This is a genomic window from Maribacter sedimenticola, from assembly GCF_900188415.1.
Taxonomy (GTDB): Bacteria; Bacteroidota; Bacteroidia; order Flavobacteriales; family Flavobacteriaceae; genus Maribacter; species Maribacter sedimenticola.
On record NZ_FZNV01000003.1, the window covers coordinates 57,672 to 115,342 of the forward strand.

A 57,671-nucleotide genomic window follows, 5' to 3' on the forward strand; every position below is an offset into this window, starting at 1 on the left:
CGGAAGATTTACAGTCCCCACCAGATGAGAAATCGGTGCAAGGGCGCGATCTGTTGACCGGTAAACCAAAACAAGTTCAGATTTCCTATAGGGAAATTGCAAAGGCCTTGGATAAATCCATCCTACGTGTAGAGGATGCCGTTATGGAAACTTTATCCCAAACTCCGCCAGAATTGGCTGCGGATATCTATAATACTGGTATATATCTTGCCGGTGGTGGTTCCATGCTAAGAGGACTTGATAGGAGGTTATCCCAAAAAACAGATTTACCCGTATATATTGCAGAAGACCCGTTACGTGCCGTTGTACGTGGAACCGGTATTGCATTAAAAAATCTAGAACGTTATAAAAGTATTCTAATCAAGTAATATTTGGTTATTTTTAAAGGGGCAATTGGTATTTAGGCCAGCAAAGCTTTTTAAATTGCCCAAGACCATATCACAATGATTAACGAACGATTTCTAAAATTTCCCTGAAAGGAAATTCTATAATCGATTAAAAATATAGGGGTGAATGCAGCAGATCATAAATTTTATAATTAGGTATAAAACCTTTTTGCTATACTTTTTCCTGTTAGTGATATCCTTGATCTTTACGTTCCAATCCCATTCATACCATCAATCCAAATTTTTAAATTCATCCAATTACCTTACCGGCAGTATCTATTCCTTCTCGGATAATATCAGCTCCTATTTTGGACTAAGGGAGGAAAATAATCGGTTGGTAGAGGAAAACAGAAGGCTTCGTAACAAACTGTTCAACTCAACACTTTTGACCACTACTTCCTTGGATTCAACGTCCAATGACTATGAAGTAATCAAAGGTAGGGTCATCAATAACAGTTATGCCGATCAGCGCAACTATATCACTATAGACAAAGGCCTTAACGATAGCGTTGCACAGGATATGGGCGTCATAACGGATAAAGGTATCTTGGGAATAGTAGAGAACACATCTAATAATTTTGCCACGGTACAGAGTATATTGAGCGAACGATCTACCATCAATGCAAAAATTAAAAACTCCAATCATTTTGGTTCTTTGGTGTGGGAAAACACACAAGATTACAATGTTGTACAGTTAATAGATATTCCTAGACTTGTTCCCCTTACCATTGGTGATACTATAGTTACAGGGGCTATGAGCAGTATCTTTCCCGAGAACATACCTATTGGAACCATAAAGAATTTTGACCTTGATAATTCTAAAAGTTTTTATTTTATTGATGTGGAACTTTTTAATGATATGACCAATATTGGCAATATTTATATCATCAAAAATCTAAACCGCAAAGAAGTATTGGAATTAGAAGCAGAAACACAGAACAATGATCAATAGCGGCTTCTTCCTTAACGTAACTAGATTTGTTTTACTGATACTGGTACAGGTATTGGTATTTAACAACCTCAACTTTTTTGGCTACATTAATCCGCTGATCTATATCCTTTTTCTTTACTGGTACCCTATAAAACAGAACAGGACCACCTTTATTGTCACCTGCTTTATTTTAGGATTGTTGGTAGATATTTTTTCTGACACATTGGCTATAAATGCAGCTGCAACGGTTACCATTGCTTATTTACGCCCTACTATTATGAGATTTGTTTTTGGGGTCAATTATGAATTCCAAAGTTTTAAGTTAAACAACAGTACCAAGGCACAACAATTTACGTTTTTAGCGTTATTAACTATAATACATCACTTGGTATACTTCACCTTGGAAATTTTTAGCTTTTCAAATAGCTTATTAATTTTGCAGAAAACCGTTACGGTGGGTATTGCCACATTGATTTTAAGTATTTTGTTCAGCACACTATTTAGCAGTAAAAAAGAATGAGAAAAATTCTTTTATCCTCTTTGATCATCCTTATAGCCATTGCGTTCCTGGGCAGGCTCTCCTATTTGCAAATATTCAGCTTTTCTACCGATCATATGTTGGACGATCCGGCAATCAAGGCCATTTATGATTATCCTGAAAGGGGTTATATCTATGATAGAAACGGAAAACTATTGGTGGGTAATGATCCAGCCTATGATGTAATGGTCATACCAAGGGAGGTAAAACCACTAGACACTTTGGAATTTTGTGGTCTTTTAGGAATTGATAAGGAGAAATTTATTGAAAAATTAAGAAAGGCCAGGGTATACTCGCCAAGGCTGCCTTCTGTTTTGGTACCACAGCTGTCCAAACAGGATTATGCCAAACTTCAAGAGAAAATGCGTAAATACACCGGATTTTATATCCAAAAGAGGTCTTTGCGTTATTATGATACCCCTAGTGCAGCCAATGTATTGGGATATATCAGTGAAGTAAATGAAGGAGATTTGGCCGTTAACAAATATTATGTTCAAGGTGAACTCAAAGGTCGTACCGGGGTAGAACGTTATTATGAAGATTTATTACGTGGAAGAAAAGGCGTACAATACATTCAAAAAGACCGATTTAATAGGGATATTGGTCCATATAAAAATGGTGCCTTGGACACCCTTCCGGAACAAGGAAAACAAATAAGCATAACCATAGATAAGACCTTACAGGAATATGGTGAAACACTTATGAACGGTAAAAGGGGCGGTATTGTAGCCATTGAACCTGCAACAGGGGAAATCCTTTCCATGATTTCCGGTCCTACATATGACCCTGCTTTATTGGTGGGTAGGGAACGGTCAAAAAATTATACAAAATTATATAATGACACCATTGCGAACCCAACATGGGATCGGTCTATTCATGCACAACAACCCCCGGGATCACCGTTTAAAACCTTAAATGCATTGATTGCCTTACAGGAAGGAGTTATTGATGAAAATACCAAGATCCAATGTTATAACGGTTTTTATGTTGGCCGAAAAAAGAAAGGGTGTCATTGTGGTGGAGGTCTACGTGATATACATAGTGGTATTTATGTGTCCTGTAATGCTTATTTTGCGGGCGCATTTAAAAAAATATATGAAAAATTTGATACCACGGACGAAGGTATGGATGTCTGGGAAAAGCACATGCGTAGCTTTGGTTTAGGAGATTATCTTGGGTATGACTTGCCATTTGGACAGAAAGGTAGAATACCGAGCAAGGAATATTACGATAAATGGTATGGAGACAACAGGTGGAGCGCGTCCTATATCATTTCTAACTCTATTGGTCAAGGGGAAATATTGGCAACTCCTGTTCAATTAGCGAATATGACCGCGGCCATAGCAAATAGGGGATATTATTTTACCCCCCATATCTTAAAAAAGATTGAAGGCAAGGAAATTACAGAACCACGGTTTACTGAAGCAAAGCATACCACTATTGACCCTAAATATTTTGAACCGGTCATTGAAGGCATGGCAGATGTGTATAAAAAAGGAACCGCAAGATGGCTTCAAATTCCGGACATAGAAATCGCGGGCAAAACAGGTACGGCAGAAAACTTTACAAAAATTAACGGTGTTCGCACACAGTTAACGGATCATTCCGTATTTGTTGCTTTTGCTCCTGTGGACGATCCTAAAATTGCCATTGCCGTATATATTGAAAATGGGTATTTTGGCTCCAGGTATGCCGGACACATTGCTTCCCTAATGATCGAAAAATATCTTAAGGGAGAAATTACCAGAACCGATTTGGAAAAACGAATGCTGGAAAAAACGTTGGAAGCAGAATATGCGAAACCCTACAGCGGGGAGGAGTTTAAAATTAACGAACGTGTCTGGTAGAAGTATCCTAAAACGTATAGACTGGTTAAGCGTATTCATTTATTTAGCGCTCGTTCTCATAGGATGGGTCAACATCTACTCCAGTACTTTTTCCGAAGAGCACGCCTCTATATTTGACTTTGGTACACTCTACGGCAAGCAACTTTTTTTTATAGGCGTTAGTTTAATAACCATTGTAATCATCTTGGCACTAGAGGTCAACTTCTATGAAAGGTTCTCAAGTGTATTGTACCTAATCTCAATGATATCGCTCCTTGGGTTGTTCGTGTTCGGTAAAACCATAGCCGGAGCAACATCATGGTATGACCTTGGCTTCTTTAACCTACAACCTTCAGAACTGGCAAAGGTGGCAACTGCTCTGGCTCTTGCCAAATACTTAAGCGATATACAGACCGATATAAAAAGACGCAAGGACCAACTCTATGCGCTGTTGATCATCTTAATACCGGCATTACTCATTATACCCCAGCCAGACCCCGGTAGTGCCCTGGTATTTTTCGCCCTTATCTTCGTCATTTTTAGGGAAGGACTACCGTTGTTCTATTTGGCCATTATCGTTAGTCTAATCCTAATTTTTGTAGTTACACTAAAATTTGGGACCGTATGGTTGATTATTGGACTTGCCCTTTTGATTATCCTGCTATTTGGGTTTAAAAGAAAAAGTTTTAAAATACCTGTAATACCTTTATCATTGGTGAGTATTGCGATAATCGTTTTTTCCTTATCTGTAAATTTTGTGTTCAATAATGTATTTGAACAGCGACATAGAGATCGTTTTAGCTTATGGCTTCGCCTAGAAAAAGATCCGGAAAAACTGGACCAAATACGAAAAACCATAGGGTATAACACGCATCAATCTGAAAAAGCAATAGAGTCTGGCGGTTTTTTTGGTAAAGGGTTTTTAGAAGGCACCAGGACAAAAGGAGATTTTGTACCGGAACAACATACCGATTATATTTTCAGTACAGTTGGCGAGGAATGGGGCTTTGTAGGAACCGCTACCGTTATTTTGCTGTTCACAACGCTCTTCCTTAGATTGATTTCCTTGGCGGAAAGGCAAAAAAATGCTTTTGCCAGAATGTATGGCTATGGCGTTATCTCCATATTGTTGATTCATTACTTCATTAATATAGGCATGGTTATTGGCGTATTGCCCACCATAGGCATTCCCTTGCCCTTTTTCAGTTATGGAGGCTCCGGATTACTGTTCTTTACAGTACTATTGTTCATTTTTTTACGATTGGACACCAATAGACTCAAGGAAAGTTTTTAAAACTTCCACCCCACTGTATTTGTAGTTGCCTCAAAGGCCTTTTGTTCATCAGGGGGCAATTCGGCAAAGAAATCTATTCCAGTTTCTTCTTCAATATCATCTATAGCCACCACAAAATTTCTTAATGGTAAAAATTGCGGTTTGTTGGGTATTAAAAATGAAATGGTATGTAACTTGTTATTTTTCTTACGGGCCACAATTTTATAAAAAGCGTTTGGTACATCTACGTCCTCTTCCCCTATTTCCTCCAATCCATTCTCCAAAACTCCTCCGGTAAAGATATATAATGAGCCATATTGTTTTGCCCAACGTCTTATCTGCTGTTCCAAATCGTTCCAAATACCGGCATTGAACTCCCTATCTTGCGGACTTACATTACTGGTATAGAACGTTTCGTCATACGCTTGTTTGGAAAATCTACGATCTCCTGCCGGAACTAAATGTCCACGGTCATAACCAGAACCCTTATAATTACGCCAATCGGCAGATTTTGAGGGAACAAATGGATCTTCCAAAAAATAAGGTCGCTTTCTATCGTCATAGGTTAAATGCCCTTTCTCCAATACGTAGGCCACCCATTCAGCTTGCTCAAAAGGTTCGTTATAAGATAAAGTAAAATAGGAATGGTGTACTATATCCCCAGTTGTAGAACTAGGGAGAAACGCTTTTGGAAAATTATTTTCCAAACCGGAAGTCTCTTTATTGGAATATGGCGCAGGCGTATAGAAATTTTCGAAAAGCCAAAATCCTACTATACAAATTAGTATAAGTACACTATAAATAGTTCTGTTTCCTTTATAATATGCCATGGGCCAAAATTACCGTAATTTTGTAAGAATAGCAGTAAATCATCGACCAATTAAACTAGCTATAAAGACTATCAAGAAAAAGAAAATTATGATGTTAACCTGGAAAGATATTATCCATTTTACCGTAAAAGGTAATCCTGAACCCGACCAAAGGGTAGAAAAATCAGCATCTGAATGGAAAGAACTATTGACCCCCGAACAGTTTAGGATTACAAGAAACAAAGGCACCGAAGCTCCACATTCCGGCGCATTATGTAGCGCTCATGAGGCGGGGAAATATGAATGTGTTTGCTGTGGTACACCATTGTTCGATTCCACTATAAAGTTTGAATCAGGAACAGGATGGCCAAGTTTTACGCAACCCATTAAGAAAAATGCCATTAAATACCATAAGGACAGTTCATTTGGTATGGTACGCGTAGAAGTATTGTGCAATACTTGCGATGCCCATTTAGGCCATGTATTTCCTGACGGTCCTGAGCCTAGCGGTTTACGCTATTGTATAAATTCCGAGTCTATGCAGTTACAAAAAGAAGAAGTTAATGAATAACAAATCTATGGAAACCGCAACGGTTGGTGGTGGATGCTTTTGGTGCACAGAAGCCGTTTTTCAAGAAGTAAAAGGAATAAAGGAGGTCATATCAGGATATACGGGAGGTACAGCCCCGGGCAAACCTACCTATAGGGAAATTTGTTCCGGACTTACCGGCCATGCAGAAGTGGTACAGGTAATTTTTGACCCTAGCGTAATTTCATATGATGATATCCTTCTTATTTTTATGACTACGCACGACCCTACAACATTGAACAGGCAAGGTGCCGATGCAGGAACACAATACCGTTCCGTTATCTATTACCATAATGAGGTACAAGAAAAAAAAGCACGTGCAATCATAAACGAACTACAAAATGTCTATGACAAACCTATTGTAACGGAAATTAGCCCATTGGGCACTTTTTACGAAGCCGAGGAGTATCACCAAGATTATTACAAGAACAATTCCGAGCAAGGTTATTGTCAAGTTGTAATCAACCCTAAATTGGCCAAATTACGTAAGCTTCACGCCGATAAACTTTTATAATAATATAGCACAGCGTTCATCTTTTAATAATTTCAACTGGTCTACAGCATTTTTTGATTCGCCTATAAAATCCTCAAAATTTTAAAGGCGAATTATATTTTGGGTGCTATTAACATATAAACCTACTTATTATGAAGACCCAAAAAACCGTTTACCTTGTTGCTTTAAGTCTTTTTTCGATTGCAATTATAGGCGCTATAATCAATTCTATTATCAATTATGAAGAGGTAGCCCATATCTTTATAAAACTTGGTTATCCAATTTACCTTATACATCTTTTAGGGGTATTTCAGACCATAGGACTGCTAATGATCATATTCAATAAAACACATTGGATATTGGAATGGGTCTATGCCGGTTTTTTCATGAACTTGATTCTTGGTGCGGTAGCACATTTGGCCATTAAGGACGGTAATGGGGCATCTGCAGTCATTTGTACCGTTCTACTTTTTATCACCTATATCTTAGGAAAAAGGGTACGTAATGAAGAAAATGAAATGGCTGTTCACAAATCATTTTATACACCCTATTAAAATAGTCCATAAAAAAAAGCCGCTGTATTTGGTACAGCGGCTTCTTTTTTATGATTTATTCTTAATTCTTTACACTGGCAAGTTTACCGTTCTTAATGTTGTTGATTTTTAAATCCTCCAATACATTTACGGCCTCTTCTACATAGACATCCTTGGCCAGGTTTTTATGCCATCTATCTCTCTTTTCACGTAAAACGGAGTCTTTTGTAAACAACTGCTCTTCATAACCCAAAGATTTAAAAGTAAGCTTGGAGTCATAGTCGGTCAATTTCTTGAAATAATCTGACTGCTCCTTATCCTTGATCTTTTCTTCTTTGTACGTATCGTAATTCAAGGAAATTTCGGTTTCATCCTGCTCTGCCTTAAGCCATTTTGCATTTTCCTCTATGAGTCTAATTTGCTCACTGGCCTCCATACGTTTTTTACTTTCGGCAATGGCCTTATCATAATCAATATAACCATCCCAAACTTTATAATCCGCTGCGGTAATCTTATCCCACCCTAACGGGTTGGACTGATCTCTTTCCCCTAGGTCAATATAGCTATACCTGTCCGGCACAACAATATCACTCTTAACACCTTCCAATTGGGTAGAACCACCGTTTATTCTATAAAACTTCTGGGTCGTAATTTTAATTGCTCCCAAATCGCCATGTTCGTTACTACGCAACATGTTATTTAGAGGAATAACATTCTGTACGGTACCCTTACCGAACGTTTGTTTGCTTCCAATTACTATGGCACGCTTATAATCCTGCATAGCGGCCGCCAATATTTCCGAAGCGGAAGCGGATAGCTCATTGACCAATATTACCAAAGGACCGTCCCATTGTATTCTTTCATCCTTATCATCATAGACATCTTTGCCCTTATCCTTAGAACGTACTTGAACAATTGGTCCGTCCTTAATGAAAAGACCGGCCATTTCAACTACGGTCTTCAAAGAACCGCCACCATTGTCACGCAAGTCTAGAATTAGACCTTCCATGCCTTCTTCCTTTAACCGTTCCACTTCCTTTGCTACATCAGTTGCAGCATTTCTTTCACTATAATCATTAAAATCCACATAAAATTTAGGAAGATTAATGATTCCAAATTTTTCATCACCCTTAATAATATTAGCAGATTTGGCATAGGATTCTTCCAGCTCTACTACATCCCTTGTTAAGGAAACCACTTCCAAGGAACCGTCTACTTTTCTAACGGTCAAATCAACGACCGTACCTTGGGCACCTTTGATCAATTTAATGGCATCGTCCAATCTCATACCAACAATATCAATAGGTTCTTCTCCATTTTGTCCAACCTTAATGATTTCATCACCCACCTCTAAACGTTGGTCTCGCCATACCGGTCCACCAGAGATAATTTCAACAATTTTAGCGCCTTCAGATTTTTTCTGAAGCCTTGCCCCAATTCCTTCAAACTTACCGGACATACTGGTATCAAATTTTTCCTTTTCCTCTGGAGCAAAATAAAAAGTATGGGGATCAAACTCATCTACAATGGTATTGATATATTGAACAAACCAATCCTTACGTTCCAGGTCGTCAACAAAATCAAAAAATTCGTCTAATGTAGTCTCGGTAGATTTTCTTGCTTCACGTTCCGCTTCCTCTGGAGTATGGGCGCTATGATCGTGATCATCATCCAATTTAACATTACTCAATTCCGTAACCGTTTGGCCATTTTCATGTGTTTTGTTTACGACCACTTCTTTTTCCATATGCGTGATTTTGGAATCATAGGTACCCAAAGTGGCATATTTCAACTGTTTTCTCCAACGTTCCTTTAATTCTTGACGATTTGCAGCAAAAGGCTCGTCCTCATATTTAATACTGATGCTTTCATTTACATCATAATCAAAAGGTTGTTGAAGGACTTCTTTATATATTTCCTTGGCATCGCCCATACGCTCCATCAATCTTTCATAAACAAGATTAAAAAATGTGATGTCCGTATTTTTTATTTCATCATCTATTTGATATTTATACTTTTCAAACTCCTTAATATCAGAAGCAATGAAGTACCGTTTTGTTGGATCGATCACATCAATGAAGTCCTCAAAAACGTTGACCGAAAAATCATCGTTTAAATCTTTTGGCTCATAATGTCCTTTTTCCAGTACATAGGATATCAGATCTAATAATAATTTATCCTTATCATCGTTTTCAAATGTTTTATTCGTAAAACTACATGAGGCTACCGCCACGAGCATCAATAACAGTACGTAAGCTAAATTTCTTTTCATAAAATTATCTTTTACCTTCCTTTTCAATATCTCTTTTTTTAGGTTACTTATGGCACTAATAGCCACTTAAGTCCCTAAGGTAAAGAAAAAACCATGCCAATTAATGTACAAGGAATTAATTTTTTGTTAAACGCCACAAGAGGCTTATCCTATAGAAAAACGTATTTTTACTTTAGAAAGTATATACAATGGCAAAACCCTTAATATTAGTTACCAATGATGACGGAATAACAGCGCCTGGTGTTAGAACGTTAATACATATTATGAAGAAAATTGGTGATGTAATCGTGGTGGCACCAGATAGTCCCCAATCTGGAATGGGCCACGCCATTACATTGGACAGTACGCTTTATGCGGAAAAACTAACGATTGATGAAGAAAGTGAAGGAATTCTAGAATATAGTTGCAGCGGTACACCTGCAGATTGTGTAAAATTGGCCCTGCAAGAACTTATGAAACGTAAACCCGATATTTGTGTGAGCGGCATTAACCATGGCTCTAACTCCTCTATTAACGTAATATATTCCGGTACTATGAGTGCCGCTATCGAAGCCGGTATAGAAGGTATCCCTGCCATTGGTTTTTCCTTGTGCGATTATAAATGGGAGGCAGATTTTTCCCAAGCCAAACAATTTGTGCAAACCATAGTGGAACAAGCCTTGCAGCACGGTATACCCAAAGGAACCGTTTTAAACGTCAATATTCCCAAATTAACAAAAGATGAGTTAAAGGGGGTTAAAGTATGCCGACAGGCAAGGGCCAATTGGAAAGAAAAATTCGATAAGAGAAAAAATCCTATGGGAAAAGACTATTACTGGCTAACCGGTGAATTTGAGTTATTGGACCAAGGTGAAGATACCGATGAGTGGGCACTGGCCAACGGTTATATCTCTGTTGTACCTACACAATTTGACCTTACCGCACATCATGCGGTACAAGAATTAAATTCCTGGAACTTTTAACCCGAACATCCATATTCAAAAGTTGAATATTTTTTTGTTTTATACATTATCATGAACACTAAAAAAGAAATTCTTATTGGCCTTGTTGTAGGTTTAATTGCCAATACGATCGGCACATTATTGTATATCCTATTATTTTCCAAATTAAGTATTGCGGAAACCTACGCCGCCGCAGTAGCACAGGATCATGTAGGTAGCCTATTGGCATTAGGTGCTATTTTAAACCTGATCGCTTTTTTTGGATTTTTAAGAATAAAAAGAGATAATAGGGCAAAAGGTGTATTAATGGCCACCCTGTTTACCGCTATTCTTATCCTGTATTACAAAGTCTTTTAAAATGAAGTATTATATCATTGCAGGGGAAGCGTCTGGCGATCTTCATGGGTCTAATCTCATTAAGGCCTTAATAGACCAAGATGAAAACGCCCAAATAAGATGTTGGGGAGGTGATTTAATGCAACAGGCTGGCGGCACCCTGGTAAAACATTACAAAGAACTTGCCTTTATGGGTTTTTTGGAGGTGATATTAAACCTTAATGCCATTTTTAAAAATATAAAATTCTGTAAACAGGATATTGCCGATTATCAACCTGACGCACTTATTTTCATTGACTATTCCGGCTTTAACCTTCGTATTGCCAAATGGGCAAAAGCACATGGTTTTTTAACGAATTATTACATTTCACCACAAATATGGGCGTCTAGGGAAGGTAGAATAGCCAAAATAAAGGCGACTGTGGACCACATGTACGTAATTTTACCTTTTGAAAAAGCTTTTTATGAAGGAAAACATCAATACCCGGTTCATTTTGTAGGCCACCCTCTTCTGGATGCTATTGCTAACAGACCAGAAGTTGACCCACGCAGCTTTAGAAACACTTACGGCCTGGACCCCGCCAAACCTATAATTGCCCTTTTACCGGGAAGCCGTAAGCAAGAAGTGCAAAAAATGCTGGCACTGATGCTTTCCTTAACAGAAGATTTTCTGGACCATGAATTTGTCATTGCAGGTGCGCCAAGTTTAGATGAGGACTTTTATGCTCCATTCCTAAACAATGTCAATGTAAAATTTGTACGAAACAAAACCTACGATCTTTTATCCATTTCAACCGCTGCTTTGGTAACAAGTGGCACGGCAACCTTGGAAACCGCACTATTTAAAGTACCACAAGTGGTTTGTTATAAAGCAAATTGGATTTCATATCAAATTGCAAAACGTATCATAACATTGGACTATATTTCCTTGGTGAATTTAATAATGCAAAAGGAAGTGGTTACCGAATTAATTCAGGATGACTTTACCAAACAGCGATTAAAAAAAGAACTTGCAGCCATTTTAAAAGGGAGCACAAGAACCAAACAATTGCAGGATTATGATGAGCTGATTTTAAAATTAGGAGGTGCCGGGGCAAGCGCTAAAGCTGCTACATTGATTATAGAACATGCCAAAAATAATTAGAAGCCCCACCATTTAATAATAATTCTATAATTTTGAAGTTACATCTATTAAAGGGAACTTCTTGTTTGTATGCGTAAATTAACGTGTTTTCTAATTATTTGCCTTGCCGTCAGTTGTGGGGTAAAAAAATCCAGTAGTTCTGACAAAGAGCGCAAAATTTCCGTAGCTGCCGCCCATAATGAAAGAACCGGCAATACTTCAGAAGTTGCAGAAACGAAAGTACATAACGACAGACCATCTACGTCCCATTCCAAGGCGGACAAAATAATCAATACGGCGCTTTCATTTTCCGGGGTACGTTATAAATTTGGCGGTACCACCAAAAAAGGAATGGATTGTTCCGGTCTTTTATATGTTTCCTTTGGGGAACATGATGTCCAATTACCCAGGACTTCCTATCATATGGCGGAAGAGGGCCATAGAGTGCCCGTGAAAAATATAGAAAAAGGTGATCTATTGTTTTTTAAGACTACCCGCGGATCTAAACGGATCAACCACGTAGGCATGGTTGTTGGTACCGATAATGATGAAATTACATTTATACACGCCTCTACCTCTAGAGGGGTTACCGTATCATCTCTACGTGACGGTTTTTGGAACCAAGCCTTTGTAAAAGCCACTAGAATCTTATAGGATGAAACTTTTAGCGTTTATTCCCATAAGATTAACGCTACTGCTGATTATTGGAATTTTAATTGGCTCTGTTCTCCCAGTGGATACATGGTATCTTTTACTATCCACCCTATTATTTTTTCTTTTCCTTACGCTCATCTTTGTTTTTCAAAAACGAAGCCATTCGGTTCTTTTTGGTGTCATTGCTTGCGTAACTGTAATTAACTTGGGAATGTTCTGTTTTTCGGCAGCACAACCAATAAACCATCAAGATCATTATAGCAATATTATAAATGAGGAAAGGGCAATTTGGACCTTAAAGATCAAGGAATCCCTAAAACCCAACCTGTATTCTACACGCTATTTTGCCCTGGTAACAAAGATTGACCAACAACCGGCCAGTGGTACCATTTTATTAACCTTACCACAAGATTCCTCAATCCTGAATGTAGACGACGAAATCCAAGTGTTTTCAAAACCATACCCAATCTCCCCGTCCTTGAACCCACATCAATTTGACTATAAGAACTATTTAAAAACTCTGGGCGTATATGATCAATTGGGTATTAAGGATAATCAATTTATACGTATAACGAATCCTAAAAAAACCTTAACCGGTATTGCCTCAAGAATACGAAGCCATATAATTTCGCAACTACAGAAAGAACATTTTGGCACGGATGAACTTGGGGTAATTCAAGCCTTACTCCTAGGACAGCGTGATAATATATCCGAAGAAACATACAGCAATTACCAAAAAGCAGGTGCGGTTCATATTTTAGCGGTATCTGGCCTGCATATTGGCATTTTATTGCTCCTGATACAATTTATATTACGGCCGTTGCGCAATTTACCACACGGCAGAACCGTAATTTTAATATTATCGGTTGTTTTGCTTTGGATATTTGCCTTCATAGCGGGTTTATCAGCCAGTATTGTCCGCGCCACAACAATGTTCAGCTTTGTCGCCTATGCCCTTTACCTAAATAGGCCTAGTAATACCTTTAATATTCTTGCACTTTCCATATTGTTCATTCTACTGTTCATTGACCCTAACCTTATATTTCAAGTAGGTTTTCAAATGAGCTATGCCGCCGTATTTTCAATTTTGTGGATTTTTCCAATGCTAAGGGACGTATGGTTTCCAAAGAACAGGGCAATAAGGTATTTTTGGCAATTGCTATGCGTAAGTATTGCCGCCCAATTGGGCGTACTTCCCATAAGTTTATTTTACTTCCATCAATTTCCCGGACTATTTTTTATATCAAATTTAATAATTGTCCCTGCTTTGGGCCTTATATTGGGAACTGGAATAATTGTAATTCTCCTATCCCTTTTGAACGTATTACCCTTACAACTTGCATGGTTTTATAACACGGTAATTGCGCAAATGAATGGTTTAATTGGCTGGATCGCCCAACAAGAACAATTTATTTTTAGCGCTATTCCTTTTGACAGTATACAGCTTATCCTATCCTTTTTAATTTTGATTTTAGGGATTGAACTTTATCAAAGTACCAACTTTAAACGAACGGTATTCTTTCTGATCAGTATCATCAGTTTTCAAGGGTACACCTTATATGAAACCAATCTTGCCCACAATAAAAATGAGGTATTGGTATTGCACCAAACTAAGAATAGTATTATCCTTAATAGAAACGGCCAACGATTATCCGTTCTCAGCAACCAAAAGAACAACCTAAATTATCTTCTATCCAACTATACTATTGCAGAACGTATTAAAACAATCAATGAAGATTCGCTAAAAAATAGTTACTCCATAAATGACACAGCAGTAGTGGTCATTGACAGCTCAGGCGTTTACCAAAAGACCCCATCACCCATAATTTTATTGACCAATTCCCCAAAAATAAATATAGAGCGATTGGCGCTTACCCTACAACCGATAGAAATAATTGCGGATGGCAGCAATTACAAGAGTTATGTTGACCGCTGGAAAACGACCTGCATACAATATAAAATCCCTTTTCACTATACTGGTGAAAAGGGAGCTTATTATTTAAAGTAAGTATCTACTAGTGTACCTTACCCATTAATCGTTTAATTATAGGCGATGCCAATAGTACCAATATACCGGCACCCAACGCATATTTGGCAATCAACATGAAGCCATCCGTATAGACCGATAACGTTTCAAAACCGCCCACATTTTTATCGGTACTTTCTATTGCCAATTGCTTACCGATAAAGCCTACTATCTGAAATGCAAACGCAGACGACAGGAACCACACCCCCATAATAAAAGCAATAAGCCGCAATGGTGCCAAATCTGTCATTTTAGACAGTCCAACAGGTGACATGAACAACTCCCCTACGGACAACAAAAAATACATTAACAGTAAATAGGCAAATGGTACCAAACCGTTTTCATTTGCACTACCCCCACTAATGGCCAGCACGTAAAAACTTATACCTGCAAATAGTAGACCCAATCCAAATTTATACGGAGTTCTGGGATTCCAGTTCTTCTTGCTTAGCCAAGTCCACATCAACGAAATGGGAATGGCCATAATAATAATGAACATTGAATTCAAGGAATTGGTCTGTGCAGCGGACATAATACCTTCCAAATCTATGTTTCTTGCCGCGAAAAGTGTAATTACACTACCTGAGAGTTCGTGAAAACCCCAAAATATAGTCATAAAGAATGTTAGCAATACTGCAACGAACAGTTCCTTTCTTTCCTTTACATTTGCCTTGAACATTTCATAAGCCAAATAAGCCAATACGGCAATACCTATTCCTGTAAAAATAACGTTCACAATATTCTGATCGGCAAACATACCTTCCGTTGCAATGGCTTGATATGATGAAAGCAACAACGCAATTAAAGGTGCTGCAAGTACAGCAAGTATGGGCACCAATACCCCTTGTTTAATTCCTAGTACCTTTTTATCCAACACTTCTTCCGTTGGGGGCAGACCCCTATCGCCAAACACATTTTTCCTGATACCGCTCCAAAAAACAATCAATCCTGTAAGCATACCTATCCCTGCCAGACCAAAACCGTAATGCCATCCATAGGTTGCAGCCAGCCAGCCACATAGTAAGGGAGCTACCCACCCACCAATATTTATACCCATGTAAAAAATGGTGAATCCGGAATCTTTTTTAGGGTCTCCTTTTTCATATAAGGTACCTACGAAGGTGGAAATATTAGGTTTAAAAAAACCGTTACCCACTATAATGAGGGAAAGGGCCAGAAAAAAGGCCATATTATCTTCTATTGCCAAAACAAAATGACCTATGGACATAAGTATACCCCCTAGAAAAATTGAGTTTCGCATTCCCAATATCTTATCGGAAACCTTGCCTCCGATTACCGTTGAAGCATATACCAAAGATCCGTATGATGAGTAAACCGCTGCAGTTGCATAATCTCTTTCTGCTAAAGCTTGAAAAATTACATCGATCATGTAAAGCGTGAGCAGGGCACGCATACCATAGAAGCTAAATCGCTCCCATAATTCCGCAAAAAATAGATAAAACAACCCCTGAGGGTGTCCAAAAATCTGCTTTTGCTCTGAAATTTCAGTACTTTCAGTCATAGTTCAATTGGTTTGATTATAAGTTTTCCTTTAAAAAATTAGTCATTTTATTAAACAAATGAATTCTTGTATTACCTCCATATATTCCATGGTTCTTATCCGGATAGATACCCCAATCAAATTGCTTGTTCGCTTGAATCAGTGCCTCTATCATACGCATGGAATTTTGCACATGGACGTTATCATCTCCTGATCCGTGAATCAGCAAATAATTCCCTTTCAATAATTCCGGATAATTAAACGGCGAGTTATCATCATAACCACTAGGATTCTCTGCAGGCGTACGCATAAAACGTTCCGTATAAATTGTATCGTAAAAACGCCATGAAGTTACCGGTGCCACCGCTATTGCGGTTTCGAAAACATCATTACCACGTAACAGACAATTGGTAGACATATGACCTCCAAAACTCCATCCCCAAATACCTGTCCTCTCTTCATCAATATAGGTCAGCTCACTTAATTTCCTTGCCGCCGCAATCTGATCTTCAGTTTCATATTTAACCAAATTCATATAAGTGACCTTTTTAAAGTCCCGTCCCTTAAAACCAGTACCACGACCATCTACGCAAGCCACAATATACCCTTCTGATACGAGCATTTGGTGCCAATAATCATTTGCCCCCATCCAGCTATTGGAAACATTCTGAGATCCGGGACCACTATACTGGTACATTAACAACGGATACTTCTTTGTAGCATCAAAATCCTTTGGTTTTATCATGTACATATTAAGTTCATTACCATTAATTGAAATCGTGGAAAATTCCTTTGGACTTACTGCATAGGCCTCCAATTTTTGTAACAACTTATCATTATCCTTGATATCCTTTATCTTCTTACCGTTTATGGCCTTATGCAAGGTATAAACCGGTGGAGTTTGCGCACTGGAGAACGTATTGATAAAATAGGTGAAATCTGCACTGAAGGAAGCCTTATTGGTCCCAGGGGTCACCGCTAGTTCTGTCTTATCGTCCCCACCACTACCTATATTGTACACTCCCCTATTTATGGAACCGTTTTCAGTAGATTGATAATAAATTTTATCCTCGTTCTGGTCATACCCATAATAATTGGTTACCTCCCATTGGCCTTTGGTAATTTGGTTCATCAACGAGCCGTCTTCCCCATAGAGGTAAATATGGTTCCATCCATCCTTTTCACTAGACCAAATAAAACTATCGTCCTCCAAAAATGTTAGATTATCCGTAATATCAACATAGGCATCATCCTTTTCCTCCAACAATACGGAAACTTCTCCACTTTTGGCATCAACAGTATACATTGTCAAATGATTCTGATGCCTATTCAAAGTTTGTACACTCAACATATCTTTATGGTTTTTCCATTTGATCCGCGGAATATAATAGGCATTATCTAGATTGATCTGGGAAGATTTACCACTGGCCACATCCAAAATATGTAATGTTACCACAGAATTGTTCTCTCCAGCCTTAGGATATTTAAATACGTAAGGTTGTTGGTATAGACCGGTACCATAAACATCCATTGAAAATTCCGGAACATTCGTTTCATCAAAACGAAGGAAGGCTATCTTACTTCCATCGGCGTTCTATTCAAATGCACGGACAAAGGCAAATTCCTCTTCATACACCCAATCCGTTACCCCATTAATAATTTTATTTTTTACACCGTCAGCGGTTACTTGGGTGGTTTTACCACTGGCAAGGTTAAAAATATACAGGTTATTGTCCTTTACATACGCTACCTGATCACCTTTTGGGGACAATAAAGGTTCTTGAATCTTATCTTCACTTACCTGAACCAAATTCTTGGACTTAATATCATACACATAATAAATGCCTAACGTAGACCGTCTAAAAATGGCTTCTACCTGAGTGGAAAGCAATATTCTATTTTCATCATCACTGAAAGCATAGGAAGAAAATGAGGAAACACCGGGCAATTCTGCCGATGAGACCAAAGTGGCCACCTTTTGCAATGTTTTATAATCATATTTATCTACCGTTACCGTCTGGTTTGACCGATCCACATTCAGCACCGTATATTGTGTACCATTTTTCATTGATCTTAAGGCATCCAAACCTTCTGTCCTAAAGGCACCTTGATAAATTTCGGAAACTTGTATTTGCCTTTCTTGAGCCCCCAAAATGACACAGAAAGCCATTAAAATCAATGTTAGTAAGTGTGTTTTTCGCATAAATTTTTAAATTTTGTTAAATCTCTCAAGTTTACCACTATTTCCTCAAAAAAACACGCTTTAGCCTGAAAAAGACATTGGTTTTAACGCTTTGTTCACCTAAATGAGATTCTTTACAATATCCTTATCTTTACTGTTGTAATTTTGTGTTCAATTTAGCTTAATACGCACCATTACCTAACATCTATATACAGAAGAAAGTTATACCTAAATGACCAAGCCAATAAGTGGTTTTTCCAAGCTTACAAAAGAAGAAAAGATAGATTGGATCACTACCAACTACACCCATAATAAAGAGCAATCCAAGAAAATTTTACAAACGTATTGGAACCAAAACGGCCGTATACAGCAGTTGCATGACGAGTTTATAGAGAATACCATAACCAACTTGTATGTTCCCCAAGGTATTGCCCCTAATTTTTTGATCAACGATAGGTTATATGCCATACCTATGGCCATTGAAGAAAGTTCCGTAATAGCCGCAGCGAGCAAAGCGGCTAAATTTTGGTTAAAAAGGGGCGGATTCAAAACAGAGATTTTGGGCACGGAAAAAGTGGGGCAGGTACATTTTTTATTTAAGGGCGATCCCGCAAAACTCAACTCCTTCTTTACCTATCTTAAACCCATTTTACTTGCGGAAAGCGCTTCATTGACCACCAGTATGCAAAAAAGGGGCGGTGGTATTACCGATATTGCCTTAAGGGACAAAACCCATGATATTGCACATTACTATCAACTACATGCCACCTTCCAAACCAAGGATGCCATGGGTGCCAATTTCATTAATAGCTGTCTTGAGCAGTTTGCGGCCACACTGAAAAAAGAAGCAGCCAATTATACGGCCTTTTCCGCACAAGGGAAAAATGTGGAAATAGTGATGAGCATCTTATCCAATTATGTGCCAAATTGTACGGTACGTGCCATGGTAAGCTGCCCTGTGGAACAGATACAACTTACCGATCAATTAACACCACAGCAAACGGCAGAAAAAATTATTCAGGCCATAGAAATTGCAAAAGTGGAACCCTACCGTGCCGTAACGCACAACAAGGGCATCATGAACGGTATTGATGCCGTGGTATTGGCCACAGGAAATGACTTTAGGGCCGTTGAAGCGGGCGTACATGCGTATGCATGTAAAGATGGGCAATACCGCAGCCTAACTCACGCGACTATTGATGATGGTATTTTTAAATTCTGGATAGAAGTGCCTTTGGCACTAGGTACCGTAGGCGGACTAACCAACTTACACCCGCTCGTAAAATTGAACCTTGAAATACTTCAACACCCATCTTCAGAGGAATTAATGCAGATAATTGCGGTTGCCGGCCTTGCTCAAAATTTTGCGGCCGTTAGTTCCTTGGTTACTACAGGAATTCAAAAAGGACATATGAAAATGCACCTTTTGAACATTCTGAACCAATTAGGGGCGGACGAAAACGAAAAAACTATTTTGGTCCAGTATTTTAAAACCAACCCGGTTACGCACCATGGTGTTGAGCTTCAATTAAAGGAGATCAGAAAATAAACGACCCTATGTCCAAAGAATTTTACGGTAACGGCAAACTACTGCTAACGGGAGAATACGCAATTCTTGACGGAGCAAAAGGACTGGCATTACCAACCGCATTTGGGCAATATTTGAAAGTGCGGCAGGGAACCCAAAACCATATGTGTTGGAAAAGTATAGATGAACATGGAAAGGTTTGGTTTGATGCTGAAATTAACAGTACAAACCTTCAATTGATCAGTACCTCTGACAATGAAATAGCGGAACCATTGTTGAACATCCTGAAAGAGGCTCAAAAATTGAATTCTGATTTTCTCGCCCAAAATGAACGAAATCTTAATATAGAAGCGAGAATAACATTCCCAAGAAATTGGGGATTGGGCACCTCCTCTACCTTAATCGCAAATATTGCGGCTTGGGCCAATATTAACCCCTACAAATTACTTGAAGCTAGTTTTGGAGGCAGTGGCTACGATATTGCCTGTGCCACACATAATACGGCCATCACCTATATTAGAAATGGGCATAAGCCCCATGTACAGGAAGTAGATTTTAATCCTGATTTTGCCGACCAACTTTTTTTTGTGTATTTGAACCAAAAGCAAAATAGTAGAGATGCCATTAAGCGATACCGAACGCTAACTATACACAAAGAACAATTAATTACTAAAATCAATGCTCTTACGGATGCAATTTTAAATTGTGAAAATTTAGGAGAGTTTGAAATGCTCTTAAATAAACACGAAGCCTTATTGGCAGATACTTTGGGCCTGCCAACCATTAAAAATTCACTATTTCCCGATTATACAAATACAATTAAAAGCCTTGGGGCTTGGGGCGGGGATTTTATTCTAGCAACAGGCAAAAAGACAGCTATGGACTACTTTAGGAACAAAGGCTACTACACCATTCTACCCTACACCAAAATGATTTTATAAAAAAAGGGCATCCTATTGTAATAGGACACCCTTATAAATTCTATAACAATTGACGATTAGTAGAACGTTGCTCTCTTATCCTCAACATTGGCCGCTTCTCTCAAAGCATTATATACCGCAGTATTCACACGACCCGTAGCACCAGTTTTTAAGGAATTGGCATAAACACTGTAATTATCCAATTTTGGAGCGTCGGTTTTCTTTACAATTTCAATTTTAAAGACACCTGTATTACCTTGTATCAAACCAGAAACAGCACCTTCTTCCATACCATATGCCGTACCTACAACTACAGGCTCACTACCGGCACCCGGAATTGTTGGGGATTTAACGGTCAAAGCAGAAGCATTGGAAATAGCAGTACCGTTATCCGAAGCTATGGTAGCCATATCCTTGCCCTTATTGGCAGCAATGATTTGGGCCGCCTTACGTTCTTTTCTAATTATTGGTAAAACAAGGACAGATGCATCTTCCGTACTCATAACCCCTTCTTCATACTTACCTGTCAATTGAACCACTGCATAACCATTATTGATACTGAACCTCTTGACATCACCTACTTTGGTGTCATCGCTAAAAGCCCATTGAACAATATTTCTTTGATTTGACAAGCCCGGTAAATTTTCATCCAAAGCCTTGATCTTGTTTACAGGACGTACAACATATTCATTTTTCTTGGCAACCTCAGAAAAGGCACTTTCATCTTCCACTGTTTCCATTTCAAAAGTCGTAGCGTTAGTAAACAATGTGTTGATCGTTTCCTCAGAAGCTTCAATTTCCCTAGATGCCGTAGCTATCTGTACAATATCTTGCTTATCGTCTATTTTGATAACGTGAAACCCAAAGTCCGTTTCTACCAAACCAATAGCTCCAACTTTATTGCTAAAGGCAAAATCATTGAACTTTGGTACCATAACGCCTTCTTGGAAATAACCCAAATCTCCACCATTTGGTGCAGAAGGTCCATCAGAATTATCTCTTGCCAGTTCAGAAAAAACAACTCCAGATTTTTTAGCCTCACGCAATAATTCCTTTGCCTTTTCCTCTGCCTCTTCTTTTGTTCTGGTTACATCCGGATTTGCTCTTGTAGCCCCGGTATAAGCCAATAAGATATGGCTTGCCTTTACGGAACCATTTGGCTTTCTGGCCATCATCTTGGAAATCTTGTAAGAACCCCCATCTTTATATGGACCATAAATTTCCCCTACGCCAAGACTGAACAACGTATCTGCTACCGTAGAAGGTAAATCTTTCTTAGCCTTAAAAATCGTATCGAATTTAGTGTCTGAATTCCTATCCAGGAACCCAACCATATCCTTAGTATTTCTAAAGCCCAATATGGTGTCATTACGATCGGTCTGTGAATTATATTCAACGGTATCATCTAGAAGTTTGGTTATGGCCTCCTTTATGGCAAGATCATCTGCCTCAGAAGGTTTTTCACTAAAAAATACATATTGAAGATCTCTTGCAGGCTCTTGCTTGTATTCTTCTTTATGATCGTTTACATAATCCGCTATTTCACTTTTGGTTACCGTAATAGTGCTATCTGGAATTGAAGAATAAGGAACCCTTACATACTTAATGTCCATTTTATCATTGGCCAGCCTATAATCCAGCTCACCTTCCTTTAATGTTGCACCAACACCTGCTTTTACCAAATTAAAATAGGTCTGTTCCTTGGCCAGTTGCACAATTTCATTTTCGGTTTGCAACCAGGCATCATATTGTGCCGGACTATTAACTTTCCAATCCGCTACAGTCTGCCTAAAAATATTGGGATCAAACTGACCGTTCTCATTTTGGAACTCCGGATTTTGGGCATACCCAGTAGTACGAAGGAAATCAACAATTTGATCTTGCTCAATACCTATTCCCAAATCCTCGAACTGCTCACCTAAAATGGCCTTTCTTATCTTGCTTTCCCAAACTTGGTTTACTACCTGCATTGAAGATGCATTAGGACCTACTCTTCTTGCTGCGGTTTCGACCTCTTGTCTAAACTCATCTATTGAAATTTCCTCCCCATTAATCTCGGCCACTGACGAACCTACTTTTTCACCTCCAAAATTGCTACTGGTAAACACACCAGAAATCACAAATGCAAACAATGCCAAACCTATGATCAAGATCAACACCGTGGTCCGTTTTCTAATATTCTCTAATACTGCCATTCTAATTAATGTTTAAAATAATCCTTTGTGGTTATCGGGAGGCAAAACTACCATTTTTAATTGAAATAATAAAAACTAAAAAGCCACCTAATTTATTGATAGATGCACTGTTATTCTTCTTCTAGAAGTTCTATGGAAACCAAATCTATTTTTGTATTGGAGACCTCTAACACCGTAAACATATAGGGTGCAATTTTAAGTTCTACCTCCTTATCCGGTATTTCTCCCAAAGTATGGACCAAAAGTCCGCCCAATGTCTCATATTCATCCGATACGGGAAGCTCCAACTTATAATTCTCATTGATATAATCCACCTCTAAACGTGCTGAGAACAGAAAGTGACGCTCGTCTACCCTTTCTTCCCTTAAGTCCGTAGTATCATGCTCGTCCTCAATTTCCCCAAATAGTTCTTCTACGATATCCTCTACGGTTACCAGACCAGAAGTACCCCCATATTCATCCAGTACCACGGCAATACTCTTTCGTTTCTTGATCAAAACATTTAAAATATCCTGTATCAACATAGTTTCCGGAACAAACTCCACCGGTAACAATATACTTTTAATGGTCTTGGGCTTTTTGAACAGTTCATAAGAATGTACGTAGCCAATAACATTATCTACCGTATCATTGAACACTAATATTTTGGAATAGCCTGTTTCCGTAAATAATTTTGCAAGGTTTTTGGGCGTTTCGTGCATTTCTACCGCTACGATCTCTGTTCTTGGAACCATGACCTCCCTAGCCTTTACCGCTGCAAATTCCAAGGCGTTCTGAAAAATCTGTATTTCCGTATCCACTTCGTCCTCTTCCTCAACGGTTTCCATTTGTTCGGTTATATAATCACCCAGTTCCAATTTACTAAAGGCCAATTGTACCTCATCTCCAGAAGTACGGAAAATATATTTTAATATGAGGTCAGAAATCCAAATGATAAAATCTGAAATAAACGAAAACAGCACATAGAACAAAAATGCCGGAATGGCCAATAATTTCAAGAGGCTATTAGCATATATCTGAAACAACACCTTTGGCAAAAATTCTGCCGTAATTAAAATAATGAATGTAGAGATCAAGGTTTGGGTAAGTAAGCTGAACTCTGTAATAAGGATTTTTAAGAATGCGTTCTCAGGGGCCATTCCCGTAAACCAGTTCATGAGAATCTCTCCCATGAAAAGACCATAGATTACCAAGGCTATATTATTGCCAATAAGCATGGTAGCAATAAATTTTGATGGTTTTTTAGTTAACCTGGTAAGTACCATGGCCAAAAAACCCTCTTGCTTTTTTTCAATCTCTATATGAATTTTATTCGCCGAAATAAACGCGATTTCCATTCCTGAAAAAAAAGCGGAAAAAACCAAGGAAAGTAGAATGATGATACCAGCCGTACCCACTATACGTTATTATTATTGTCTCGCTTACGCTGTTCAAATTTTTTCCTGTAGTTTCTTCTGAACAGGAACATACCTATGGAAACTATGGCAAAAAATATAAAAAAATAGGCCATGTTCCTATCTGTATTCCAATCGGTAAAAATCCTATACATAGAAAATCCAGCTACTATGATATATAAGTATTCCGTATATCTTAAAATATTAATCATTTTCTTGTTCTTTTTCTTCCTTTATCAACATTAGTCCGTAGGTCTTATGTGCATTTAAATACTTAAGGTCTTTTTGAATATCCATACCTTCCCCATCCATTACGGTACCATCATCTGGGTTGGTAAACTTAAACTTTTCTTGGGTAAAGGCCCACTCATTTCCACGATCGTAATATAATTGGGAAGTTTCCAATTTTTTACCATCGTCTCCCTTTATCAACACATTGCCCCTTAAATCTACAATAGACGTTGCCAAATATAGTATACCATAATCTGCCTCTATAGTGGTCCTTTCATTTTTTTCATTAAAGATTTCCACCAAAAGCCCTTCAGGAAATGTTTGGTAAGGAAAAGATAGCTGTTCATAATTTTCCCAAATAGGTCCGGACAATATATTTAATACTTTGGAAGCACCTTTATCTTCTGACCCCAATTTAACCGGTGCCTCTGTATATGTCAATACAAAATCTTCAACTACGCCTCTTGGAAACACTTTTTTTACCGCTTCATCACCAACCCGTTTATAATTATCTCCACAGGACAAAAAAAGCATTGCCATGGTATACACCACGGCAATGCTTCTATAATTGAATATTTGTGTCATTTGTACTATAACGATGGAACCTTAACACTACCACCTACCCAGCAAGAGAAGGTAACAGTCTTACCTGCCATATTGGAACTAAAGATCATTTCCCTAGTTGGAGCCTTAGCCTGGTAACTTGTAGCAGCCTGACTTGCAGAACCACTTAATGAAGGATCCACCCTACCGGCCTGTCTAGCCATGTCTGCCGCTTTCCAGTAAATTGCCCTTTTCTCAAAAGTAGTACTACCACAATCATTGGCACTTGTAGCATATAAACTGGCGATCAATAAATATGCACGACCATTGGAAGGGTTGGCATCTATTGCTTTTTGCGCATAGCTACGTGCAGTAGACTTGCTTCCCTTTCTTTTGTTGATTACTGCAACTTTGTAGGCAATCTTAGACTTTTTATCATTATTGGTCTCTAAAGACAATGCTTTGTCAAAATCCGCAAGAGCACCTTTGGTATCGCCATTCTTCATTTTTAAAGTTCCTCCATATACATAAGCATCAGCAGAAGGATCTAAAGCCAATTGTGCCTCAAAAAGTTTTTGGAACATAGGATCATCCGTACATTCTTTGTTGAACATTAGACCTACTGCTCTTTTTACCCAAACAACATCTCCCTTTTTCTCCTCAAAACTCTTTTCGTACAATGGAATCAAGTTACTACAATCTGCTAAAGGACCTAACTTAGAATCGATACTACCTGCAATTTTACCATATACTTCAGAATATGAGTTATAGGATTTTAAGCGAGATTTCTCTTTAGAAGTCAACGTACCCGCTTCTTCCTTTGGTAAAAGCTTGGCTATTTTTCCTGTAATCTTTTCGTTTTCTACTTCAATCTTTTCAGTAACCGCATCATAAACGTCAAATACTTCTTGCAAGTCTTTTCTACCAGCTTTATGCTCGTCAACTAAACTTGAGAAATAAATATATAACGCCTTTGGATTTGTAAAGTTTTCCTGATCCTTTGTAAAAGCTTCGCTTAACATACTATACATCTTAGCATCATCGGCCATTTTGTTATCATACATTACCATCGCCTTGTCAACCTCAGTTTCACCTTGCGTGGTCTTTGATGCAAAATGCTTTAACTTATTGTCATAAAGACCCATTAGTTCATTGGCAAATTTTTCCTTATCTGCATCTGAAGCCTTTTTTAATTTATCCTTTAGGATACGCTCACCATATACATATATAGCATTGTTCAATTGCGGACAGGTTTCATATACCATTTTCCATGGTTCATAAGCCGCATCATAATTTTTAACTTTTGCATGTTCGGAAAATATAGACAGATTAGTCATACATTCAGGATTTTGAGCCTGAGCATTACTTACCCCCATCATCCCAAGGAACATAATTGCCGTGAAGTAAAGTTTCGTTTTCATCTTTTCTCTTTTTTAAGGTGGTTAATGTACTAAATTTTTATTAATTGATCTTTCTTTTCTGGAACCAACGATCGTTCAATGACAGCCCTACATTAAGTTTAAAATAGCTTTCTTCTACTAAATTCGCCCTTGTTGTTCCCCTTCTTCCCAATTCAAATCCTAAATTAAGATTAGAGAAACTTCTTCCAAGTGGTAGACCTAATCCAAAAGTTATGCCAAAGTTATTTATATCAACATCATTTACGACCATACCGGTTTTATCTAAACGCAAACCTGCACGGTAAGTCACTCTTTTTAAATAACTTGTAAAGGAATCATGGTCAGGGGTAATAAACAGTCCTAAGGCATAAGAACTTGCATCTACATAAGAAACACTATTGGCACCAAGGAAATCATTTTCGAAAGAACCCATACCCTGAAAGCTATATTCACCCCCAACAAACCATTTTAAATCTTGTCCAAAGCCCAAACCAATTGTAGTTGTTGTAGGAACCTTTAGCTCTGTATTCCTTAAGTTCTGGGCGGCCAGATTTACGTCTATCTCTTCAATATTACCACCTGTGGCCACGGAAAAAGAACCAATTTGCCTTGTATTCTCAGACACCAGATTACCTTGGGTATTTACCCGTACAGAAGAATGAAACCTATATTTATCATTAATCAACGGCGTATAGTTCAAGGCATAATTAAAATCAAAACCATTTACCTTAGAACTTCTACGATCAAAAGTTCCAAATTGGATACTCTCTATCTGCTGCAGGCGCTGACTATCTAACGTACCAAAATTAAAATTAACAGTAGCACCAATACTCACATTTTTTAATACTTCATACCCTACGGAGTAAAACACACGGTTTAAACCGCCCTCACCAGTATAGACATTTACCAGGGAACCATTTACATTGTCCTGTTCATCTATCAAATTATAGCCTACGGAAGTAAACGGCATTATACCAAAGCTCATACCCAAACCTTTGCCCAGACTGAAACCCAATGCCAAATAATCCAAGCTGGTTATAGAGGTACTTTCCTCTCCCAGATTGGTCTTTAATCGATATTGTTTGTTGGATACACCGGCGGTATAGGTTACAAGACCCGTCTTGTTCATTACCTTAAGCCCTAATTCTCCCAAAGCCGCAGGATTCTTTAAATTAAGATGGATACTGTCCGCATACACACCAATACCCCCCATCATTTGATTTTCTACCGTGCCCGCATTCTTTAAATCACCAATTCCAAAAAAAGAATAGGGAGATACAGTACCATCTTGAGCGTACATACCAACGGTGGTCATGTATACTATTGCAATTACAATTTTTCTGATCATTTAGTGCTTGTTGTATTCTAGCAAATAATTAAGCCCTTTCAGGAGAAATTTAGAATCCGCAAATATGGTATTTTTTACTCGTTTAGACAAAAATAGTGTATCACCCCCTGTTAAAATAACTGTTAAATCTTTAAAACGGCTATTATATAGTTCAATTATTCCGTTCAATTCAAGCTCTACACCATACAATACACCACTGTGCATACAGTATTCAGTTGAGTTTCCTATATAATCCAATAGTTCTGTTTTTTCCAATAACGGCAGTTTGGCCGTTTGTTCATGCATTGCCTTATAGCGCATTTGTATACCTGGGGAAATGGCCCCTCCCAAATATTCATCAAAATCATTCAGCATATCATAGGTAATACATGTACCCGCGTCAATAATTAAGGTATTGCTATGTGGTTTACGATAGTATGCCGCAGTGACCAACGCCAAACGGTCCACACCTAGACTTTGAGGTGTTGCATACGAGTTCTTAAATGGCACTTTTGAAGCATGAGAAAGTTCATGAAGGTCACAAAAAACGGCTACAACCTTTATTTTATCCTCAGAAAGGGAACCAACGTTAGAAATTATTGCCGCGTTCACTTTTGGAAATTGCTGAAACAATTTTTTGACCGCCGCTACAAAATCCTCTTGCGCAACGGTCTCTATATGAACAATTTCCGACTTATTAAATATGGCTAATTTTACACTTGTATTGCCAGCATCTATTATCAAATTCATACTACAAAGATTAAAAAATAAAAAAACAATCTTCTTTTTTTATGATTTAGTTTGTTTATCATAAAATTGAAATTATATTTGCAGCCGCTTACAGCGACATGGTGCCTTAGCTCAGTTGGTAGAGCAATGGACTGAAAATCCATGTGTCCCTGGTTCGATTCCTGGAGGCACCACATAGAAAAACCGCATTATCAGTAGATAGTGCGGTTTTCTTGGTTATTGGGGTATTGTTGTTTAAAACCAATTGAACAAACTACAATACCCATAATTAGTACTTTTGAAAAGCGGCCCAAAGGCATCAATCCCAAATACGTTCTACCTTACGCTCTTTAAAATTAACGATTTGAACTGCTTCATTAGCAGTATTTTCTATGGTTAGACTAGTATAAAACTCATTGGGAAAAATTTGATTTGTCATTACGTATTGTCCTTTGTTCAAAAACAACTCTATAGATGAATGATCCAACAAAATTCTAACTTCCACATTTTCCTTGGGCAATTTAGAAATATCCATACGTTGCGCCCCGCCTTTAAATTTTTCGCTAAAATCCGTTTTACCGGACTTGTCCCTGTCAATCGTAACCAAATCATTGTTGGCATCTATTTCAATAGCTAGGCTATCACCGACCTCATTGCTCAAATACATTTTAAGCACTGGATTTTTCACGGAAAATTTAATCTCCGACTGATTACCATATTTAAGTGCAATTATTTTCTTCTGTTCCTGTTTTAGCTCCATTTCACCTTCAGTGTAGGCCTTATCCGTAATTTCACTAAATTTTTCTATGGGATAATTTATAAGAAACACCTCATCTTCAATCTTACGTAAACTTAACTTTCTAGGTACGGTCATGGCACTACGCCATTTTTCTGTAGGGGTATCCCTAGCATAGTCCCAATTACTCATCCATCCAATAAAAATACGATCGTTATTGGGGGTATGGTTATAGGTGACACCGGCGTAATTGTCCCTTCCAAGATCGATCCATTTATTTTCGGTCTGATCGGTGGTAAAGGTGGTACCGTCAAAATCCCCGATAAAATACTGCGTTCCACTACCTCCGTTAGGTGCACCGGGATTAATACTGATCAACAAGACCCATTTTTCCTCATCTGTACCTTCTATGGTCAACGGAAAAAGATCAGGACATTCCCATACACCGCCATGGGCTCCTTTATCCTTTCCGAACTCACTGACTTTATCCCACTCCTTTAAATTGGGCGAACTCCAGATTTGCAAATGGTCTCCCGCTACCAAAAGCATGGTCCAATTTTGTTCTTTTTCGTTCCAAAATACTTTGGGGTCCCTAAAATCCTTAATACCATCATTTCCTATTACCGGGTTGCCCTCATATTTTGTCCATGTATTACCATCGTCCAAACTGTAGGCAATTCCTTGGGTCTGAAAATCCATTTTACCTGCTTGCTCCCCTTCCATATCATGGTAGGTGAAAATTGCCACCATAGCCGGGTTCTCCCCGGTACCGAAACCGGAAGTATTTTTAGTATCCATTACCGCACTTCCCGAAAATATCAACCCATGTTTATCTGGATAAAGGGCTATAGGTTTATGCTCCCATTTTACTAAATCCTTACTTATAGCATGGCCCCAGTGCATAGGCCCCCAAACGGTACTATCCGGGTAATATTGATAGAATAAATGATAATTTCCATTATTGTAGACCAACCCATTGGGGTCGTTCATCCATTTTTCTTCTGGCGTAAAATGAAATTGCGGCCTGTAGGATTCCGTGTAGTACTCGGGAGTATCTATTTTCATTTGGTCCTCTATGGTCTTGACCTCTTGTTTACAACCAAATACGGTTGCCACAATGGACATCAATACAATTTTTGAACCTACTTTTTGCAAAACTTTAACCATAATACTGTCTTTTAAACTATAAATCTTGGGCGCTAAAAATAGTACCTTTACTGCAATGAAGTTAATCAAATATGCACAATTATTTAGTTTAGTTTCCCTCTTTACCGTTTCAAACGTTATAGTAGGACAAGGAAATATGGAGCGTGTTCTAAAAAATTGGAACAAAGAAAGTATACCTTATATCTACCCTGAAAATTTACCCATGAAAGATTCTATAGTGTATGTAGATACCAGGGAGAAAGAAGAGTTTAACGTAAGCCATCTTAGAAATGCCCTATGGGTAGGGTATTCCAATTTTGACGAAGCCAAGGTTCTAAATCTTATACCCAACAAGTCTCAACCCATTATTGTTTATTGCTCCATTGGCGTACGGTCCGAAAATATTGGAGAACGCTTAAAGCGACTTGGATATACCAGAGTACTGAACCTATATGGCGGAATTTTTGAATGGAAAAATCAAGATCGTATCGTATATAACAATAATGACACCCCAACCGATAGCATACATGCATTTAGCAAACATTGGGGCAAATTATTAAAGAAGGGAATAAAGGTATATTAGTTAGTGGTTAGTATAATTTAAAATAATACGTTGGGAATATTACAGAACAATAATGTGGAGCGCGATGAAAAAATCATTGATTTTACCTTGGCAAACTCCAAGAACCTATTACTTATTTTTACCAGAAACCCAGAATTAGGCAAGGGTAAAAGACGATTGGCCGCTACCGTAGGTGATCAGGCCGCTTTGGACATTTACACATTTCTTTTACAACATACGGTAAGCATCACACAAAACCTCTATGCAGAAAAGCGGGTATATTACTCAGAAGAAATATGGGAGAATGATATTTGGGATGCAGACAAGTATGGCAAAAGATTACAACAGGGCAATGATTTGGGAGACCGCATGGCCAATGCTTTTAGGGAAGGATTTGAAAGTGATTTCCAGAAAATAATTGTTATTGGAAGCGATATGTACGACCTTTCACAAGAGGACTTGGAAAGCGCGTTTAAAGCTTTGGAGAAGAATGATTTTGTGATAGGTCCCGCACAGGATGGAGGGTATTACCTGCTGGGAATGAAAACTTATAAACCTGAACTGTTCCAGAATAAGGCTTGGGGAACGGAAACGGTATTGAAACAAACCCTTGCCGATTTAAAAGCCGATAGCGTATGCTTATTGGAAGAAAGAAACGATGTAGATTATTTTGAGGATATAAAGGATATTGAAGCCTTTCAACCTTTTTTAAAACATATAAAATTATGACAAAGGAACAATTATTGGAATCTGTAGCCTATTTAAAGAACAAAGGTTTTGACAAGCCAGAAATAGGAATTGTACTTGGCACCGGCCTTGGCAAATTGGTGGACCATATAGAGGACCCCATAGATGCCCATTACAACCATATTCCATTTTTTCCGTTGGCTACCGTAGAGTTCCATACGGGCAAGTTGGTATATGGTACCATATCCGGAAAAAAAGTGGTGGTCATGCAGGGGCGTTTTCATTTATATGAGGGATATGACTTTTTGGATATAACCTACCCCATACGCGTCATGCACATGCTGGGCATTACCAAATTGTTTATTTCCAATGCAGCAGGTGCGGTAAACCTGAATTTCAAAAAAGGGGACATGATGTTAATAGAAGACCATATAAATTTACAGGGCGGTTCTCCTTTGGCATTTAAAAATGTTGGGGAATTTGGAGAACGTTTTGTAGATATGTCAGAACCCTACGATGTATCCATGCGCAACAAACTTATGGCAATTGCCAAGGAAAACGATATTTCTTTAAAGACCGGAGTCTATGCTTCTGTGGTTGGACCACAATTGGAAACCAAGGCAGAATATAGAATGATCAAATTAATTGGTGCAGATGCCGTGGGTATGAGTACCGTGCCAGAGGTTATTGTAGCCAACCACCTTTCCCTACCCATTGTTGCCGTTTCGGTATTGACCGATGAATGCGACCCGGATAATCTTAAACCTGTGGATATTGGAGAAATTATCGCCATCGCGGAACGTACTGAACCCAAAATGGTAAAACTTTTTCAAGAACTTATAAAACAACTGTAAGGCCATACCCTGTTTTCCTACCAAGTTTAGTGAAATTAATGCACATGAGTGCTTTTGAGCCCAACATCAGTATTATTATCCCCGTTTTGAACGAAGCGGACTATATAGCCAAAGTACTCCTGTGCATAAAACAGAATGCCTGCGCTAACCACATCAAGGAAATTTTGGTCGTTGATGGTGGTAGTACAGATGCTACCCCTTCAATAGCCAAGGCCCATGGTGCCAAATTGCTCTATGGCAAAAAAGGACGGGCGGCACAAATGAACCTTGGTGCAAAAGAAGCAAGCGGCGCAATATTATACTTTCTCCATGTAGACTCGTTGCCCCCTAAAGATTTTGACCGCTCCATTGCAAATGCGGTTAAAGAAGGTAAAATGGCAGGCTGTTTTCAAATGCGTTTTAACAGCAACAGCAGGTTTTTAAAATTTTTTGCTTGGTGTACCCAAATCAACCATCAAATTTGTCGCGGAGGCGACCAATCATTGTTCGTGGACAAAAATCTTTTTTTTGACTGCAAAGGATTTAATGAACAGTACACAATCTATGAGGACAATGAATTTATACAACGTTTGTACAAGCGTGTACCTTTTACCATTCTACCTTCTACGGTAACGACCTCTGCCCGCAGATATGAAGAAAAAGGAATGATAAGCCTACAATGGCATTTTGGTGTCATACACCTTAAATACTATTTAGGAGCACGACCCAATGAACTGTATGCATATTATCAAAAATATATTGCGGTATAAACGATTTATTTATCCTCGTAGTCCAATAATATGCCTTCACTGATCCATTTTGCCAAAGCTTGGCGATTATCCGGATCTAAAATGCGCACCTGATCCTTGGCATTTCTAATATTTCCAATTTCAATAAAGGTCATGGCGGGGTGTGTTTTTTTTACCAAGTACAACGAAGTCCTGTCCTCAAAAGTACCTGCGTAGGTTCTATTGGGCTGAAATTTCTTATACTTGGCCTCAAAAGTTTTATGGATACTTTCCGCCAATTTTTTGCCATTTTTACTTTTTTCGTGGTGATAAAAGAATACATCTATATTCTGACCTTCACTTCTACTATCTACATGGGTAACGATTAAACGCTGGTATTTACCCTTGTTATCCTTATATAAATCGTTCACGATCTGTACCCGTTGCTTTAACCGCGCCACTTGGTTTAAAGGTATTTCCTTATCCGGATAGGCTACCTCATCATGATCAATCTCCAATATGCGATCATCACGTATACCATCATTTCCATCCTGTATAATAATATAGACCGTTGCCCCGTGCGCCATTAATTCCCTTGCCAAGCGTAGGGTAATATCATAGGCATATTCATCCTCGGCAATAGCTTTCCCCGCATAGGTCCCCATTGCCCCGGGATCGGGGCCCCCATGACCGGATACCAAATAGTAGATAGTTCCTTTTAACCGTTTGCTTTTTGCTATTACATTTTTATGTTTCTCCCCAAACAGGTCATATTTAGAACTTTCCAGTTTTTTTATATCCGTGGACTGTTTCTGTATAGAGTCTACAATGGCTACGGTATCCAAAACCGTTCTGGGCATAACATACGTTCGCCCTGCTACCAAATGTACGCTATCCTTTAAGCGCTCACTATTTATATAGATAAATTCATCCATAACCTCGTACGGGTCAACTCCCTGTTTGCGCAACAGCGAAAGAATGCCGTCACCAGGTTCTGCCGTTACGGTATTCAATGAATCCTGCGCCACAACAAATTGCACCGCACATATGCATACAACCATATATTTTACCATAACATATGGAAAACCAAGGTTATGCCATACATGTTCTACCCGTTCATGATCTACCTTACTAATACTCACTATACTTTCTATAATTTTCACTTACTACTTTTAACGAGGGTTTGTTTTGTGGGGTAAACCTGTTATCATTCTCACCACCTGCATTTTTATGGTCGGTGAACCATTTCCATACATAACCGCCCGCAAACCATTTTTCGTTCCAAAATTCGGCATATATGGCCTTCTTACAGTTTACTTGTGATACCATATTCGGTTTTTCTTCCGTATGGTCTACCAACCACGGCTTTTTTGCGGTATAGTCCATACTTCTATACCCATATTCCGTAAACAGTATAGGCTTTTGCTTTTCAGTACTTAGCGTGGCCATTTTACTTTTCCAAGGCTGCCAACCAGCTATAAGCTCATTAACCGTAGGTGTTTTTGCTTCCGATAACGGAAAATAGGCATCTACCCCAATATAATCTAACTGTTCCCAAAAAGGTACACGCTCAAATTCATCCCAATTTGCCGCATAGGTAAGCTTACCTTTATAAATTTCCCTAATTTCAGCAATAAGCATGTTCCAAAATTCTGGCCGCGCCTGTACAAATTGTTCCAATTCCGTACCAATACACAAGATATCTACCTTACGCTCTGCCGCTAAACGGGCATAGGTCATCATAAAATGACGATATGATTCCTCTAACTGTTGCCAGTGTTGCTCATTGTCCATCTTCAGCTTTCCCGTGAATATTCCCTTGGATATCCATATTTGCGGCTTCATCATAACAGACACCCCATTTTCATGCAACATATGAATGTATTGCGCTGCACCCTTCTTAGTTTCACCAAACCACTGACGATCTGTATTAAACGTGATCTGTGGATTATTTACCTCCCTTATAAAACCAAAAGGCATTACGGCGGCGCTGTTGGCATAGATATTTAAGATTTCATCTACTTGACCCTGCACCACGGCTTGCCTGGAGGCCACAAAACTTACCCCATTTATTTTTCCGTTGCCCTGTCCAATGCATGCTAGTTGCATACTGCACAGAAATAGAAGTGCCAATTTTTTCATTTCCCCAATCTTAGGTTCAAAATTATACTATTTACGGCATGTTCCCAATAGCAGATATACCCAACAATTTGTTAAGAAATGAACTAAAGGTAAACGGTAACAAGTAATGTATTGCGTATGTAGCTATTTCACATTTAAGCGCCAATCATACGGATAGTAATCCAAAAGAATATCCTTGGAAAACTTAGTAGTTCTATACCTATTGATAAATGCTAATATACCACCGGCCCTATCAAAATCTACCTTATACCAATCAAACAATTGAGAAACAAAGACCTTATCACCCTTATTCCTAATGAACATAGGGTCGTTCAATGCTTTGGCTGTTTGTTGATGAAGCTGTTGGTTCAACCTGTTTGGCATGTAGGCCTCCCCAATAATTGGCGGACACCCTAGGCCCGCACAGACCAATACAAAATGAAAACGGGGTTCATTTGGAAACCTTGCTCTAAGTAACTCATTTTCTATGGCGTTCAACGTTATATACCTCCCCCCCACATTATACCTCAGCTTATCAAAAAAACCGTCCACGTCCAAAGGGGACCGTAGGGGATAATTATCCACAACACCCTTAATTACCAACAGATTATAGGTGTTTATCCAAAAGGCCTGATACACATTAGGATCTTGAAGATCAATGGCCGCTTTTTCCGCCAATTTCAGCACGCTATTCAATGCCAAAGGTTGTTTGACAATGGAGGCATAATCTACCCTTCCGTTCTCTACATGGGTTTTCAAAAATGTATCCGCAGCACTAAAAAACTCGGTATTCTGGGCCTTTCCACCATTTATCCCAAAGAAAAAAACCAAAATTACCCAAGAGTATTTCATACCAATTAAATATTCGCTGTAACCCTTTTGTCGCAACTTAACATAGAAACCAACACATTACTATTCTTGCAAGGGTGCGTTTACCTATCTACGCAATTAATGTTACCTTGGTTTTAATTGCACCGGTAGCCTTAGATTAATTCTAAATAACCCGGTTTCAATATACGCCTGTAAAGCATCTGACTTTTCTTGCGACTAACTTTTAAATTTACTGCCATATGGAGCATATCATCATTATTGGAAATGGAATATCTGGTGTTACCTTGGCCAGGCATGTACGTAAGCTTTCCGATAAAAAAATTACCATCATTTCTGCAGAGTCCGACTATTTTTTTTCCCGTACCGCATTAATGTATGTATATATGGGCCATATGAAATTTAAGCATACCCAACCTTATGAAGATTGGTTTTGGAAGAAGAACCGTATTGAACTGGTGAAGGGCTATGTGGAAAAAGTAGATCCGGCATCCAAAATAATTCACTTGGCCAATAACACTACCCTATCCTATGACAAACTGGTGATCGCCACGGGTTCAAAACCAAACAGATTTGGATGGCCGGGACAAGATTTACCGGGGGTACAAGGCCTCTATTCCAAACAAGATTTGGAAACACTTGAAAAAAACGCCCCCAATAATACGGTATGCCAACGGGCGGTAATTGTCGGCGGCGGACTAATAGGAATAGAAATGGCAGAAATGTTACGTTCCCGAAAAATTCCCGTTACCTTTTTGGTCCGCGAAAAAAGCTTCTGGAACGGGGTATTGCCAAAAGGGGAATCTGCAATGATCAACCAACATATTTTAGCACACCATATTGATTTACGGCTAGACACTAATTTAAAGGAGATTATCCCAGATGAACAAGGAAGGGTCAAGGCAGTGACTACAGACAAAGGAGAAACCATAACATGTAACGTTGTTGGACTCACCGCCGGGGTCACCCCCAATATAGATTTCCTGAAAGGTAGCGGTATAACATTGGGCAAAGGCGTTAAAGTCAATCGTTTTTTGGAGACCAGTGTGCCAGATGTTTATGCCATTGGCGATTGTGCAGAACAGCATGAGGCCATTGACCAAAGAAGACCTGTAGAGGCTGTGTGGTACACCGGTAGAATGATGGGGGAAACCCTTGCCCAAACCCTTTGCGGAAAGCGTCGAGCGTACAACCCCGGACATTGGTTCAATTCCGCAAAATTCTTGGATATTGAATATCAAACCTATGGATGGGTGTTCAGTGAGCGGAACAAAGAGGACCATGAGCAGCATTTTCATTGGAGACATCCCAAGGAAAATATCTGCATTACCATTGCCTACCATAAGGAAACCAATAGGTTTTTAGGGATTAATACGTTTGGTATTCGTATGAGGCACGAAATTTTTGACAGATGGCTAAACCAAAACAAGGAGGTTGACCATGTCTTGACCTATTTGAAAGATGCTAATTTTGACCCAGAGTTCTATACCCAATATGAAGATGCCATTGTTGCGAAATACAATGCGGAACACCAAAAAAACATTGACCCCAAGAAAAAGAGTTGGAAACATATTTTTAGCAAGGCTTAATCAATAAAGAATGAAAACACTACAACATATAGGAATCACTTTATTTTTAATAGGCCTAGGTATTTTTACCGTACTACCGTTCGTAGGTACGTTCAAGGTGGACCAAACCATTTTGGACCAAGTAATTGCCGATAGTTCCATAAAAAGCGATTTGCTTATCAATGATTTACAGACGCAAGTGGCCGGCAATGAGTTTAATGGGGTACACCACCTATCCGGCATTGTGGTTACCTCCTTGGAAAACGCAAATGCCACACATAGAAAAAATAAGGAGTATAAGAAAATTGTTTACGTAAAGGGCAGGGACCTGGCGGCTACCATCGCCAAAAAATCAGGTTCGGGATTTATTGCCGGGAATAAAGGTCTAATGTGGTTTTTAACCTTTGGACTGGGTATTATAGGCGCATTGCTTTTTATTGTTCCCCAAGTGGTCCTGTTAGGTCCCAAAGGCATTAAGAACGATGGTATCTATCATCAAAGTTCTACCAATAGGGGCTGGATCGCATGGCTGGTATTCCTGTTTTTGGTCTCTTTCTATCTTGTCCTTTATTTTAGACCTGAGTATGCCACCAATTGGACGTATTTGGTAGACCCCATCAGTGAATCTTTAAGTGGAAACCCTGCCGGACATTGGTTTGTATATGGGTTTATGTATTGCGTTGTCATGACCGTTATGGCCGTGCGCATGTATATTAAATACCGGCATAACGTATACCAAACAGTGCGCACCACCTCTGTGCTGTTCTTCCAAATTGTCTTTGCCTTTTTGATTCCTGAAATTATGGTGCGCCTGCAAATGCCCTACTATGATTTTAAAAATGCTTTTCCGTTGGATTATGATTTCTTTTTCCAGTGGAACCTGAAATCGTTATTGAACAGTGGCGGCATTGGTATTTTTATCCTTTTCTGGGGCATTATCCTCACTTTGGTCATTGTGCCCGTAATGGTCTATTTTTTTGGAAAAAGATGGTATTGTTCCTGGGTTTGCGGGTGTGGCGGTTTGGCCGAAACCCTTGGGGACCCTTATAGGCAACACTCCGATAAGTCTTTGTTTGCCTGGAAGGTAGAACGATGGTTGATCCATGGGGTTTTACTTTTTGCATTGGTAATGACCGGTATGACGCTGTACAGTTTTTTTAGCGAAACGGGCACAGTACTGGGTATTAAGACCCAAAGCGTACAAAATGTTTACAGTTTGGCCATAGGTTCTATTTTTGCCGGTGTCATAGGTACGGGGTTCTACCCCATTTTTGGAAATAGGGTGTGGTGCCGTTTTGGTTGCCCTCTGGCTGCCTATCTTGGTTTTGTACAACGTTTTAAATCTCGCTTTAGAATTACCACCAATGGCGGACAGTGCATTTCATGCGGCAACTGTTCCACTTACTGTGAGCAAGGTATTGATGTGCGGGCCTATGCCCAAAAAGGTGAGAACATAGTGCGGTCCAGTTGTGTGGGCTGTGGTATTTGCTCCGCGGTCTGCCCACGTGGCGTACTAAAATTGGAAAACGGGCCAGAAGAAGGGCGCATTAACCCCACCGAAGTACTGCTGGGCAATGATGTTGACCTGATGGAATTGGTAAACAAAAAATAACCTAAAGCCTAATTCACTAAATAACCAGATATTAATTGTGCGGAACCATTCATTTGCCTTAAGGACCCCTAGCATTCATGTAATCATCCTAAGCTGTTTACTGCTCCTCCCCATGGCGGGTTTGGCACAAGAGGAACTCAATTACCCGGTGGTGCGCTACGGGCCTGAAACGTTCACTGCCAGTTGGGTGAGCCATCCGGACATAGCGGGTGGTGAGGACCGGGCCGTTATGTTCAGAAACACATTTATAGTAAAGGACAGTACCCAAGACCTGATCATCAACATAAGTGCGGACAATCATTACTTTTTATATGTTAACGGTAGGTTCATTACCCATGGACCACAATTGAGCGATATTCAACATTATAAATATGAAACCCTAAACCTAAAGGACTTTATACGGAACGGCAGCAATGTACTGGCCCTTAAAGTGGTGAACTTTGGCAAAAGACGCTTTTTAGGTATGCAATCTATCTTTACGAGCGTTATGGTGAACGGCGTTACGGAAAATGCAAAATCGCTTAACACCACTGGGGCGGGAGATTCATGGCGCTGCTTATTGGATAATAGTTATACCGCCAACGAAGTGGTATGGAGGGGCACAGGCGAAAAGGCCATAGTTGGCGGATTCTATGCTAATAACCCCACCGATATAGTCGATTTTAATGCCTATCCTACAGGGTGGGAAATGCCCGGATATGACGATGCCGAATGGCAACGCACGGAATTTTTTGAAAATGCCAGTAGCATGGGCGGCTCCATCGCCTATCTGTTGGAGCCCAGAAATCTGCCCTTATTGTCCTGGGATACCGAGGCCATGGGCTCTATTGTTAGATCAACAGAAATTGGTACCACCAATTTTCCCGTAAGTGGTACGTTGACCATTGAACCACATTCAACATCTACCCTATTAATAGACCAGAAATATGTTACCAACGGTTTTCCAGAGTTGGTGTTCAGTAAAGGCAGGCGGGCATCTATCCGTATTAACTATGCCGAAAACCTTTTTGGCCCAAACCAGGAAAAAGGAGACCGCAACGATATTGAGGGCAAAACACTTTTAGGCTACTACGACCTTATCACATCCAACGGAAAAGAACAACAAAAATTCATTCCCAATTGGATGCGTACCTACAGGTTCATTGAACTTGAAATTACCACCAAGGAAGAAGCCCTTACCCTGAACAGCTTCATTAACCACAGATCGCGAACTACACTGCCATCCTACGCGCAATTTATATCTGACAATGAACTTTACAACGAAATTTTTGAGATCTGTAAACGTACCGTGGATATCTGCACACAAGATTATTTTTTGAGCGATGCCTACTATGAAACCATGCAATACGTAGGCGATACCAAAATACACGCCCTAATCTGGGAGGCCATGAGCGGTAATGCGGACCATACCAGGAACGCCATTAGGCAATTTCATCATTCTAGGGATGCGGACGGAAATATTCTGGGGGCCTACCCCCTACGGTCCACCTTTATCTACCCCACCTATTCCTTGGTCTGGATAAGTATGATCGCGGATCATTACAAAACAACCGGTGACAAGAATTTTATACACACCTATAAAGACGGTATTGTCCACACCCTTGCCGGTTTTGAAAGGAACATGAACCCAAAGCACCTGGTAAAAAAGACTCCTTACCGCTATTTTATAGACTGGTATACGGGGCCCAACAATGGCAGTGGTACGGCCACGAACAATGACGGGGAAAATTCTGCCGTGGTAAGCTTGCACTATGTTCATGCCCTACAGCTTGCAGCACAATTGTTCAGCAAAATTGGGGATACCCAAACCGCTACAACCTATACCCAAAGAGCCACTACCATTAAAAAAGCGGTTTACGACCTGTGCTACGATACGGAAAGAAAGCTTTTTGCGGAACGGCCGGACAAAACCGTTTATGACCAACACACCAATATCATGGCCATCCTTACCGATGCCATTGCCCCAGATAAACAGCAAGCATTACTTGTACGAATCCTGAACGACAAAGACCTATTACAGGCTACCTATTACTACCGGTTTTACCTGTTCAAAGCCATTGAAAAGATTAATGCACCAGAACTGTTTCACCTTGCACAACGTCCTTGGGAACAAATGGTCTACGATCATATGACCACAACCTTGGAACGTTTTGAAAGTGCCGAAAAACCTACGCGGTCAGAGGTACACCCCTGGAGTGCGTCTCCGGCATACTTTTATTTCAATTATTTGGCGGGTATTAAATCCGTAAAAAATAATTTTGAAGAAGTGCGTATTGCCCCTGTTTTTGGGATACTTAACACTATAGACGGACTTTTACCAACGCCAAAAGGGGCCATTGCATTTAGTTTGAGCAAAAAAGACAGCCAACTCACAGCACAAATAACCTTGCCAAAAAACATAACCGGCAACCTTATTTGGCAAGGCACCGTTATTGATTTAAAGCACGGGGCACATACGTATACCTTAAAACCAAAAAACCAATAATGCGCCCCTATAGCCCTATCTGTTTTAACGGTTTGCTTGTACTGTCAATATTTTTTAACCGATCTTTGGCATTATGTCCAAAAGGAAAAAGCACATGGTTATGCACTTGAAAACATATATGCCCATTGTTATACTTCTTGCGGTTTGCAGCTTGCTAACCATTGCCTTTACCAAAGGAGAGGACAAGCGTTATGAACGCACCTATTATGAGGATGGCACTTTGGCCAGTGAAGGCTGGAAACGATATAATGTAAAGACCGATTATTGGATATTTTACCATCCCAACGGAAAAATCTCCATGAAAGGATTTTATGCGTACGGTAAAAAGGAACAGTATTGGTACTATTATGACGAGCACCGTGTTAGAAGCAAGGAAGGCCGTTACCACAACGACCAACAGGAAGGATGGTGGCTGTACTATGATAAAAAAGGGAGGGTAGCCCATAAGTGCCAACTTTCGCAAGGGTTAAAAAATGGCTACTGCCTTAAGTATGAAGATGCCAAAATGATATCCGCGGAACAATACAATATGGGCAACAAAATTAGGGAATGGCAAAGTTTTGATGCCTTTACCGACACCAACAGTTTATCCAATATAGAATAATGCCAGACATAAAAGTTATCATACCGGCTTTTAACGAAGCAGATTCCATAGCCCATGTTATAAGGGAGCTCCCCAAGACCGTATCCGAGGTTATTGTGGTGAACAACAATTCATCTGACCATACGGTTAAAAATGCCAAGGCCGCCGGGGCCACCGTGTTGACAGAACCTAGAAAAGGCTATGGCTATGCCTGTTTAAAGGGTCTGGACTATGTGGCCGCACTTGACCGTTCGCCTGAAATCATTGTATTCATAGACGGAGACTATTCCGATTATCCGGAGGAACTGGACAAGCTAGTGGCCCCAATTTTACAAAAGGACATAGATTTTGTTGTGGGCGCGCGAAAAAAAAGCCTGCGCGAAGAAGGTTCCATGACCCCGCAACAGGTTTTTGGCAACTGGTTGGCCACATTTTTAATGCGCTTGTTTTTTGGCGCAAAGTTTACGGATTTAGGTCCTTTTAGGGCCATTAAATACGAAAAACTCAAAGAATTGCACATGGAGGACAAAACCTATGGATGGACCGTGGAAATGCAATTGAAAATTTTGAAGAAAAAAATGACATATACCGAAGTACCAGTACGTTACAAACGAAGAATTGGTATCTCAAAAGTTTCAGGAACCGTAAAAGGTAGTATATTTGCTGGCATAAAAATATTGGGGTGGATCTTCAAATACAGTATTAAATAATATGGCATTAGCACTAGCGTACCTTATCATAATCGTTTATAGTATTTCATTGCTATTGATATTTTTCTATAGCCTGGCGCAGCTTAACCTTTTATTTAATTACCTATCCCAAAAGAGACAGCATCAAACAGCTCCAAAGTTTAATTTACTGGACCCAAAGGAAATTCCGTTCGTTACCATACAACTACCCGTTTTCAACGAGGAATATGTAATGGACCGTCTTTTGGAAAATATCGCGAAGATAGAATACCCAAAGAGCAAGCTGGAAATACAAGTGTTGGACGATTCTACCGATGATACCGTCATCAGTACTGCAGCAAGTATTGCCAAACTACAGGAAACCGGACTGGATATTCAACATATACGCAGAACGGACAGATCTGGTTTTAAGGCAGGTGCCCTCAAGGAAGGCCTTAAAATAGCCAAGGGAGAGTTCATTGCCATTTTTGATGCGGACTTTTTACCTGCGCCGGATTGGTTGAAGAAAACCGTCATCTATTTTAAAGATGAGGAAATTGGGGTGGTACAGACCCGTTGGGGACATTTGAACCGTGATTACTCTACCCTTACCAAAATACAGGCCTTTGCCCTAGATGCCCATTTTACGTTAGAACAGGTTGGTCGTAACAGTAAAGGACATTTTATCAACTTTAACGGTACCGCTGGTATATGGCGCAAGGAATGTATTATAGATGCCGGTAACTGGGAGGGCGACACCTTGACCGAAGATTTGGATCTAAGCTACCGTGCCCAATTAAAGAACTGGAAGTTTAAATACCTGGAAGATGTGGAAACTCCTGCAGAACTTCCGGTGGTCATAAGTGCAGCACGTTCGCAACAGTTTAGATGGAACAAGGGCGGCGCCGAAAATTTCAGAAAAACCGTTTGGAGCGTTATCAGCGCCAAAAACATTCCTTTTAAGACCAAGTTTCACGGAGTTATGCATTTACTGAACAGTTCTATGTTCCTATGTGTGTTCTTGGTTGCCCTATTGAGCATTCCGTCCTTATACATTAAGAACACTTATGGCCATTTAGACTGGGTATTTTCCCTATTGAGCCTGTTTACCGTAAGTACCATTATCCTATTCGTTTGCTATTGGTTTACCTACAAAAGCATACAGGGCAGCGGTTTTGACAATTTTGTGGACTATATACGAATTTTCTTTACGTTCTTTTCCGTAGCACTAGGTTTTTCACTGCACAATACCATTGCGGTATTGGAAGGCCATATGGGAAAAAGGAGCGAATTTGTTCGTACCCCAAAATTCAACATCAGCACGTTGAAACAAAGTTGGAAGGGCAATAAATACCTTGCCAAAAAATTATCTCCCAATATGATTTTGGAATTTGCCCTTATGGTCTATTTTATGTTTGGCATGTACAGCGCCATACCTTTAAACGATTTTGGACTGTTCCCTTTTCATTTTATGTTGTTCCTTGGGTTTGGCTTTGTTTTCTTCAAATCATTGACCTCAAGAGCATAATATCTGAACGCCCAGTACGGCGTTTGCACCGCATGGTTCTACATACTATCCAACGGGCTTTTTACCATGGACAACCGTTGTGGCGTAACCTTCGTATACACCTGGGTGGTGGTAATGGAGTTATGCCCCAATAGTTCCTGAATGAAACGCATATCCGCACCGGATTCCAATAAATGGGTGGCATAGCTATGGCGCAGCCCGTGAATTCCTATTTTTTTCCTGATACCTGCAATTTTCATTGCTTTTTTGAACACCTGCTGAACAGAACTTTTGGAGTAAGCGCCACCATATTTTCCTTCAAACAAATATTTCTTTGGCCTATATTTCTTAAAATATTCCCTTAGTAATGGCAACAATTTTTCCGGTAAGGGTACATACCGGTCTTTTTTACCCTTGGCACCTACTACATGAATTACCATTCTAGCGCTATCCACATCATTAAGTTTAATATTGACCACTTCTGAAACCCGTAATCCTGCGCCATAACACAATTTAAGTGCTACTAGGTGCTTTAAATTATCCGTAGCATTAAACACCTTGGCCACTTGTTCTTTGCTGAGCAACTTAGGCAAGACCAATGGTTTTTTTGGCCTGGGAATGTCAAAGAACATCTTTGGCCTATGCAATACCTGCTCAAAGTAAAATTTTACCGCATTGATTTTACCGTTAAGCTTTCTCTCACCCATACCCTCTTTCTTTACACAATGCAAAAAATAGTCCTTAAGCCTAGCGGAATCCAAACGATCTACAGGGTATGACTTCAAAAGCTTTAAAAGGTGATAGAATTCTGCCATGTAAATTCTCTTGGTATTGTCACTATAGCCTTTTAGTTGCAACTGGTCATACATTTGGGCATATGCTTTTTGATTGGTAGCGGAAAGCGACATCATTTTCCCTTGAATCATGGATTTAGGTTCCATACCCAATTGTTGGCGTACTACCGGAAGGTCAGGTAAATACCATGATTTTTTAGTCTGGCTCCACCTAACGGATGGAAACCTTTTACGCAATGCCTCTTTATTTTTTTGACTGTATTTCAATGAAATCAAGATTACATTTTTACCTCTGTGGGTATCTGTCGAGAACGTGTAAAATTCATTATTCATGGGAAAACGGTATAAGATTATAGTTGCCCAAAAAATATATCAAATTTAAAAATACAACAATGATATATTTTTTGCGCAATTGACTTAACCATTTTACGCTACCATGGTTATTACATTTATTAGAAAATTGTATCTTTCTTATCATTAACCATGATCACACATATTTATGTGTTAGCACATATTATGAAAAGAAAAATAGTCCTTGCTTTAATTTTGCTTCTGTTATTTTGCTTGGTCTATCTTAATATAAGTTCAAGGAAAATTGAAGGAGTTTGGCTAAATACTAATTACATCAGTTCTGCCTCTGGCAACATACTGCCCGGCCAGTCAATTCTTAAACTAAAAAATCATAAGTCAATTTCATATAGTCATTATAATAATCCTAGTGGGAATGGTTACTTCTTCTTTTTTAAAAATAGCATTTGGATTTGGCCTAAGTTTTATGAGGTTTATGCAATTAAAAAAGCTTCATTAGTTTATCAGGACAGCTTGATTTTGGAAATACATAAAGGTGAAAAAAATATATTTAAAAAAGTTCATGACAGTCTTCAAAATAATTCTGATTATGGATTCAGTTTTAAGAATAAGGCTTTTGAATTTCAGACTGAAAACACCAGTGGAAAGCTCTATTTTAATCAAGAGCTTTTCTTTTTAAAATCAAATTCTTCTAGCTTGGAATGGCACATGGACGGATGGGAGACTTTTAAAGTCGACAACTTCAATTTCATAGTTTTGGCAAATGGTTCGCCTTTAATAGTAAAAAAGAATAATAGTGTTCCGTTATTATATCAATTTAATAATGGAAACTCCTTGGGTGAAATTAAATTGAAAGAGACCTCATTGGACTCGACCGAATTCCGAAATATTCAAGAACAAGTAGAGGTCTTCGAAAAAAGGAGAAAGAATAAATAAAACATGTGCTAACAACACCTATAGCAAATAGGGCGATAAATACTATATTTAAAGGCTTGGTCGTGCTTGCAAAGTCCGCCAAATCTTTTGGATTTGGCAATTTAAAAAATGAAAGTAATTACAAAACAAAAAGCTTTGGCTACGAGCGCAGACGGAAACGAAAAGTTTCCTTGCCTGCCCTACTTGCCATAGCCTAACCGTTGTGTTTAATATTACTCAAATCAAATAATCGAGCAAATGAAAAACTTTTTGAACATTAAAAATCTCAAAATGGCACTTGGGTTCGCAACAGGATTTGCTATTTATGATTACTTTTCGGACGGACAAGTCGATTGGATAAGAGCAATAGTGACAGCAATTTTGGCGGTTGTAATCATGGCAATTTTTAACGGACTCAAAAAATAAAATGAATTGCAAAAACTGCGATAATTTAACTAGTGGTAAATTTTGTGCTAATTGTGGACAAAACACTAAAGTTGACAAATTAAATCTCCCAAATTTCTTAACTGAAATTTCAGATAGTGTTTTTCAGCTAAATCGTGGACTCTTTTACACAATTAAAGAGTTATTCAATAGACCAGGTCATGCGATTCGAGGGTTTATACAAGGCAGAAGAAAAGAATATTTTAAACCTATTGCGTATGTATTGACCTTGTCTACAATTTACTTCATTATTTCTCAATTATCTGACCATCCCACATTAATTGACGATTTCTTAGCTGGATATTCAAATGGAGGCGAAGAACGTGGGCTGGAAACCAATTCATCCCCAATTTTAAATTGGTTATCCGATAACTATGCTTATACCACTTTACTTTTACTTCCACTTTTTTCTTTTGCGACATATCTCTCCTTCAATGGACTTGGACAAAATTATCTTGAGCATATTGTAATTAACTCCTATATTACTGGACAACAAGCGATTATTTATTCATTTTTAATGATTATTGGAGTGTTGATTAACAGAGAAGATATTACCATTTTAGCAGCGGTTATAATTTGCACTATGTTCAATTACTGGACTTTTTCTCAATTTTATTCTAATACAAAAGGATTTAAAATCATTTTCAGACTATTGCTTGCTTATATTTTATACGTAGTTTTTGTATCTATATTTCTAATAGCATTTACCTTTAAATCGTTAGCATTGTAAAAAAAATACTAAACACAACAAAACCTATAAACAATACGGGCTTAGGTTTTAAACACTATGGTCTGTGTATATTTATAATGTCGCGAAATCTTTAGGATTTCGCTTTGAGAGAAAAAAAGAAAAACCAAAACAAAAAGATTTCGCAATGTACGTGGCGGAAGACAAACGCTAGTTTGCTCCCGCACTGTTTATAGCTCAGACGTTGCCAATAATTATGAAAAACATACTTTCAATCATATTAATCTTTCATTTTGGAGTTTATAATTTCAATTATTCAGACAATATAATTGGAACTTGGAGAGTCAAAAAAAATGTTAATTTAAGGACTCTAAAAGAACATAAAGAAATAACGCGATGTAATTTTAAACAGATAAAAACAGAAAACGGAACTGGTTATCCTGACAGAACATTCAAAGTTAATGGAGATTATATTGATTATTATACAGCTGACTATAAAGAATATGGCAAGTGGGAAATAGTAGATAACAATTTAGTACTAAATCATATTTTGGAGAAAAAAATACTGATTCTAATAAAGAATTATTGAACGTATTGAAATCGAATAACTTAATATTTAAAGAGGAAAATGGGTTCTATTATTTAAAACCGACTGAAATAAAAATTAAATATATAAACAAAAACCGAATTCAACTTGGAAGTGATAGTGTTTACACAATATATAAAAGAGTAAAATAACTATTGGCAACAACGTGTATAATTAATTGCTTGTTTTAAGCCTACTTACGAACATTCCTGCGGAATATTCTATCTGTGATTTATTTGCTAAATTAGTTGCTTATCCACGCCACTAATCATACACGAGACCGTTACCAACAATTTCAAGAAACCTATGGATTGGTTTAGAAAAAAATCTTGGACAAAAAAAGACGAAGAACATTTCTTTGCCAAACTGAATCGAGCCAGGAAATGGGGTCGACCGCAATATTTGAGAATTCAAGCTGTTGAATTAATAATGACAAAGAAACCGGACTTACTAAAAGTTGCGGAATCTTTACTTATTAAAATGCTTGATGAATATCCTAATGAGCAATCGGAAAGAAGTTTAGCACTTAACTCTCTCGCTGATATTTATAGATTACAAAATGAGTTGCCAAAATCTATTGAATATTATAAAAAATCGATGGATTTCGAACAAGAATACCCCAATGTAAAAACTAACTCCTATTTAGATTATTCGGAATTAATTATTAAAACAAATAATATCGAAAAATATGATGACGTATTGGACATCTTACTTGAGCGACAAAAGGAGTTACTATTTCCAATTGATAAATATAAAACTGCTTCAATTATTTCTATAATTTACAATTTCAAAAATGAGATGGGTTTAGCTAGACAGTACGCAGAAATTGCTGAGGAGAATGCAAATGCTCAAACTTCTGGACTTAGATATCATAAAAATTTAGGAGTTGTTAAAGAGCGAACTAATTGGCTGGACAAACTAGTAAATCGGGAATAAAAACTGTTGGTAACAAAACCTAAACGTAATACGGAGTTTTGAGCTAAATGGAAAGGTCTGTGTATATTTATAATGTCGCTAAATCTTTGGGATTTAGCTTTGATAAGAAAAATAAAACTAAACAAAAAGCTTTAGCTTCGTGCGCAGACGGAAACGAAAAGTTTCCTTGCCTCCGCACTACGCTTAGCCCAACCGTTACCCACAAGCGAAAAAAAGCCAGCCGTACGTTCAAGCACATTTAATTTTGCTCGTGCCTCACAAAATTAAAAGAGCTTTCACTTCCCTTCCCACTCCAAGAATAATATTCAACATAAATTAGATAGTTGTCCCAAATAATTACTAAATTTGGGACATAAATAAATGAGAAATGACTAAATCAGTTCAAACTAGAATTGAAAACGAAATAAAATCAATGAAAAGAGGGAGTATTCTATTCCCATCTAACTTTGATGATATAGGAAATGTGGAAGTTGTAAAGAAATCATTATTAAGACTTGAAAACAAAAAGTTCTTAGTAAGGTTAGCTCATGGAATATATTTATACCCAAAACAAGATAAACTTTTAGGAGTTCTATACCCCACAATAGAAGAAATTGCAATTGCAATTGCAGAACGAGATAAAGCACGAATTATACCAACAGGAATAACAGCACTAAATAAATTAGGATTATCAACTCAAATTCCAATGAATATTGTTTTCTTAACCGATGGAGCTCCAAGAAGTATAGTGGTTGGCAAAAGAACAATAAAATTTAAGCGTACATCTCCAAAAAACTTAGCTGTAAAAGGAGAAATTACAAGTTTAATTATTCAAGCTCTTAAGGAAATAGGAAAAGGTAATGTAACAGCAGAGCAATTAGAAAAAATTAAAATACATCTTGAAAAAGAAAAAAAAGAAATAATAGAACATGATGCTAAACTAGCTCCTGTTTGGATATCAAAAATCATGAAGAATAATTAAACATGAAAGCATTTATAAATCTTAGCGAAAAAGATAAACTGAACGTATTCAATCAAGTCAGTGAAAAATCTGGACTTCCATCTTCTGCTGTAGAAAAAGATTGGTGGGTTACTTTAGCATTGAATATAATATTTTCATTGTCTTATTCAAAACATATCGTTTTTAAAGGTGGAACTTCATTAAGCAAAGCTTGGAATTTAATTGAACGCTTTTCAGAAGATATTGACTTGGTAATTGATAGAAAACATTTAGGCTTTGAAGGTGAATTAAGCAAAACTCAAGTTAAAAAATTACGTAAAGCATCTTGTTCCTTTATTGGCAGTGAATTTTATAAAGACATCAATGAAGCTTTAATTAAACTAGGTGTTCAAGATTATGAATTAGTTGTTCAAGAAACAAAAGACACAGACACCGATCCATTAATTATTGAACTACAATATAAATCTTTAACAGAAACATCCGATTATTTAAGACCAAGGGTTTTGATAGAGGTTGGTGCACGTTCTTTAATGGAACCTGTCGAAAATAAACCTATTATTTCTATGGTTTCTTACGAGTTTAGAGAACTTCCCTTTGCTGAAACAGAAATAACAATACCGGTTGTTTCTCCTAAGCGAACCTTTTTGGAGAAGATTTTCCTATTGCATGAGGAATTTCAAAAAGAGACCAAGCTTATAAGAGTCGAAAGAATGAGTCGTCATTTGTATGATTTAGAAAAACTAATGGATACAATTCACGGTACAGAAGCTTTGACTGATATTGAATTATACAATACAATTGTAGCACACAGAAAGAATTTTAATGCAATAAGGGGAATAGACTACGCAAACCATAATCCACAATTAATTAACATTCTGCCACCAGAAGCAACAATTAAAGAATGGGGAAAAGATTATAAAACCATGCAGGAAAGTATGTTTTATGGAGATACCATTAGTTTTGATAAACTAATGGTGCGAATTGCAGAGTTGAATACTAGAATTAAAACAATTTCATTATGAATGAAAACGAAATAAGAGAAGAGCTTACTAGAACTATAGCAGAAGATTCTCAAAATATTGATAAAATTCTAAAACTATCACATAAGCTTGCTGCTCTTGATAATGACAGTGTTCGTTTTAGTGTAGATGCAAGTGTTATTGATAGATTAGGAACAGAATTGGTTGCGAGACACGAAACTGCTGTTTCTGAATTAATTAAAAACTCCTATGATGCAGATGCAAAATCAGCATCAATTAATTTTTTAAATGTTGATAATAGTGGAGGAACTTTAATTATAGACGATAACGGAAATGGAATGACTAGAGACCAGTTGGTGAATGGTTTTATGAAGATTTCTTCAACTTCTAAAATTCACGAACCAGTTTCTCCTATTTTTAAAAGGAAAAGAGCTGGAAAAAAAGGAATTGGACGATTTTCAACACAAAGATTAGGTAATAAACTGACAATAATAACACAAACAGAAGGCTCTGATTTCGCTCTTAAAGTGGTTGTTGATTGGGAAAAATATAAAATGGATGGGGATTTAATTTTTGTAACCAATCAAATAGAAGAAATTCCTAAAACGAAAGAAAAAGGAACTACTTTAAAAATAGAAGGTTTAAGAGAATGGTGGTCAGAAGCTATGATAAAGCGTGTATATCGATATGCCATTGACATACTACAACCTTTTCCAATAGCAGAAATTGAAACTGAAGATAGTAATGAAATAAAAGACCCTGGTTTTGAAATTAAATGTTTAAAAGACAATAAAGAAATTGCAGACCAACAATCTATGTTTTATAAGCATGCAGTGGCGGAAATAGAAGGTCATGTTGATGAGAATGGCAAAGCTTATTGGGATATTAAAAATAGTCGTATACCTGACACAAACACTGAAGAGCATCAATATTTCAGTAAAGACGATAAAATTGAAGACATTCCTTTTCAATATTTAAAAGATGTAAAATTAAAAGCATATTACTATATCTATAATGTTGGGTTAATACCTAAACAAAGTGAAAGTTATATTAATAGTATGGCATACGAATATGGAGGTATAAGACTTTACCGTAATGGGTTTAGAGTTTTACCTTATGGAGAACCCCAAAATGATTGGCTGGGACTTGATGAGTCTGTTCGAAAGAGAAAAATATTAGCCGTTCATGGAAATCATAACTTTTTTGGGTTTGTTGAAATTGGAGGTCAAAATCAAAATTTTGAAGAGCTATCTAGTAGAGAAGGTTTATTCAATAATGAAGCATATGAAGAACTCATAACATTTGCATATAAAGCAATAGGTGCAGCCGTAAGTAGAATTGCAGCGGCTAGGGGAATTAAAGTAACAACAGACCAAAAAGATTGGGATTCTAAATACACAAGAAACGCGAAGGATACAATTTTAGAAACTGCAGATGATCTAGATAAAATCGCAGATGAATTAGACTCTTCAGATAATTCAAATTCATCAAATGATTCTGAAGAAGATTCAAATAATGGAAATGATAAAAAGGAAAGCGATAATTCAGAAAGCAAAGAAAGAGCTGAAGAATTTAGAAGAAAAGCTCAAAAATTAAGAGAAGCAGCCGAAAAAATAGATGAAATAAACATGATTTTGGTACTAGCAGGATTAGGTATAGTTATTGGCGAGTTTACTCATGAAATAACGAATTATCTAGGTGTATTTGATATTGACATTCAGTATATTTTAGATAATGTAGATAAATCAAAAGAAGAATACAAGAGAGCGGAAAGACTTAAGACTACATTCGATTCTTTTCAAGTTTACACCTCTTATTTTGATGAAACAATATCTGAGAATGTAAATAGGGAGCTTAAAATCATTGAAATAAGAGATGTTATAAAACCTTTTGAAAAAATGATTAATCCTGATACGGAAAGGTGTAATATAGATTTACAACTTGAAATTGATGGCTACGATTTATTTACTTGCAAAATGCACACATCCGAATGGGCCTCAATTCTATTCAATCTCTATAGTAATTCAAAGAAAGCGATTAAACGTTCTAATGAATCTAAAGGGGAAATTTTAATAAAAGCAGGAAAAGAAGATAAATTTATTTTTATTGAATTTATTGACAATGGAGATGGTATTCCTTTAGAAAATCAAGAAAAAATATTTAATGCTTTTTTTACAACCTCTAGTCCAAAAGGTCATAAATCATCATCTACAGATGATTTGTCTGGTACAGGACTAGGTCTTAAAATAATTAGAGATATTATTGAAAGTTATGATGGAGAAATCTCTATTGAAAATGCTCCAGAAGGTTTTTCAACCAATTTTAAAATTTTAATTCCAATTGCAACACAAGAAGAAATAGACGAACATGAAGAAATATAAAGTACTATATATAGATGACGAGAACTCTGAAAATAGCAAAACATTTGCTGATGGATTGTCTAAAAACGGTTCAATAGAAATAACCATAATAAAACCAACCAATCTTGAAAAATTAGTAGCTGAAATAGTGGCTAAACAGGCAAATATAGATGCACTAATCCTTGATTTAAAACTTGATGGAAATCAAAAAGGAGATAGAACTGCTAAGTTTACTGCCCCTACGCTCGCCACAGGTATTAAAACTAAATATTTCAGCGAAAATGGAATTGAAACTGCTTTCCCTATTTTTTTAATTTCTAGTATTGCTAACCTTAAAAAATATTACGACCCTGACACTTCTAGTCATGATTTATTTGACTTCACTATTCCCAAAGGAAGTATTGGTAAAAATGGTGATTATTATGAATCAATAATACACTCTATTACAAACGCCTACATAGAAATTCAAAAAGAAAAAACAAATTTCAACCATCTTTTAGCTTTGTCTATAGACAATGAAATTCCTAATAAAATTTTTACTTCTAAATATCTTAGCGGTAAAGAAACTTCAATTTCTGAAATTTCACAATATATATTTAATGAAGTAATTTATAAATCAGGAGTTCTGATAGATGAATATATTTTAGCAGCAAGACTTGGAGTGGATTTTGAGAACTCAGATGATTGGGACAACTTAAAAGCTAAAATAGAAGAATTTAAATACACAGGAATATTCAGTACATCATTCGATAGATGGTGGGCTTATGATGTTATAAATTGGTGGAATTCAAATTTCAATAAATCACTAATTCAATTAACAGCATCAGAAAGAGTAAAGTTAATAAAAGAAAAATTTGATTTAACTGAATTAAAAGAAGCTCAACCAATTGCAAAAACTACAAGTACAAAATTTTGGACTATTTGCCAAGTTTATAAAAAGCCATTAGACCCTAAAGATGGTTTCTTAGTTGATGGTAATCTATTGAATTGGCAAGACAAAAAATATATTTCTTTAGAATCAATTCTTGAGAGAGATGCTAAAAAAGAAGGGGTTTTACTTAACCCAGCCGAGAGAGAAAGGTTTGAAGATATTAAATCAGAATATAAATAATGGCTGCTTCTAACGAAATAATGAAAAATAGGAGAAAGTTAGCTACAGATTTGAGAAGGTTATCAGGTATTATTTATGAATTTTTTCCTACTGCAGAGATAAGTTCTTTCGAAAGTGCAATTTCAGCTCTAAGAAATAAAGAGATTATTCCACAAATACCAGAAAAAGGCTCTAATAATAATTTATGGGAATATAATTTAGGTCGTTTAATATTTAATTTTGATTCTATTCCACGCCACACTAAACCTGAAAATTGTAAAGATTTAAAACTTATTTTAGACATTAAGACCATAGGTAATTGTAATGATTTAAAATCAATGAAAGACCCTTTTGAATGGTTAGAGTTTAACATTGTCATTGAGGGAACTAAATTCTCAGAAGAAGGTAATAAACAACTAATAACCTCCTATCATCTTGATAGACATATTATGAATGAAGATGATGGAGATGGCGAATACCCCCATCCTATTTATCACTTTCAATTTGGTGGTAGAAAATTAGCAGAGCTAGGACAAATGATTGATACAGGAAATTTACTTGTATTTGACAGTCCTAGAATTGCTCATTATCCTATGGAAGCTGTTTTAGGCATAGATTTTACTTTGTCTAATTTTTTTCCAAATATTTGGAAAAAAATAAAAGCTGAAAGCAATGAGTATATCAATTTAATTGAAGAGTATCAAGATTTATTCTTAAAACCATATATACATACACATGCTAGTCAATGGAATTATTCTTCAGACCAAATTTTAACAAGTCCAATCTGGAGTCCTAATATGATTTGTCCTCAATTATTTAATTCTTAAACTTTCAGGGTGAATCAAAATATACTAAAATATTTAAAAGAATACTCTTATGATACAAAAGATGTCAATCGTCTTTTAGTGTCCTCATTTTTGGTTGTAAACAATATAAAAAACGTATCAAATACATTCATAAATGATTTTATTATATCGAAAGAAAATGAACTTGAACAAGTAAATGACTTTATCAAACTATTTGATAAAAACACATTTGATATTGAAGAATTAATAGAGCTTTTTGAGTTTGTTATTTCTCCTCAAGACAAAGAGGTAAACGGAGCTGTTTTTACACCAGAATATATTAGAAAACATATTGTACAACAAACTATTGAAAAACACAACACAGAAGCATTATCAAATTTAAAATTCGGAGATATTGCCTGTGGATGCGGAGGTTTCTTTAAAACTATTACAGAGGTCTTAATAAATGAAACTGATAAGAGTTATTTTGAAATTTATAGAGATAATATTTATGGTTTAGATATTCAAGAATACAGTATTAATAGAACAAAAATTTTACTTTCATTACTTGCTATAAAAAATAATGCGGATTGTGAAGTGTTTGAATTCAACTTGTATTGTGGCAATGCATTAAGCTTTGATTGGAAAACAGTCGAGACTTTAAACGAGAATAATGGTTTTGATATTGTTGTAGGAAATCCACCATACGTTGGTTCATCAAAAATGGATGAAGAAACAAAAGACTTATTAAAAAGCTGGAGTGTTTCATCTACAGGAAAACCAGATTTATATATCCCATTTTTTGAAATAGGAATGGAAAACTTAAACGGAAATGGCGTTATAGGGTACATAACAGTCAACACCTTTTACAAAAGTTTAAATGGACGGTCTGTAAGAAGTTATTTCTCGAAAAACAAGTTTGATTTATCCATCATAGATTTTGGAGGAGAACAATTGTTTAAGAAAAGATCTACTTATACTTGTATTTGTATTATTGGCAAAGCTGAAAGTTCTTCTGTTAAATATGTTAAGAGTTTAAGTAGTAAGATTCAAAAGTTAAAAGCATCAAATTTTATAAGTATTCCTTATTCTAATCTTGATGATTATAATGGTTGGTATTTAATTAATCAAAAGATTCAAAAGGTAATTTCTAAAATTGAAAACTGTGGAACTCCTTTGGGTAAAAAATTTGAAATAAGAAATGGGTTTGCAACTCTAAAGAACAATATTTTTGTATTCAAACCAGTCAAAGAAGATTATGAATTCTATTACCTATTGAAAGATGGTTCTGAGTATAAAATAGAAAAAGGAATTTGTAGAAATGCTATAAAACCAAATACTCTAAAGTCTGAGAGTGAACTTGAGGAAAAAACTGAAAAATTAATCTTCCCATATCAAATTGAAACAACTAAAACAGGATTGTTTGATAAAGAACAACAAATACTAAAAACACTAACTGAGAAAGAATTTAAAACAAATTATCCATTTGCATACAAATATTTAAAATCGAACAAGGCAATACTTTCTTTAAGAGATAAAGGAAAAGGAGAATACGACCAATGGTTTGCATTCGGAAGAAATCAAGCACTGACTTTAGGTGGCTTTAAATTACTCTTTCCATACATTACAAGTAAACCATGCTTTGTGCTCACAGAAGACACCGATTTGTTGTTTTATAATGGCTATGCTATACTATCGGAATCCATTGAAGACCTTCTTATTTTACAAAAGGTTTTAATGTCAAAAATATTTTGGTATTATATTGAAAATACAAGTAAACCATATGCAGGAAATTATTTTTCTGTAGCTAAAAATTACATAAAAAGTTTTGGTATATGTGATTTATCAGTAGATGAGAGAGAAATACTATCTAATTTTACAGAACAAAATGAAATAGATGATTTTTTAATGACTAAGTATGATATTAAACTGAAATAAGCCAACGCAAGTTCAAGCACATTTAAAGTTTGCTCGTGCCTCACAAATTTAAAAGAGCTTTCACGCCAACGCTAGCAAGTTTGCGGAAAGAAAAGCCAGTGGGTAACAATGTATAAAAAACATAGGGCGTTTGTGCTAAATAGAAAGGTCTGGGTGTATTAA

The 57,671-nt window shown here is 37.5% G+C and carries 51 protein-coding genes, 1 tRNA gene and 1 pseudogene (1 of these 53 only partly in view); 37 read left to right on the forward strand and 16 right to left on the reverse strand.

Features of this window, described 5'->3' with window-relative positions; genetic code table 11:
- The 5 genes from CHB68_RS09595 to rodA form a co-directional block, all read left to right on the forward strand.
- On the forward strand, window positions 1-368 hold the end of the coding sequence (locus tag CHB68_RS09595; RefSeq protein WP_027066022.1) for a rod shape-determining protein. It extends 661 nt beyond the left edge of the window; 368 of the gene's 1,029 nt are visible here — the last part of the coding sequence; its start codon lies off the left edge, out of view; it ends in the stop codon at window positions 366-368.
- 145 nt (window positions 369-513) lie between these two features.
- Window positions 514-1,338 carry a rod shape-determining protein MreC gene (gene mreC / locus CHB68_RS09600; protein ID WP_089260675.1) on the forward strand — a complete coding sequence of 275 codons (825 nt, stop codon included), beginning with the start codon at window positions 514-516 and terminating at the stop codon, window positions 1,336-1,338.
- On the forward strand, window positions 1,328-1,837 hold the full coding sequence (gene mreD / locus CHB68_RS09605) for a rod shape-determining protein MreD (RefSeq protein WP_089260676.1): 510 nt from the start codon (window positions 1,328-1,330) through the stop codon (window positions 1,835-1,837). The genes mreC and mreD overlap by 11 nt, the downstream gene beginning before the upstream one ends.
- Window positions 1,834-3,702 carry a penicillin-binding protein 2 gene (mrdA, locus tag CHB68_RS09610; protein ID WP_089260677.1) on the forward strand — a complete coding sequence of 623 codons (1,869 nt, stop codon included), beginning with the start codon at window positions 1,834-1,836 and terminating at the stop codon, window positions 3,700-3,702. Before mreD ends, mrdA begins: the two co-directional genes overlap by 4 nt.
- Entirely contained in the window at window positions 3,692-4,975 is a 1,284-nt protein-coding gene (gene rodA / locus CHB68_RS09615) for a rod shape-determining protein RodA (protein WP_089260678.1), read from the forward strand. The genes mrdA and rodA overlap by 11 nt, the downstream gene beginning before the upstream one ends.
- On the opposite strand, the gene CHB68_RS09620 is transcribed toward rodA, so the two are convergent.
- A complete protein-coding gene (locus CHB68_RS09620; protein ID WP_089260679.1) occupies window positions 4,972-5,784 on the reverse strand; it encodes a DNA/RNA non-specific endonuclease in 813 nt (270 codons plus the stop codon). The genes rodA and CHB68_RS09620 overlap by 4 nt on opposite strands.
- A gap of 91 nt (window positions 5,785-5,875) precedes the next feature.
- Here CHB68_RS09620 and msrB point away from each other — a divergent pair, with 91 nt between their 5' ends.
- The 3 genes from msrB to CHB68_RS09635 all read left to right on the forward strand — a co-directional run bounded on the left by msrB (window position 5,876) and on the right by CHB68_RS09635 (window position 7,399).
- The gene (gene msrB, locus CHB68_RS09625) at window positions 5,876-6,334 is read left to right on the forward strand and encodes a peptide-methionine (R)-S-oxide reductase MsrB (protein WP_089261238.1); all 459 of its coding nucleotides are present in this window, start codon (window positions 5,876-5,878) and stop codon (window positions 6,332-6,334) included.
- Window positions 6,327-6,866, forward strand: coding sequence for a peptide-methionine (S)-S-oxide reductase MsrA (gene msrA / locus CHB68_RS09630; protein WP_089260680.1), 540 nt, complete (start codon window positions 6,327-6,329; stop codon window positions 6,864-6,866). Before msrB ends, msrA begins: the two co-directional genes overlap by 8 nt.
- 131 nt (window positions 6,867-6,997) lie before the next feature.
- On the forward strand, window positions 6,998-7,399 hold the full coding sequence (locus tag CHB68_RS09635; RefSeq protein ID WP_089260681.1) for a DoxX family protein: 402 nt from the start codon (window positions 6,998-7,000) through the stop codon (window positions 7,397-7,399).
- A 61-nt stretch (window positions 7,400-7,460) separates the two neighbouring features.
- Here CHB68_RS09635 and CHB68_RS09640 read toward each other — a convergent pair whose 3' ends face one another.
- Window positions 7,461-9,650, reverse strand: coding sequence for a carboxy terminal-processing peptidase (locus CHB68_RS09640; protein WP_089261239.1), 2,190 nt, complete (start codon window positions 9,648-9,650; stop codon window positions 7,461-7,463).
- Window positions 9,651-9,838: 188 nt separating this feature from the next.
- Between CHB68_RS09640 and surE the strand changes: the two genes are divergently transcribed.
- The 5 genes from surE to CHB68_RS09665 all read left to right on the forward strand — a co-directional run bounded on the left by surE (window position 9,839) and on the right by CHB68_RS09665 (window position 14,712).
- Window positions 9,839-10,612, forward strand: coding sequence for a 5'/3'-nucleotidase SurE (gene surE / locus CHB68_RS09645; RefSeq protein WP_089260682.1), 774 nt, complete (start codon window positions 9,839-9,841; stop codon window positions 10,610-10,612).
- Between the two features lie 51 nt (window positions 10,613-10,663).
- Window positions 10,664-10,948, forward strand: a complete 285-nt coding sequence (locus CHB68_RS09650) for a hypothetical protein (protein ID WP_089260683.1) — start codon at window positions 10,664-10,666, stop codon at window positions 10,946-10,948.
- A gap of 1 nt (window position 10,949) precedes the next feature.
- Complete coding sequence (gene lpxB / locus CHB68_RS09655; RefSeq protein WP_089260684.1) at window positions 10,950-12,071, forward strand: lipid-A-disaccharide synthase; 1,122 nt, start codon at window positions 10,950-10,952, stop codon at window positions 12,069-12,071.
- Window positions 12,072-12,140: 69 nt separating this feature from the next.
- The gene (locus CHB68_RS09660; protein WP_089260685.1) at window positions 12,141-12,704 is read left to right on the forward strand and encodes a C40 family peptidase; all 564 of its coding nucleotides are present in this window, start codon (window positions 12,141-12,143) and stop codon (window positions 12,702-12,704) included.
- Window position 12,705: 1 nt separating this feature from the next.
- The gene (locus CHB68_RS09665) at window positions 12,706-14,712 is read left to right on the forward strand and encodes a ComEC/Rec2 family competence protein (protein ID WP_089260686.1); all 2,007 of its coding nucleotides are present in this window, start codon (window positions 12,706-12,708) and stop codon (window positions 14,710-14,712) included.
- 7 nt (window positions 14,713-14,719) lie between these two features.
- Here the strand turns inward: CHB68_RS09665 and CHB68_RS09670 are convergent, their stop codons facing one another.
- Together CHB68_RS09670 and CHB68_RS09675 are read right to left on the reverse strand one after the other, a co-directional pair.
- Window positions 14,720-16,252 carry a peptide MFS transporter gene (locus CHB68_RS09670; RefSeq protein WP_089260687.1) on the reverse strand — a complete coding sequence of 511 codons (1,533 nt, stop codon included), beginning with the start codon at window positions 16,250-16,252 and terminating at the stop codon, window positions 14,720-14,722.
- Between the two features lie 16 nt (window positions 16,253-16,268).
- Window positions 16,269-18,434: pseudogene (locus CHB68_RS09675) on the reverse strand (S9 family peptidase).
- 211 nt (window positions 18,435-18,645) lie between these two features.
- Between CHB68_RS09675 and CHB68_RS09680 the strand changes: the two are divergent.
- Together CHB68_RS09680 and CHB68_RS09685 are read left to right on the forward strand one after the other, a co-directional pair.
- The gene (locus tag CHB68_RS09680) at window positions 18,646-19,962 is read left to right on the forward strand and encodes a hydroxymethylglutaryl-CoA reductase, degradative (RefSeq protein ID WP_089260688.1); all 1,317 of its coding nucleotides are present in this window, start codon (window positions 18,646-18,648) and stop codon (window positions 19,960-19,962) included.
- An 8-nt stretch (window positions 19,963-19,970) separates the two neighbouring features.
- A complete protein-coding gene (locus tag CHB68_RS09685) occupies window positions 19,971-20,882 on the forward strand; it encodes a GYDIA family GHMP kinase (RefSeq protein WP_089260689.1) in 912 nt (303 codons plus the stop codon).
- Window positions 20,883-20,938: 56 nt separating this feature from the next.
- Here CHB68_RS09685 and CHB68_RS09690 read toward each other — a convergent pair whose 3' ends face one another.
- The 7 genes from CHB68_RS09690 to CHB68_RS09720 form a co-directional block, all read right to left on the reverse strand.
- Complete coding sequence (locus CHB68_RS09690) at window positions 20,939-23,056, reverse strand: peptidylprolyl isomerase (protein WP_089260690.1); 2,118 nt, start codon at window positions 23,054-23,056, stop codon at window positions 20,939-20,941.
- Between the two features lie 110 nt (window positions 23,057-23,166).
- Entirely contained in the window at window positions 23,167-24,393 is a 1,227-nt protein-coding gene (locus tag CHB68_RS09695; RefSeq protein WP_245838904.1) for a hemolysin family protein, read from the reverse strand.
- Between the two features lie 59 nt (window positions 24,394-24,452).
- Window positions 24,453-24,662 (reverse strand): hypothetical protein, encoded by a 210-nt coding sequence (locus CHB68_RS09700; RefSeq protein WP_089260692.1) that lies wholly within the window; start codon window positions 24,660-24,662, stop codon window positions 24,453-24,455.
- On the reverse strand, window positions 24,655-25,266 hold the full coding sequence (gene lptC, locus CHB68_RS09705) for an LPS export ABC transporter periplasmic protein LptC (protein ID WP_089260693.1): 612 nt from the start codon (window positions 25,264-25,266) through the stop codon (window positions 24,655-24,657). The genes CHB68_RS09700 and lptC overlap by 8 nt, the downstream gene beginning before the upstream one ends.
- A 5-nt stretch (window positions 25,267-25,271) precedes the next feature.
- On the reverse strand, window positions 25,272-26,645 hold the full coding sequence (locus tag CHB68_RS09710; protein ID WP_179213177.1) for a hypothetical protein: 1,374 nt from the start codon (window positions 26,643-26,645) through the stop codon (window positions 25,272-25,274).
- A gap of 40 nt (window positions 26,646-26,685) precedes the next feature.
- Entirely contained in the window at window positions 26,686-27,972 is a 1,287-nt protein-coding gene (locus tag CHB68_RS09715; protein WP_089260695.1) for a hypothetical protein, read from the reverse strand.
- Complete coding sequence (locus CHB68_RS09720; protein WP_089260696.1) at window positions 27,973-28,701, reverse strand: type III pantothenate kinase; 729 nt, start codon at window positions 28,699-28,701, stop codon at window positions 27,973-27,975. It lies immediately after the preceding gene.
- Window positions 28,702-28,801: 100 nt separating this feature from the next.
- Here CHB68_RS09720 and CHB68_RS09725 point away from each other — a divergent pair.
- Window positions 28,802-28,874 (forward strand) — tRNA-Phe (locus tag CHB68_RS09725).
- Window positions 28,875-28,999: 125 nt separating this feature from the next.
- On the opposite strand, the gene CHB68_RS09730 is transcribed toward CHB68_RS09725, so the two are convergent.
- A complete protein-coding gene (locus CHB68_RS09730; RefSeq protein ID WP_245838905.1) occupies window positions 29,000-30,583 on the reverse strand; it encodes a glycoside hydrolase family 32 protein in 1,584 nt (527 codons plus the stop codon).
- A 55-nt stretch (window positions 30,584-30,638) separates the two neighbouring features.
- On the opposite strand from CHB68_RS09730, the gene CHB68_RS09735 reads away from it, so the two are divergent.
- From CHB68_RS09735 to CHB68_RS09750, 4 genes are read left to right on the forward strand one after another with little or no spacing between them, the layout of a single operon-like run.
- Window positions 30,639-31,145 (forward strand): rhodanese-like domain-containing protein, encoded by a 507-nt coding sequence (locus CHB68_RS09735; protein WP_089260697.1) that lies wholly within the window; start codon window positions 30,639-30,641, stop codon window positions 31,143-31,145.
- Window positions 31,146-31,175: 30 nt separating this feature from the next.
- Complete coding sequence (locus CHB68_RS09740) at window positions 31,176-31,853, forward strand: TIGR04282 family arsenosugar biosynthesis glycosyltransferase (RefSeq protein WP_179213178.1); 678 nt, start codon at window positions 31,176-31,178, stop codon at window positions 31,851-31,853.
- Window positions 31,850-32,665, forward strand: coding sequence for a purine-nucleoside phosphorylase (locus CHB68_RS09745; RefSeq protein ID WP_089260698.1), 816 nt, complete (start codon window positions 31,850-31,852; stop codon window positions 32,663-32,665). The genes CHB68_RS09740 and CHB68_RS09745 overlap by 4 nt, the downstream gene beginning before the upstream one ends.
- A 44-nt stretch (window positions 32,666-32,709) precedes the next feature.
- The gene (locus tag CHB68_RS09750) at window positions 32,710-33,414 is read left to right on the forward strand and encodes a TIGR04283 family arsenosugar biosynthesis glycosyltransferase (protein ID WP_089260699.1); all 705 of its coding nucleotides are present in this window, start codon (window positions 32,710-32,712) and stop codon (window positions 33,412-33,414) included.
- Between the two features lie 5 nt (window positions 33,415-33,419).
- On the opposite strand, the gene CHB68_RS09755 is transcribed toward CHB68_RS09750, so the two are convergent.
- The 3 genes from CHB68_RS09755 to CHB68_RS09765 form a co-directional block, all read right to left on the reverse strand.
- On the reverse strand, window positions 33,420-34,535 hold the full coding sequence (locus CHB68_RS09755; protein WP_317043819.1) for an N-acetylmuramoyl-L-alanine amidase family protein: 1,116 nt from the start codon (window positions 34,533-34,535) through the stop codon (window positions 33,420-33,422).
- On the reverse strand, window positions 34,504-35,514 hold the full coding sequence (locus CHB68_RS09760; protein ID WP_089260700.1) for a glycoside hydrolase family 113: 1,011 nt from the start codon (window positions 35,512-35,514) through the stop codon (window positions 34,504-34,506). Before CHB68_RS09760 ends, CHB68_RS09755 begins: the two co-directional genes overlap by 32 nt.
- A gap of 123 nt (window positions 35,515-35,637) precedes the next feature.
- Complete coding sequence (locus CHB68_RS09765) at window positions 35,638-36,345, reverse strand: DUF547 domain-containing protein (RefSeq protein ID WP_089260701.1); 708 nt, start codon at window positions 36,343-36,345, stop codon at window positions 35,638-35,640.
- Window positions 36,346-36,563: 218 nt separating this feature from the next.
- Here CHB68_RS09765 and CHB68_RS09770 point away from each other — a divergent pair, with 218 nt between their 5' ends.
- From CHB68_RS09770 to CHB68_RS09795, 6 genes are all read left to right on the forward strand, one after another.
- Window positions 36,564-37,910, forward strand: a complete 1,347-nt coding sequence (locus tag CHB68_RS09770; protein ID WP_089260702.1) for an NAD(P)/FAD-dependent oxidoreductase — start codon at window positions 36,564-36,566, stop codon at window positions 37,908-37,910.
- Between the two features lie 10 nt (window positions 37,911-37,920).
- Window positions 37,921-39,501 (forward strand): 4Fe-4S binding protein, encoded by a 1,581-nt coding sequence (locus tag CHB68_RS09775; RefSeq protein WP_089260703.1) that lies wholly within the window; start codon window positions 37,921-37,923, stop codon window positions 39,499-39,501.
- Between the two features lie 37 nt (window positions 39,502-39,538).
- Window positions 39,539-41,986 carry an alpha-L-rhamnosidase-related protein gene (locus CHB68_RS09780; protein WP_179213179.1) on the forward strand — a complete coding sequence of 816 codons (2,448 nt, stop codon included), beginning with the start codon at window positions 39,539-39,541 and terminating at the stop codon, window positions 41,984-41,986.
- 73 nt (window positions 41,987-42,059) lie between these two features.
- The gene (locus CHB68_RS09785; protein WP_089260705.1) at window positions 42,060-42,590 is read left to right on the forward strand and encodes a toxin-antitoxin system YwqK family antitoxin; all 531 of its coding nucleotides are present in this window, start codon (window positions 42,060-42,062) and stop codon (window positions 42,588-42,590) included.
- Window positions 42,590-43,279 carry a glycosyltransferase family 2 protein gene (locus tag CHB68_RS09790; protein WP_089260706.1) on the forward strand — a complete coding sequence of 230 codons (690 nt, stop codon included), beginning with the start codon at window positions 42,590-42,592 and terminating at the stop codon, window positions 43,277-43,279. The genes CHB68_RS09785 and CHB68_RS09790 overlap by 1 nt, the downstream gene beginning before the upstream one ends.
- 1 nt (window position 43,280) lies before the next feature.
- Window positions 43,281-44,765 carry a cellulose synthase family protein gene (locus CHB68_RS09795; protein ID WP_089260707.1) on the forward strand — a complete coding sequence of 495 codons (1,485 nt, stop codon included), beginning with the start codon at window positions 43,281-43,283 and terminating at the stop codon, window positions 44,763-44,765.
- A 38-nt stretch (window positions 44,766-44,803) separates the two neighbouring features.
- On the opposite strand, the gene CHB68_RS09800 is transcribed toward CHB68_RS09795, so the two are convergent.
- Window positions 44,804-45,871 (reverse strand): tyrosine-type recombinase/integrase, encoded by a 1,068-nt coding sequence (locus CHB68_RS09800; RefSeq protein ID WP_089260708.1) that lies wholly within the window; start codon window positions 45,869-45,871, stop codon window positions 44,804-44,806.
- A 183-nt stretch (window positions 45,872-46,054) separates the two neighbouring features.
- On the opposite strand from CHB68_RS09800, the gene CHB68_RS09805 reads away from it, so the two are divergent.
- From CHB68_RS09805 to CHB68_RS09850, 11 genes are all read left to right on the forward strand, one after another.
- A complete protein-coding gene (locus tag CHB68_RS09805; RefSeq protein WP_089260709.1) occupies window positions 46,055-46,783 on the forward strand; it encodes a hypothetical protein in 729 nt (242 codons plus the stop codon).
- 270 nt (window positions 46,784-47,053) lie between these two features.
- Window positions 47,054-47,188, forward strand: coding sequence for a hypothetical protein (locus tag CHB68_RS18795; protein ID WP_262494234.1), 135 nt, complete (start codon window positions 47,054-47,056; stop codon window positions 47,186-47,188).
- A 1-nt stretch (window position 47,189) separates the two neighbouring features.
- Window positions 47,190-47,936: a DUF3667 domain-containing protein gene (locus CHB68_RS09810; protein ID WP_089260710.1), complete on the forward strand. Its 747-nt coding sequence runs from the start codon at window positions 47,190-47,192 to the stop codon at window positions 47,934-47,936.
- Window positions 47,937-48,150: 214 nt separating this feature from the next.
- Complete coding sequence (locus CHB68_RS09815) at window positions 48,151-48,483, forward strand: hypothetical protein (RefSeq protein ID WP_089260711.1); 333 nt, start codon at window positions 48,151-48,153, stop codon at window positions 48,481-48,483.
- Between the two features lie 303 nt (window positions 48,484-48,786).
- A complete protein-coding gene (locus CHB68_RS09820) occupies window positions 48,787-49,416 on the forward strand; it encodes a hypothetical protein (protein WP_089260712.1) in 630 nt (209 codons plus the stop codon).
- 367 nt (window positions 49,417-49,783) lie between these two features.
- Complete coding sequence (locus CHB68_RS09825) at window positions 49,784-50,377, forward strand: DUF6088 family protein (RefSeq protein ID WP_089260713.1); 594 nt, start codon at window positions 49,784-49,786, stop codon at window positions 50,375-50,377.
- Between the two features lie 2 nt (window positions 50,378-50,379).
- Window positions 50,380-51,378, forward strand: a complete 999-nt coding sequence (locus CHB68_RS09830; RefSeq protein WP_089260714.1) for a nucleotidyl transferase AbiEii/AbiGii toxin family protein — start codon at window positions 50,380-50,382, stop codon at window positions 51,376-51,378.
- The gene (locus CHB68_RS09835) at window positions 51,375-53,717 is read left to right on the forward strand and encodes a sensor histidine kinase (protein WP_089260715.1); all 2,343 of its coding nucleotides are present in this window, start codon (window positions 51,375-51,377) and stop codon (window positions 53,715-53,717) included. The genes CHB68_RS09830 and CHB68_RS09835 overlap by 4 nt, the downstream gene beginning before the upstream one ends.
- The gene (locus CHB68_RS09840; protein ID WP_089260716.1) at window positions 53,704-54,807 is read left to right on the forward strand and encodes a hypothetical protein; all 1,104 of its coding nucleotides are present in this window, start codon (window positions 53,704-53,706) and stop codon (window positions 54,805-54,807) included. Before CHB68_RS09835 ends, CHB68_RS09840 begins: the two co-directional genes overlap by 14 nt.
- Window positions 54,807-55,613 carry a hypothetical protein gene (locus CHB68_RS09845; RefSeq protein WP_089260717.1) on the forward strand — a complete coding sequence of 269 codons (807 nt, stop codon included), beginning with the start codon at window positions 54,807-54,809 and terminating at the stop codon, window positions 55,611-55,613. Before CHB68_RS09840 ends, CHB68_RS09845 begins: the two co-directional genes overlap by 1 nt.
- A gap of 9 nt (window positions 55,614-55,622) precedes the next feature.
- Window positions 55,623-57,509, forward strand: a complete 1,887-nt coding sequence (locus CHB68_RS09850; protein WP_089260718.1) for an Eco57I restriction-modification methylase domain-containing protein — start codon at window positions 55,623-55,625, stop codon at window positions 57,507-57,509.
- Window positions 57,510-57,671 lie beyond the last annotated feature (162 nt).

Bases quoted from the DNA above. Each gene is read 5' to 3' on its own strand.
- CHB68_RS09730 (WP_245838905.1), bottom strand. From the start codon at position 30,583: ATGGTTAAAGTTTTGCAAAAAGTAGGTTCAAAAATTGTATTGATGTCC.
- mreC (WP_089260675.1), top strand. From the start codon at position 514: ATGCAGCAGATCATAAATTTTATAATTAGGTATAAAACCTTTTTGCTA.
- CHB68_RS09830 (WP_089260714.1), top strand. From the start codon at position 50,380: ATGAAAGCATTTATAAATCTTAGCGAAAAAGATAAACTGAACGTATTC.
- CHB68_RS09695 (WP_245838904.1), bottom strand. From the start codon at position 24,393: ATGGAAATCGCGTTTATTTCGGCGAATAAAATTCATATAGAGATTGAA.
- CHB68_RS09840 (WP_089260716.1), top strand. From the start codon at position 53,704: ATGAAGAAATATAAAGTACTATATATAGATGACGAGAACTCTGAAAAT.
- CHB68_RS09810 (WP_089260710.1), top strand. From the start codon at position 47,190: ATGAATTGCAAAAACTGCGATAATTTAACTAGTGGTAAATTTTGTGCT.
- CHB68_RS09650 (WP_089260683.1), top strand. From the start codon at position 10,664: ATGAACACTAAAAAAGAAATTCTTATTGGCCTTGTTGTAGGTTTAATT.
- CHB68_RS09820 (WP_089260712.1), top strand. From the start codon at position 48,787: ATGGATTGGTTTAGAAAAAAATCTTGGACAAAAAAAGACGAAGAACAT.
- CHB68_RS18795 (WP_262494234.1), top strand. From the start codon at position 47,054: ATGGCACTTGGGTTCGCAACAGGATTTGCTATTTATGATTACTTTTCG.
- CHB68_RS09660 (WP_089260685.1), top strand. From the start codon at position 12,141: ATGCGTAAATTAACGTGTTTTCTAATTATTTGCCTTGCCGTCAGTTGT.
- CHB68_RS09800 (WP_089260708.1), bottom strand. From the start codon at position 45,871: ATGAATAATGAATTTTACACGTTCTCGACAGATACCCACAGAGGTAAA.
- CHB68_RS09825 (WP_089260713.1), top strand. From the start codon at position 49,784: ATGACTAAATCAGTTCAAACTAGAATTGAAAACGAAATAAAATCAATG.
- CHB68_RS09845 (WP_089260717.1), top strand. From the start codon at position 54,807: ATGGCTGCTTCTAACGAAATAATGAAAAATAGGAGAAAGTTAGCTACA.
- CHB68_RS09635 (WP_089260681.1), top strand. From the start codon at position 6,998: ATGAAGACCCAAAAAACCGTTTACCTTGTTGCTTTAAGTCTTTTTTCG.
- CHB68_RS09685 (WP_089260689.1), top strand. From the start codon at position 19,971: ATGTCCAAAGAATTTTACGGTAACGGCAAACTACTGCTAACGGGAGAA.
- CHB68_RS09670 (WP_089260687.1), bottom strand. From the start codon at position 16,252: ATGACTGAAAGTACTGAAATTTCAGAGCAAAAGCAGATTTTTGGACAC.
- mrdA (WP_089260677.1), top strand. From the start codon at position 1,834: ATGAGAAAAATTCTTTTATCCTCTTTGATCATCCTTATAGCCATTGCG.
- CHB68_RS09805 (WP_089260709.1), top strand. From the start codon at position 46,055: ATGAAAAGAAAAATAGTCCTTGCTTTAATTTTGCTTCTGTTATTTTGC.
- CHB68_RS09760 (WP_089260700.1), bottom strand. From the start codon at position 35,514: ATGAAAAAATTGGCACTTCTATTTCTGTGCAGTATGCAACTAGCATGC.
- lpxB (WP_089260684.1), top strand. From the start codon at position 10,950: ATGAAGTATTATATCATTGCAGGGGAAGCGTCTGGCGATCTTCATGGG.
- CHB68_RS09735 (WP_089260697.1), top strand. From the start codon at position 30,639: ATGAAGTTAATCAAATATGCACAATTATTTAGTTTAGTTTCCCTCTTT.
- CHB68_RS09765 (WP_089260701.1), bottom strand. From the start codon at position 36,345: ATGAAATACTCTTGGGTAATTTTGGTTTTTTTCTTTGGGATAAATGGT.
- mreD (WP_089260676.1), top strand. From the start codon at position 1,328: ATGATCAATAGCGGCTTCTTCCTTAACGTAACTAGATTTGTTTTACTG.
- CHB68_RS09775 (WP_089260703.1), top strand. From the start codon at position 37,921: ATGAAAACACTACAACATATAGGAATCACTTTATTTTTAATAGGCCTA.
- CHB68_RS09815 (WP_089260711.1), top strand. From the start codon at position 48,151: ATGAAAAACATACTTTCAATCATATTAATCTTTCATTTTGGAGTTTAT.
- CHB68_RS09785 (WP_089260705.1), top strand. From the start codon at position 42,060: ATGTCCAAAAGGAAAAAGCACATGGTTATGCACTTGAAAACATATATG.
- msrB (WP_089261238.1), top strand. From the start codon at position 5,876: ATGTTAACCTGGAAAGATATTATCCATTTTACCGTAAAAGGTAATCCT.
- CHB68_RS09720 (WP_089260696.1), bottom strand. From the start codon at position 28,701: ATGAATTTGATAATAGATGCTGGCAATACAAGTGTAAAATTAGCCATA.
- CHB68_RS09680 (WP_089260688.1), top strand. From the start codon at position 18,646: ATGACCAAGCCAATAAGTGGTTTTTCCAAGCTTACAAAAGAAGAAAAG.
- CHB68_RS09690 (WP_089260690.1), bottom strand. From the start codon at position 23,056: ATGGCAGTATTAGAGAATATTAGAAAACGGACCACGGTGTTGATCTTG.
- CHB68_RS09700 (WP_089260692.1), bottom strand. From the start codon at position 24,662: ATGATTAATATTTTAAGATATACGGAATACTTATATATCATAGTAGCT.
- CHB68_RS09770 (WP_089260702.1), top strand. From the start codon at position 36,564: ATGGAGCATATCATCATTATTGGAAATGGAATATCTGGTGTTACCTTG.
- CHB68_RS09835 (WP_089260715.1), top strand. From the start codon at position 51,375: ATGAATGAAAACGAAATAAGAGAAGAGCTTACTAGAACTATAGCAGAA.
- CHB68_RS09715 (WP_089260695.1), bottom strand. From the start codon at position 27,972: ATGATCAGAAAAATTGTAATTGCAATAGTATACATGACCACCGTTGGT.
- CHB68_RS09665 (WP_089260686.1), top strand. From the start codon at position 12,706: ATGAAACTTTTAGCGTTTATTCCCATAAGATTAACGCTACTGCTGATT.
- CHB68_RS09710 (WP_179213177.1), bottom strand. From the start codon at position 26,645: ATGAAAACGAAACTTTACTTCACGGCAATTATGTTCCTTGGGATGATG.
- CHB68_RS09620 (WP_089260679.1), bottom strand. From the start codon at position 5,784: ATGGCATATTATAAAGGAAACAGAACTATTTATAGTGTACTTATACTA.
- CHB68_RS09750 (WP_089260699.1), top strand. From the start codon at position 32,710: ATGAGTGCTTTTGAGCCCAACATCAGTATTATTATCCCCGTTTTGAAC.
- msrA (WP_089260680.1), top strand. From the start codon at position 6,327: ATGAATAACAAATCTATGGAAACCGCAACGGTTGGTGGTGGATGCTTT.
- surE (WP_089260682.1), top strand. From the start codon at position 9,839: ATGGCAAAACCCTTAATATTAGTTACCAATGATGACGGAATAACAGCG.
- lptC (WP_089260693.1), bottom strand. From the start codon at position 25,266: ATGACACAAATATTCAATTATAGAAGCATTGCCGTGGTGTATACCATG.
- CHB68_RS09790 (WP_089260706.1), top strand. From the start codon at position 42,590: ATGCCAGACATAAAAGTTATCATACCGGCTTTTAACGAAGCAGATTCC.
- CHB68_RS09745 (WP_089260698.1), top strand. From the start codon at position 31,850: ATGACAAAGGAACAATTATTGGAATCTGTAGCCTATTTAAAGAACAAA.
- CHB68_RS09640 (WP_089261239.1), bottom strand. From the start codon at position 9,650: ATGAAAAGAAATTTAGCTTACGTACTGTTATTGATGCTCGTGGCGGTA.
- CHB68_RS09795 (WP_089260707.1), top strand. From the start codon at position 43,281: ATGGCATTAGCACTAGCGTACCTTATCATAATCGTTTATAGTATTTCA.